Here is a 56339-nt window from a genome sequence, read left to right on the forward strand (position 1 = left end):
CGTCCTCGCCACCGGCGACGTGGGCGCCGACGACGACTTCTTCGCCCTCGGCGGCGACTCCATCCTCGCCGTCCGCGCCCCACGCGCGTGTCGGGTGCCACCGCACGGACACGACCGTACGGACCGGTGCCTACTGGTCCCGGTACATCTCCGCGACCAGGAACGCCAGGTCGAGCGACTGGCTGCGGTTGAGCCGCGGGTCGCAGGCCGTCTCGTAGCGCTGGTGCAGGTCGTCGACGAAGATCTCGTCACCGCCGCCCACGCACTCCGTGACGTCGTCGCCGGTGAGCTCCACGTGGATGCCGCCCGGGTGGGTGCCGAGGCCCTTGTGCACCTCGAAGAAGCCCTTGACCTCGTCGAGCACGTCGTCGAAGCGGCGGGTCTTGTGGCCGGAGGCCGCCTCGAAGGTGTTGCCGTGCATCGGGTCGGTCACCCAGGCGACCGTCGCACCGGACGCGGTGACCTTCTCGACGAGCTCCGGGAGCTTGTCGCGGATCTTGTCCGCGCCCATGCGGACGATGAAGGTCAGCCGGCCGGGCTCGCGGTCCGGGTCGAGGCGGTCGATGTACTGGAGCGCCTCCTCCGCGGTCGTCGTCGGGCCGAGCTTGATGCCGATCGGGTTGCGGATCCGGGAGGCGAACTCGATGTGCGCGCCGTCGAGCTGGCGGGTGCGCTCACCGATCCACACCATGTGGCCGGACACGTCGTAGAGCTGGCCGGTGCGGGAGTCGACGCGGGTCAGCGCCGACTCGTAGTCGAGCAGCAGCGCCTCGTGCGAGGAGAAGAACTCGACCGTCTTGAACTCCTCCGGGTCCGTGCCGCAGGCCCGCATGAAGTGCAGCGCGTTGTCGATCTCGCGCGCGAGCTGCTCGTAGCGCTGGCCGGAGGGGGACGACTTCACGAAGTCCTGGTTCCAGGCGTGCACCTGGCGCAGGTCGGCGTAGCCGCCGGTGGTGAAGGCGCGCACCAGGTTGAGCGTCGACGCGGAGGCGTTGTACATCCGCTTGAGACGCTCGGGGTCCGGGATCCGGGCCTCTTCGGTGAAGTCGAAGCCGTTGACGGAGTCGCCGCGGTAGGTCGGCAGCGTCACGCCGTCGCGGGTCTCGGTCGGCTTGGAGCGCGGCTTCGAGTACTGCCCCGCGATGCGGCCCACCTTGACCACGGGCACGGAGGCGGCGTACGTGAGCACGGCGCCCATCTGCAGCAGGGTCTTCAGCTTGGCCCGGATGTGCTCGGCGCTCACGGCGTCGAACGACTCCGCGCAGTCGCCGCCCTGGAGGAGGAACGCCTCGCCCCGGGCGACGGCTCCCATACGGGCGCGCAGCGCGTCACACTCGCCCGCGAAGACCAGCGGGGGATACGACTCGAGGTCCGCGATCACATCGCGCAGAGCCTCGGCATCGGGGTACTCGGGCTGCTGCGCCGCGGGCAGGTCTCGCCAGGTCGCCTTGGCGGCGACGGCGTGGGAATCAGCGTTCACGGTCACGCGTCAACCCTACGGGGTCACGAGGGGCGTCCAGCCACGCGCTCACAAAGTGAGACGGTTCCGCCAGGGCGCGCGCGGCGCCGCGAGCGCCAGGCGCCGGTGCGTGCGCCGCAGCATCAGGCGGGCCATCGGCGGGTGGAAGAACCGCACCAGACCCCAGTAGAGCCGCCCCCGGACGGTGTCGGCGCGCACGGCGGTGCACAGCCACACGTGCCGCTCGTCGACCAGCAGCGAGGCCCGGGCGGTCAGGCCCGCCACGTCCACGTCGAGGAGCAGCTCGCCGCCCTCGCGGGCGAGGACCGGGAAGGCGTCGCGCAGGACGCCGGTCCAGGCCTCGGGGTCGCGGGGCAGGCCGGGGAGCAGGGGCATGCGGTACGCGTCGCGGTACCCGGGGCCGTCGACGGCGTGGCGGATCAGCCGGGCCTCCGCGGGCCAGTCGGCGGTCTCGGGGCGGGGCCAGCCGAGCCGGTTGAGCAGCCGTACGCGGGGTGTCCAGGCGACGGGACAGGGGCACTCGCCGGTGGCGGCGCGCTCGAAGTTGTCCAGGACCTCCTCGACCATCGTCTCGTGCACGGGCCGGATCGCCGTCGGCCACAGCACCCGCTCCAGGCCCCTCGGCTCCATCTCCAGGACGTGCCGCACCCGGCAGCGCCGCTCCCCCAGCGGCTCGACCCGGATCTCGTGGAAGCCGTTCGCCGGGTCGGTGAAGTCGAAGCGGACGCGGCGCCCGGGCTCGTAGGCCGTCACGCGGTAGCGCACCGGGCCGTGCCCGCCGAAGGCGCCGACGGCGAGCGGGCCGTCGAAGGTCATCGCGGGCCAGGCGGGGGTGGGGAAGACCGGGTCGTCCGGCGCGGACAGGCGGTCGAGCAGCGCCCCGACCGCGTCGGCCGAGGCCTTGACGACCCGCTCGTGCTCATTGCGTACGACACCCACGGCGCACCTCCATACGCTGGCGTATGGTCACCGTACGGTACCGTATGGTCATGGCGCAACGGCAGCGGGGGCGGACCCCGGCGAAGGCCCGGCTCACCGCACAGGACTGGGCGGACGCCGCCCTCGTCGCGATCGGCGAGGGCGGGCTCGCGGCCGTCGCGGTGGAGCCCCTCGCGGTCCGCCTCGGCACCACCAAGGGCAGCTTCTACTGGCACTTCGCCAACCGCGACGCGCTCATCGAGGCGGCCCTTGAGCGCTGGGCGGAGGTCCACACCGAGGGGATCATCAGCGAGGTCGAGCAGGAGCCGGACATCCGCCGGCGGATTCGGCTGCTGTTCGCCGAGGCCGTCAGCGCGGCCTCCGCCGACCCCCTGGAGGTCACGCTGCTCGCGACCGCCTCGCACCCGCGGGTGGCCGCGGCGCTGCGGCGCGTGACCGAGCGCCGGGTGGAGTACGTCGCCGGGCTCTTCGCCACGCTCGGCTTCTCCGCCCCGGAGGCGCGCCGCCGGGGCCTGCTCGCGTACACGGTCTACCTGGGCCACGCCCAGCTCGGGCACGCGGCGCCGTCCGTGCTGCCCGGCGAGGACGAGTTCGGCCCCTATCTGGACGAGGCGCTCGACGTGCTGATGGCGCGCTGATGGCGGGCTGACGATGCGCTAGGGTGCGGGGCATGTTCACGCAGTCGACCCGCTCCTGGTGGTGGCCCGCTCCTTCGGCGGCCCACTGACTGCGCGTACCCCGCAGACATCACGAAGGCCGCCCGAGGGGCGGCCTTCAGTGTTTCCGGACAGGTTCCGGACCGGCCGTCCCTCTCCTCGCGGGCTTCCGAGCTCTCGCGCTCCCCCGCTCCCGACGAGAAGGACAGGACCAGGACCGTGCACCTGACCGACCTGCTGACCGACGACCGCCCCTTCGCCCTGCTGCGGCGCCGCACGCCCGGCCGCGACCACGACACGGTGGAGGTCCTGCGCGGCCCCGTCGCCGCGTACGACCGGCTCGCCGACCTTCCCGACGGGCTGGCGCTCGTGCCGTTCCGGCAGATCCGCGAGCGCGGCTTCGACGTCGTGGACGACGGCACCCCGCTCACGGTCCTCACGCCCGAGGAGACGTACGAACTCCCCCTGGAGCAGGCGCTGGCGGAGCTGCCCGCGCACGAGGTGCGGGTGGAGGGCCACGGCTTCGACGTCGGCGACGACGCGTACGCCGAGACCGTCGGCCGGGTGCTGCGCGAGGAGATCGGGCGCGGCGAGGGCGCGAACTTCGTGATCCGGCGGACGTACGAGGGACGGATCCCCGGGTTCGGGCGGGCCGACGCGCTGGCGCTGTTCCGCCGGCTGCTCGTGCAGGAGCGGGGCGCCTACTGGACGTACGTCGTGCACACCGGCGGGCGGGAGGCGGGCGGGCGGACGCTCGTCGGCGCGAGCCCCGAGGTCCATGTGCGCATGTCCGGCGGCACGGTGGTGATGAACCCGATCAGCGGCACCTACCGCTACCCCGCCGAGGGGCCCACCGCCGACGGTCTGCTGCGCTTCCTGGCCGACGCCAAGGAGACCGAGGAGCTGTCGATGGTCGTCGACGAGGAGCTCAAGATGATGTGCACCGTCGGCGACATGGGCGGGGTGGTGGTCGGGCCGCGGCTGAAGGAGATGGCCCACCTGGCGCACACCGAGTACGAGCTGCGCGGCCGCTCCTCGCTGGACGCGCGGGAGGTGCTGCGGGAGACGATGTTCGCGGCGACGGTCACCGGCTCGCCGGTGCAGAACGCCTGCCGGGTCATCGCCCGCCACGAGGCGGGGGGCCGCGGCTACTACGCCGGGGCCCTGGCGCTCGTCGGCCGGGACGCCGGCGGGCAGACCCTGGACTCGCCGATCCTGATCCGCACCGCCGACATCGACGCGGACGGCCGCCTGCGGGTGCCGGTCGGCGCGACGCTGGTACGCGGCTCGGACCCGGCCGGCGAGGTGGCGGAGACCCACGCGAAGGCGGCGGCCGTGCTCGCCGCGCTGGGGGTGCGGCCGGGGCGGCCGCACGGCGAGGACGCCCGGCCCGCGCTGGCCGGCGACCCGCGGGTGCGGGCGGCGCTCGACGCGCGGCGGGCGGGGCTCGCGCCGTTCTGGCTGCGGATGCAGGAGACGGCGCGCGAGCTGTCCGGGCACGCCCTGGTCATCGACGGCGAGGACACGTTCACCGCGATGCTGGCGCACGTGCTGCGCTCGGCGGGGCTCGGCGTCACCGTGCGCCGGTACGACGAGGCGGGGCTGGCGCAGGCCCTGGCCCGCCACGAGGGCCCGGTGGTGCTCGGCCCCGGCCCCGGCGACCCGTCGGACCCGGCGGACCCGAAGATGCGGCTGCTGCGCGGGCTCGCCGCCGGGCTCATCCGCGAGCGGCGGCTGCCGGTGCTCGGCGTGTGCCTGGGCCACGAGCTGATCGCGGCCGAGCTGGGCCTGGAGATCGTCCGCAAGGACGTGCCGTACCAGGGCGCGCAGACGGTGATCGACCTGTTCGGGCGGCGGGAGACCGTCGGCTTCTACAACAGCTTCGTGGCCCGCTGCGACGACGAGGCGGAGCGGGAGCTGGCCGCGCACGGCGTCGACGTCAGCCGCGACCGGGCCACGGGTGAGGTGCACGCCCTGCGCGGGCCGGGCTTCGCCGCGGTGCAGTTCCACCCGGAGTCGGTGCTGTCGCTGCGCGGGGCGGCGGTGGTGCGCGAGCTGCTCGGTCAGCTCACCGGGGCCGCGGGCACCAGGACGTTCTCGGAGCGGCGGCCCGCCAGGTAGTCCAGGACGTTGTGCAGGGTGGTGTCGACGATCTGGGTGACGGCGTCCTCGGTGTAGTACGCCTGGTGCGAGGTGACCACCACGTTCGGGAAGGTGACGAGCCGGGCCAGGGTGTCGTCCTCGACGGCGTGCAGGGACTTGTCGAGGAAGAACAGCCCGGCCTCGGCCTCGTACACGTCGAGGCCGACGCCGGTGAAGCGGCCCTTGCGCAGCTCGGCGACGAGGGCCTCGGTGTCGACGAGGCCGCCGCGGCTTGAGTTCACCAGGATCGCGTCGTCCTTCATGGCGCGCAGCGCGTCGGCGTCGATCAGGTGCCGGGTCGCGGGCAGCAGCGGCACGTGCAGGCTGACCAGGTCGGACTCGGCGAGGAGCCGCTCCTTGTCGACGTACTCCATGCCGAGCTGGACGCAGGCGGGGTTCTCGGCGACGTCCCAGCCGAGCAGGCGCATCCCGAAGCCGTGCCCGATCCGGGTGAAGGCCTCGCCGATCTTGCCGGTGCCGAGGACGCCGACGGTGCGGCCGCGCAGGTCCCGGCCCATCAGGCCGTCGAGGCGGAAGTCGAAGTCGCGGGTGCGGTTGCCGGCCCGGACGATGCGGCGGTTCACGGCCATGGCCAGGGTCCAGGCGAACTCCGCGACGGAGTACGGCGAGTAGGACGAGACGCGGGCGACGGTGAGGCCGAGGCGCTCGGCGACCTCGAGGTCGATGTTGTTGAAGCCGGTCGAGCGCTGGGCGATCATCCGCGTGCCGCCGGCGGCGAGGATCCGCAGGACACCGGCGTCCAGGCTGGCGTTGACGCTGGTGGAGATCGCCTCGTGGCCGGCGGCGATGGGGGCGGTGTCCTCGGTGAGGAAGACGTCCACGCAGCGGATGGCGTGGTGCGGGGCGAAGGCCCGCTCGATGAGCGGGCGCTCGTCGGCCTGGACGCCGAAGGCCAGGATCTCCACGGTGTCACTCCCGTTCGGGGTACGCAGGTTCCCGTACGGGGTGAAATATACGGTTCCGGCACTCCGGTCGCCTCACCACGGCGATGAGCGCTCCGCGCCGGGGCCGCGTGCGGCGCGGCCGCGGTGTCGCGGGTGCGCGGGCGGGAGGAATCCGTCGCGGAGCGGCAGCGTAAGGGCTCAGCCGAAGAAGACGCCCACCTCGCGGTAGAGGGCGGGGTCCACCGTCTTCAGCTTGGCGGTGGCGTCCGCGAGGGGCACGCGGACGATGTCCGTGCCGCGCAGCGCCACCATCGTGCCGAAGTCGCCGTCCCGGACGGCGTCGATGGCGTGCAGCCCGAACCGCGTGGCCAGCCACCGGTCGAACGCGCTGGGCGTGCCCCCGCGCTGCACGTGGCCGAGGACCGTCGTGCGGGCCTCCTTGCCCGTGCGCTTCTCGATCTCCTTGGCCAGCCACTCCCCCACGCCCGACAGGCGCACGTGCCCGAAGGAGTCCAGGGAGCCGTCCTTGAGGACCACGTCGCCGTCCTTGGGCATGGCGCCCTCCGCCACCACCACGATCGGCGCGTACGAGGCCTTGAACCGCGAGGTCACCCAGGCGCAGACCTGGTCGAGGTCGAAGCGCTGCTCCGGGATGAGGATGACGTTGGCGCCGCCGGCGAGGCCGGAGTGCAGCGCGATCCAGCCCGCGTGCCGGCCCATGACCTCCACGACGAGGACGCGCATGTGCGACTCGGCGGTGGTGTGCAGCCGGTCGATGGCCTCGGTGGCGATGGAGACCGCGGTGTCGAAGCCGAAGGTGTAGTCGGTCGCCGACAGGTCGTTGTCGATGGTCTTGGGCACTCCGACGACGGGCACGCCGTACTCGTCGGTCAGGCGCGCGGCGACACCGAGGGTGTCCTCACCGCCGATGGCGATGAGCGCCTCGACCTCGTGCTTGGCGAGGTTCTCCTTGATGCGGCGGATGCCGTTCTCGGCCTTGAGGGGGTTGGTGCGCGAGGAGCCGAGGACGGTGCCGCCCCGGGGCAGGATGCCGCGCACGGCGGCGATGTCGAGCCGGACGCTGTCGCCTTCGAGCGGTCCGCGCCAGCCGTCGCGGAAGCCGGTGAAGTCGTAGCCGTACTCCTGTACGCCCTTGCGGACGACGGCCCGGATGACGGCATTGAGCCCGGGGCAGTCGCCGCCTCCGGTCAGAACTCCGACCCGCATGGAAATGTCCCTTCGCCGCGGTTGCGCTGACGCGGGCCACGCTAATGGTGATGCGCGTCACTCCGGGATGGGGCGAACGGTGAATTCCCGTACGTGGTACGGGAGTTGCGGGTGAGGCGGTCGTCGCGGTTCACCCGAAGGGGGACATCGCCCGGGCGCCCCGGGGACGAGGGCGGGCGGGGAGCCTCAGGGACGGTGGCCCTCGTCGGTGTCGAGGCCGCGCTCGATCGCGTACCGGACGAGCTCCACCCGGTTGTGGAGCTGGAGCTTGCCGAGGGTGTTCTGGACGTGGTTCTGGACCGTGCGGTGGGAGATGACGAGGCGCTCGGCGATCTGCTTGTAGCTCAGGCCCTTGGCGACCAGGCGCAGCACCTCCGTCTCGCGGTCGGTCAGGCGCGGGGCGCCGGGCTCGTCGGCCGTCGCGGGCGCGGGCTCGGAGGCCAGGCGGCGGTACTCGCCGAGGACCAGGCCCGCGAGGCCCGGGGTGAACACGGCGTCGCCGACGGCCGTGCGGCGCACCGCGTCGATCAGCTCGGCGGTGGAGGCGGACTTCAGCAGGTAGCCGGTGGCGCCGGACTTGACGGCCTCCAGGACGTCGGCGTGCTCCCCGCTCGCGGACAGCACGAGGACGCGCAGGGCCGGGTCGGCGCCGACGAGTTCCTTGCACACCTGGACGCCGGGCTTCAGCGGCAGGTTCAGGTCCAGGACGAGGACGTCGGGGGTGGTGGCCCGCGCGCGGCGCACCGCCTGCTCGCCGTCGCCCGCGGTCGCCACGACGGTGAAGCCGGCCTCGGTGAGGTCCCGGGCGACGGCGTCGCGCCACATCGGGTGGTCGTCGACGACCATCACCGTGACCTGCTCCGCGGTGGTCTGCTCGTGCTGTTCGCTCATCGCTGTGCCGTCCTCCCCCGCGCGTCCCTCGGGACGCGTAGTTCCACTTCTGTTCCCTGGCCCGGTACCGAGATCAGCTCGGCCGTGCCGCCGATGTCCCGCAGCCGGCCGCGGATCGACAGGGCGACGCCGAGCCGCCCCTCCCCCTCGGCCTGCGCGAGCCGCCCCTCCGGGATGCCGGGGCCGTCGTCCCGGACCGTGACGACGACGGCGTCCGGCTCGTCCTCGACCAGGATCCAGGCACGGGCCCCGGGCCCCGCGTGGACGCGGACATTGTCCAGGGCGGCGCCGACGGCCGCCGCGAGTTCCCGGGCCGCGCGCGGGGCGAGCGGCACCGGGGCGCCGGGCTCGGACAGGGTGACCCGCGCCCCGGCGTACGGCGTGAGGAGCGCCCGCAGGTCGCGGGGCGCGGCGGCCTCGTCCGCGAGGCCGGCGGGCTCGTCGGGTTCGTCGGGTTCTTCCACGACGCGGACGAGGGCGCCCTGCGCGGTGTCCTCCGAGACCCGTGAGGCGGGCGCCAGGCCCCCGGCGACCAGCGAGCGCAGCGCGACCTCCTGCTCGCCCGCCAGCCTGCCCAGCTCCGCCGCCTCGCCGCCGAGGGCGGTGCCGCGGCGCTGCACCATCGCGAGGACCTGGAGGACGCTGTCGTGGATGTCGCGGGCGAGGCGCTCGCGCTCGCGGGTCGCCGCCTCGATCTCCAGGGCGCGGGCGAGGGTGCGCTCGGAGGCGCGGGCCACCTCGACGACGTAGCCAATGGCGACGGAGGCGATGCACACGAGCAGGACGTTGTGCACGGTGTCCCGGCTGAAGGCGCCGCGCTGCACGACGTTCGCGACGCCGACGAGCAGCGAGGCGAAGGCGGCCCAGCGCCAGCCGCCCTTGATGGCGAAGGCGAGGACGGCCCCGGCGGTCCATATGGAGGGCAGCGTCGGGCCGCCGTCGGAGATCCGCTCGGCGGCGTCGGCGGCCCGGGTGAGCAGGATGCCGGCCAGGGCGACCGCGAGGTCGACGGCGAGGAAGCGCTTGGTGCAGCTCGCGGCGTTGGCGACCTTCGGCAGTGTGGCGAGGGTCCAGACGGCGAGCACCGAGAAGTAGCCGACGGCGACCCACGGCCGGGCGAAGTCGTCGTGCGCGGCCGCGAACAGGGCGACGGCGTACAGCATCGTCAGGACGCGGTACGCGGTCAGCGCGCGCCACAGCGGCTGCTCGACCGACATCCTCATGACTCTCTCACGCTTGACCATGCCCCCACCCCACGGGACGCCCCACGCGTCCCTTACGCACGACGCGGCTAGGAGCCGGACCGTTCCCGCCGCGGCCCCTTCACGCGGGCGAGGTCCTTCGCCGCCCCCTTCGCGGCCTCCTTGGCCGCTTCCTTGGCCGCCTCCTTGGCGGCTTCCTTCTCCGCCTTGGCCGCCTCCTGAAGCCGGCGCTTGGCGGCGGTCGCGTAGATGTCCACGTACTCCTGGCCGGAGAGCTTCATGATCTCGTACATGACCTCGTCGGTCACCGCGCGCAGCACGAAGCGGTCGTGCTCCATGCCCTGGTAGCGGGTGAAGTCCAGGGGCTTGCCGATGCGGATGCCGGGCCGCATGAGCTTCGGCACGACCTTGCCGGGCGGCTGGATCTTCTCCGTGTCGATCATCGCCACGGGGATCACGGGCGCGCCGGTGGCGAGCGCCACGCGGGCCAGGCCGCCGGGCTTGCCGCGGTAGAGGCGCCCGTCGGGCGAGCGGGTGCCCTCGGGGTAGATGCCGAACAGCTCGCCGCGCTCCAGGACCTCGATGCCGCTCTTGATCGCGGCCTCGCCCGCGCCGCGCGCGCCGGAGCGGTCCACCGGGAGCTGGCCCACGCCCTTGAAGAAGGCGGCGGTCAGGCGGCCCTTGACGCCGGGCGTGGTGAAGTACTCGGCCTTCGCGATGAACGTGACCTTGCGGTCGAGGACCGCGGGCAGGAAGAAGGAGTCCGAGAACGACAGGTGGTTGCTGGCCAGGATGGCGGGGCCCTCGGCGGGGATGTTCTCGAGGCCTTCCACCCAGGGCCTGAAGGCGAGCTTCAGGGGCCCTCCGATGGAAAACTTCATTGCGCCGTAGATCAAACCGAGTGCCTCCTGTGTCTGTGGATCAGACCATAACCCGAGCACGGCCCCGGCTCCCTCCGGAGCGGGGCCGGTGCGCCCGGTCCACCGGCCCGGGCGCGGGCGCGCCACCGGCCCGGGCAGGGCCGCGCCACCCGCCCGGTCGCGGTCGCCGGAGCCGGGCCGTACGCCCGGGCAGCTCCGCCGGACCTGGTCGGTGTCAGCGCGGTCGCGTACGGTGAGGTACCCCCCGCACGCGCGGTACCAGCGCGCGGTTCCGTCCCGAGTCCCCCTTCCCGCAGTACCCCGAGTTCCCCGCAGGTCCCCGCAGTCCCCCGAGTACCCCGGAGGTCCCCGAGTTCCCCGCAATTTCCTGGGATCCCCCGCAGTCCCAGGAATCCCTTGAGTCCCACGCTTCTCACCTCACGAAGGAGACCGAAGGTGCCGGTCCTCCCCGGAGCCGAGCCGTACCGCCACGAGGGCGGCGAGGTCGGCGTCCTCCTGTGTCACGGCTTCACCGGATCCCCGCAGTCGCTGCGCCCCTGGGCGGAGTACCTGGCGGCGCGCGGGCTGACCGTCTCGCTGCCGCTGCTGCCCGGCCACGGCACGCGCTGGCAGGACATGCAGGTCACCGGCTGGCAGGACTGGTACGCGGAAGTCGACCGCGAGCTGCGCCTGCTCAGGGAGCGCTGCGCGGAGGTGTTCGTCCTCGGGCTCTCCATGGGCGGCGCGCTGGCGCTGCGGCTCGCGGCCAAGCACGGCGACGCGGTGCGCGGCCTGGTCCTCGTCAACCCGGCGAACAAGGTGCACGGCCTGGCGGCGCACGCCCTGCCCGTCGCCCGCTTCCTGCTGCCCACCACCAAGGGCATCACGAGCGACATCGCCAAGGACGGCCCCGTCGAGATCGGCTACGACCGGGTGCCGCTGCACGCCGCCCACTCCATGCGGCGCTTCTTCCGCCTCGTCGACGCCGAGCTGCCCCAGGTCACCCAGCCGCTGCTGCTCCTGCACAGCCCGCACGACCACGTGGTGCCGCCCGCCGACTCCGCGCGCGTGCTCAGCCGCGTCTCGTCCACGGACGTCACGGAGATCCTGCTGGAACAGAGCTACCACGTCGCGACGTTGGACCACGACGCGGACCGGATCTTCGAGGAGAGCTACGGATTCATCGGCCGGCTCGCCCCCAGCGCAGGCAAGGAAGGGACGACGACCGGTGGCTGAGCAGCAGGACCGCGACGAGAGCCGCGAGCCCGAGGAGCGGGCCGCGCCCCCGCCGGGCGAGGGGCGCGGGACGCCCCTCGACGAGGACGCCGCCTGGCGCGCCATCGTCGCCGGGTACGGCGAGGAGCCCGCGGACCCGCCCGGCGCGAAGCCCTTCAAGTCCGTGGAGGACCTGGCGCTCCTGGAGGCGGAGGCCAACGGGGCGCCCGAGGACGCCCCGCGCCCCGACCTGTCCAAGGACCCCGGCGACAAGGCGGGCGACGGCGACGCGGTCCGGCCGCTGGGCAGCTCGGTCTCCTTCGCCCCCGGCGTGGGCGGCGCGGGGCCGCGGGATCACACCGTGGCCGAGCCGTCGGAGGACGACTTCGACGAGGACGACGAGGGCCACTTCGTGCCGCCCGACCCGCCGCCCCTGCCGGAGGCGGACGTCACCGCCAAGTTCGCCTGGCTCGCGGTGATCGGCGGGCCCGTGCTGCTGCTGCTCGCCGTGCTCCTCGGCTGGCAGATGACGTGGTGGCTGACGGCGCTGGGCATCGGGGGCTTCCTGGGGGGCTTCACGACGCTGGTCGTACGCATGCAGGGGGGCGAGGAGGAGGACGACGACCCTGGGCGGGGGGCCGTCGTCTGAGGTGCCTGGCCTGGCCCCTGGGCCTTGGGCGAAGTTCTTCACGCTCCGCGCTTGGCCTGGCCCCTGGGCCTTGGGCGAAGTTCTTCACGCTCCGCGCTCGTCCTCAAGCGCCGGACGGGCTGATTCGTGCCGCTCGGCGCTCGTAGCCGGCTGCGGACCGGCTGTGCTTCATCGCGCTCCGCGCTCGTCCTCAAACGCCGGACGGGCTGGAGACGTCAGGAGTCTGCCGGGACGCGGAGGGCTGCCAGGAGCGGGAGGTGGTCCGTGGCTGTCTTGAGGTCCTGTTCGGTCACTCCGGGGTGGCCGAGGGGGACGCCGCAGCCGAGGACCTGGACGCCGGGGGTGGCGAAGAGGGCGTCGATGCGCTGGTGCGGGTCCGTGGGGGTCGAGGTGTGCTCGCCGCCCCAGGGGGCGGTGGCCCAGCAGTCCTGGAGGTTCTCCGCGAGCCTGCGGAACGTGCGCCCGTCGGGCCGGTCGTTGAGGTCGCCGCCCGCGACCGCGTGCCGTACGCCCATGCCGGCGAGCCGGTCGAGCAGCATGCCGCCCTGCGCGTAGCGCTCCTCGCTCTGCAGGCTCAGGTGGCAGCTCAGGACGCCGAGCCGGGCGCCGCCGAAGCGGACGACGGCCGTCGCGAAGCCGCGCCGGTGCAGGCCCGGGGTGAGCGGCAGCAGGACGTCCTCGGTGTGCTCCACGGTGGCCCGCAGCGAGCACAGCAGCGCGGGCCCGGCCGCGGTGCCGCCGCCGGAGAGGATCACCAGGTCACTGGCGCGCGCGAGCCGCGCGAGCTTCTTGCGCCAGCGGAAGAACCGGGGCGCCTCCTGCACGAGGACGAGGTCGGGCTCGCACGCGGCGATGACCCGGGCGAGCGCGTCCGTGTCGTCGCGCATCGAACGGATGTTGTAGCTGAGCACCCGGATGACGGCCGAACCGTCCGGCTCGGTCCGGGAGTTGGGCAGCGTACGCGTCGGGCTGGTGGACATGGCGATCAAGATACGGGACACGCCCGGCGGGAGCGCCCACCACCCGGCACGGGCACCGAGAACGCCGGGCGGGCTGGACGTACCCTGCCTGCCCGGCAGAGTTCCAGCCCGTCCGGCGATCGAGGACGAGCGCGCTACGCGATCGGCGGTGACTCCGGCTCCCCGCGGCAGGGGGGCCGGGGCGTCACATCACCGGGTCGGGCTCCCTGGCGAGGTCCGCCGCGCCGACGAGGCCCGCCTTGTTGCCGAGCTGCGCGGCGATCACCTTGGCCTCGGGGCGCCACTGCGCGCCGACGAGCCAGCGCTTGAAGGACTTGCGGATCGGGGCCAGCACCAGCTCGCCCTCGTCCGAGAGGCCGCCGCCGATGATGAACGCCGACGGGTCGAAGAGCGAGGCCAGGTCGGCGAGGCCCGCGCCGACCCAGCGGGCCAGCTCGCGGTAGGAGTCCACGGCGACCGGGTCGCCCTGGCGGGCGGCCATGGAGATGTGCTTGCCCTCGATGCCCTCGGGGGTGCCGTCGCCGAGGGAGAGCAGGAACTCCGCGTTCTCGGGGGTGGCGTTGGCGCGCTGCCTGGCGTACCGCACGAGGGCGCGGCCGGAGGCGTACTGCTCCCAGCAGCCCTGGCTGCCGCAGCCGCACAGCAGGCCGTCCGGGACCATCCGGATGTGGCCGAACTCGGCGGCGACGCCGAAGTGGCCGCGGCGCAGCTTGTTGCCGATGATGATGCCGCCGCCCAGGCCGGTGCCCAGGGTGATGCAGATGACGTTGCGGTGGCCCTTGCCGCCGCCGAACCTGTACTCGCCCCAGGCGGCCGCGTTGGCGTCGTTCTCGACGACGACGGGCAGGCCGACGCGCTCCTCGACCTCGTCCTTGAGCGGTTCCTGCCGCCAGTCGATGTTCGGCGCGAAGTAGACCGTGGAGCGCTCGCGGTTGACGTAGCCCGCGGCGCCGATGCCGACGCCGACGATGTCGTGCCCTGCCCGCGCGCCCTCCACGGCCGAGGCGATCGCGTCCACGATGGCCTCGGAGGTGCCGGGGGTGGGCACCTTGAACGTCGACAGGATGTGGCCGTCCTCGTCGACCACTCCGGCCGCGATCTTCGTGCCGCCGATGTCGACGCCGATGGTGAGTCCCATGTATCCCTCAGTTCGATCGAGCCCCGCTACGGCCCACCGTACCGGAGGGGGGTCAGTCGAGATCGATGTGTTCCCCCGGTCCGGGACCCTCGTCCCGGCGCTCGTGCTCGCCCGGGCCGCCGCCCGGCTCTCGGGTCCACCGGCCCTCCTGGCCGGTGACGGCGCTGCGGTAGGCGGCGAGGAGCTCGGCGCCCGCGGCGGCGAGGTGGTCGAAGACGTCGGGGTTGCGCTCGATGACGGGTTCGACCGCGGCCTTGGCCTGCCGGACCACCTGCTGCACCGTCTCCTGCACGGCGCCCTGGGCGGCCGCGCCGAACAGCGGCGACTGGAGGCCGGAGAGCTTCTCCGAGACGGCGTCGACGAGCTTGCGCAGCTCCTCGGCGGCGGAGCCGGGCGGCGGTCCGTACCGGGCGCGGCGGCGGGCCTTCTCCGCGGCGAGGTCCTCGGCGCAGGCCGTCGCCCAGGCGTCGGCGTCGGGTGCGGGGGGCGCGGCGGTGTCGGCGGTGCCGTGCTCCGGGCGGCCGGGGGCGGCTGCCCCCGCCTCGGGGCGCTCCGGCTCGGACGCGTCGCGCGCGTCGCGCTCGGTGGGATCGCTCATGGTGGGCTGGCTCCTGCACAGAGGCGGCGAATGCGTACTCTCGACGTTACCCGAACGGAGGCACGGCGTTCACCGGGTCCGGGGCCACAGGTCCGGGTCCGGCGTGAAGCGGAGGTGCAGGACGCCGTCGCGCAGGCTCGCGCCGCTGACGGTGCAGCGGCGCAGCGCGGACGGCAGCGGGACGATCCGGCGGAACGGGCCCGCCCTGACCACGAGTTCGTCGCCGCGCCGCACCAGGCCCAGCTCGTCGCGGACGGCGCCGGGCAGCGGGATGGCCCAGTACAGCAGGGACTCCTCGGCGCGGGCGTCGGTGACGGGCCAGTCGAGGGGCGCCGGGGCCGGGCCCGGCGCCGGCGGGGCGAGGGCGGCCAGGTCGTCCGGGCCGCGCGGCTCCGCCCCGAGGTGGACGACGGGGTGCGTGGGGTGGGCGGCCTCCCACTCCTGGAGCGTCTTGTGCTGCTGGGCGCGCAGCGCGGCGAGCCAGGGGCCTTCGCCGGGGCCGTCCGCGGCGGGCAGGACGCGGTTGGCGACGACGGCGTCCAGGCGCCGGCCGTGCAGGGCGAGGCCCAGGGCGGCGGTGGCGACGGCCTCCGCGGCGGCGGGACCCGGTTCGGCGACGAGCCGGGCGCTGGTGTCCGGGTCCTCGATCAGGGCCTGCGCGGCGGCGAGCCGGGCGTCCCAGCGGGCCGCGGTCTCGTACAGCGTGGCGGCGGGCAGGGGGACGCCGGCGAGGCGGCCGAGGACCGGGCGCAGCGCGCGGGCGGCCTGCCGCTCCGGGGGCAGCAGGCGGCGCAGGTAGCGGCGGAGCTGCGCGGGCAGGGCGAGCAGCGCGAGGGCGCGGGGCGTGGCGGGCAGGTCGACGACGAGGGTGTCGTACGTGCCGTGGGCGCCTTCGGCGGCCTCGCGCAGGGCGCCGAGCAGCGTCAGCTCCTCGGCTCCGGGGAGCGGGGTGAGCTCCTCGCCGTCGAGGCGGTCGGCGCCGAGGAGGTCGAGGGCCGGGCGGGCGTGGTCCTGGAGGGCGAGCAGGCCGTCGCGGAAGGCGTCGTCCGGGGCGGGGCGCAGCGCGGTCACGTGGTGCGTGACGGTGGTGGGGCGGGGGCCGGTGGGGGTGCCGAGGGCGGCGCCCAGCGTGTCGGCGGGGTCCGCCGAGACGACCAGGGTGCGGGCGCCCGCGCGGGCGGCGGCGATCGCGGTGGCGGCGGCCAGGGTGGTCCGCCCGGCTCCGCCGGGGCCGGTGACGAGGAGGGTGCGCATGCTCTGTACGGGGCCTAACTGTCCGGTTGCTCGGGCACCTGAAGCAGTGCCCGCCCTGCCCCGGGCTCTCGGCCCCGCCCGCGGAACGGCGGGGGCGGCGGAGTGCGGGCCGCGGCGCGCGGCGGCGGGCGGTGCGCCCCTGCGGGGCTACTTGCTCTCGACGCGCTGCTTCAGGCCTGCCAGGGCGCGGTCGATGATGACCTTCTCCGCCTTGCGCTTGATCATGCCCAGCATGGGGATCTTGACGTCGACGGTGAGGCGGTAGGTGACCTCGGTGCCGGTGCCGGCGGGCTTGAGGAGGTAGGAGCCGTCCAGGGAGCGGAGCATCTGGGACTTGACGAGGGTCCAGGACACCTCGTGCTCGCCGTTCCAGGTGTAGGCGAGCGTCTGGTCGTCCTTGATCGCACCCGCGTCCATGACGAGGCGGACCTGCTCGGCGCGCCCGGCGTCGTCCGTCGCGAGGACCTGGGCCTCCTTGACCTCGCCGGTCCACTCCGGATAGCGGGCGAAGTCGGCGATCACGCCCATGACGTCGGCCGGTGCCGCCTCGATCGTGATGCTCGAGCTGGTGTGTTCCGCCATCGCCGTGGCTCCTCCAGATGCGGTCCGGTACGGGGTGCTGTGTCTGCCGCGTGAAGGCTACCTCGGGCGGCGCGGGCGCAGGTCACCACTCCAGCGCCCAGGGGCGGCCGGTGCTCGCGAAGTGTCCGACGTTCACACACTCCGTCGGCCCGATCCGCATCCTGCGGGCCAGCGGCTGGTGGACGTGGCCGAAGAGCGAGTACCGGGGCCGGGTCCTGCGGATGGCGTCGAGCAGGGCGCGGCTGCCGCGCTCGAAGCGGCGGGCCACGGTGTCGTACACCAGCTCGGGCACCTCGGGCGGGATGTGCGTGCAGAGCACGTCCACCTCGCCGACGGCCTCGATCTTGGCGGCGTACTCCTCGTCGTCGATCTCGTACGGCGTGCGCATCGGGGTCCTCAGCCCGCCGCCGACGAAGCCGAAGACGCGGCCGCCGATCTCGACGCGCTCGCCGTCGAGGACGGTGGTGCCGGGACCGGCGTATTCCGGCCAGAGACGAGGGATGTCCACGTTGCCGTACGTGGCGTACGTAGGGGTGGGGAAGGCCGCGAACAGTTCGGCGTACTGCTTGCGGACCGCGCGCTCCACCGCCGGGCCGCGGTCGATGCCGGCCCACAGGGAGGCGCCGAACGCGCGGGCCTCCTCGAAGCGGCGCGCGGTGCGCAGCTCGACGATGCGGGTGGCGTTCGCCCTGCCGAAGAGGTCCGGGAAGATGCCGCGCCCGTGGTCGGCGTAGTCGAGGAAGAGCACCAGGTCGCCGAGGCAGACGACGGCGTCGGCACCGTCGCCCGCGCGGGCCAGGTCCTTGGCGTTGCCGTGCACGTCACTGACCACATGGACCCGGAAACCTCGCATGCCGGTCACCCTAAGCCGCCCGCTCGGGACCGGGACAGGGCGGGGGTGCGGGGGCCGTGTGCGGCGGCGGGACCTGCGGTTACTTCCGAGTCAGGAAGTGCGTGGCGTACTGTGCGGTTCAGACCACAACGTCGTGTGACGCACGGAACATCTGGCCCGGCCCCCCTACCGAATGAGCCATACCGGTGGGTAACGTCCGGGCAGTCCAGTAGTGCTCAGCCACGCCCCCTCGACGAGTTCCCCGGCAGTTCCCCCCGGCTGAGTGCCTGCCCGACCTTGGACCGCACCGTCGCATCGCACAACGTCGTGGCGCCGGCGCCCTATGTAGGAGCAGCAGTCTTGCGCGAGTTCAGCCTTCCGGCCCTGTACGAGGTCCCCGCGGACGGCAATCTGACCGACATCGTCCGCCGCAACGCCGCGCAGCACCCGGACGTCGCCGTCATCGGCCGCAAGGTGAACGGACGCTGGGAGGACGTCACCGCGACGGCCTTCCTCGCCGAGGTGCGCGCCGCCGCGAAGGGGCTGATCGCCGCGGGCGTCAGGCCCGGCGACCGGGTCGGCCTGCTGTCCCGCACGCGCTACGAGTGGACGCTGTTCGACTTCGCGATCTGGAGCGCGGGCGCGGTCACCGTCCCGGTGTACGAGACCAGCTCGGCGGAGCAGATCCAGTGGATCCTCGGTGACTCCGGTGCCGTGGCGTGCGTCGTGGAGACCGAGGCGCACGCGGCGGCCGTCGAGTCCGTGCGCGACCGGCTGCCCGCCCTCACCCATGTGTGGCAGCTCGACCAGGACGCCGTCGGGGAGCTGACCCGGGCGGGCGCGGAGGTCTCCGACGAGACCCTGGAGGAGCGCGGCGCGTCCGCGGGCGCCGACGACCCGGCGACCATCGTCTACACCTCGGGCACCACGGGCCGCCCCAAGGGCTGCGTCCTGACCCACCGCAGCTTCTTCGCGGAGTGCGGCAACGTGGTGGAGCGGCTCAACCCGCTGTTCCGCACCGGCGAGTGCTCGGTCCTCCTCTTCCTGCCCGTGGCGCACGTCTTCGGCCGCCTGGTGGAGGTGGCCGCGCTCATGGCGCCCATCAAGCTGGGCCACGCCCCTGACATCAAGCACCTCACCGACGAGCTCGCCGCGTTCCGGCCCACGCTGATCCTCGGGGTGCCGCGCGTCTTCGAGAAGGTCTACAACGGGGCGCGGGCCAAGGCCCAGGCCGACGGCAAGCTCAAGATCTTCGACAAGGCGGCGGACACCGCGATCGCCTACAGCCGGGCCCTCGACACCCCGGGCGGCCCCTCGCTCGGCCTCCGGCTCAAGCACAAGCTCTTCGACAAGCTCGTCTTCAGCAAGCTGCGGGCCGTCCTCGGCGGCCGCGGCGAGCACGCCATCTCCGGCGGCGCCCCGCTCGGCGAGCGCCTCGGCCACTTCTTCCGCGGCATCGGCTTCACCGTCCTGGAGGGCTACGGCCTCACCGAGTCCTGCGCGGCCACCGCGTTCAACCCCTGGGACCGGCAGAAGATCGGGACGGTCGGGCAGCCGCTGCCCGGCTCCGTCGTCCGCATCGCCGACGACGGCGAGGTGCTGCTCCACGGCGAGCACCTCTTCTCCCACTACTGGAACAACGAGGCCGCCACCAAGGAGGCCCTCGCGGACGGCTGGTTCCACACCGGGGACATCGGCACGCTCGACGAGGACGGGTACCTGCGGATCACCGGCCGCAAGAAGGAGATCATCGTGACGGCGGGCGGCAAGAACGTCGCGCCCGCCGTCATCGAGGACCGCATCCGCGCGCACGCGCTGGTCGCGGAGTGCATGGTCGTCGGCGACGGGCGGCCGTTCGTGGCGGCGCTCGTCACCATCGACGAGGAGTTCCTGGGGCGGTGGGCCCAGGAGAACGGCAAGCCCGCCGGGGCGACGGCCGCCTCCCTGCGGGAGGACCCCGAGCTGCTCGCGGCGGTGCAGCGGGCCGTGGACGACGGCAACGCGGCGGTCTCCAAGGCGGAGTCCGTGCGCAAGTTCCGCATCCTCTCGGCGCAGTTCACCGAGGACTCGGGGCACCTGACGCCGTCGCTGAAGCTGAAGCGGAACGTCGTCGCGAAGGACTACGCCGACGAGATCGAGGCGCTGTACCGGGGGTAGCCCGCGCAGGGTCTTCGGCCTTCGGCCTCGTCCTCAAACGCCGGACGGGCTGAGACTCTCCAGCGCGGCCCGGCGAGAATTCCAGCCCGTCCGGCGTGCGAGGACGAGCGCGCCGGCGCGATTGCGGGGGTGCCCGGGGCGGCGCCCCCGGGTTTGTGGAAAGGGGTGGGGCTGGGGCGCCCCCGTGAGGCCTACAGCAGCTCCCGCAGGCGCTCCGCCAGGAGGTCCCAGCGCCAGCGCTCCTCCACCCAGGCCCGGCCCCGCTCGCCCATGCGGGCCCGCAGCTCCGCGTCGCCGAGCAGGGCGACGATCCGGTCGGCGGCGTCCTCGGGGGACCCGCCCCGCACGACCCACCCGGTCTCCCCGTCGAGCACCGCGTCCGGCGCCCCGCCCGAGTCCCCGGCGACGACCGGCAGCCCGGTGGCGGAGGCCTCCAGGTAGACGATGCCGAGGCCCTCGACGTCGAGGCCGCCGCGCCGGGTGCGGCACGGCATGGCGAAGACGTCCCCGGCGCCGTAGTGCGCGGGCAGCTCGGCCCACGGCACCGCCCCGGTGAACACCACCGAGTCCGCGACCCGCGTCTCCGCGGCGAGCTTGCGCAGTTCCTTCTCGTACGGCCCGCCGCCCACGACGAGGAGCACCGCGTCCGGCTCGGTGGCCAGGATCCGCGGCATGGCGAGGATCAGCGTGTCCTGGCCCTTGCGGGGGACGAGCCGGGAGACGCAGACCACGACCGGGCGGTCGGTGAGGCCGAGGCGCGCCCGCACCGCGTCGCCGCCGGAGCCGGGGTGGAAGGTCTTCTCGTCCACGCCGGGCGGCAGTTGCGCCATACGCCCGGCCGCGGCGGGCGTCAGCGCGGCGGCGATCCGGGAGCGCGTGTACTCACCGAGGTAGGTGATGGTGTCCGTGGACTCGCCGATGCGGCGCAGGAGTTGCCGGGAGGCGGGCAGCTGCGCCCAGCCCGCCTCGTGCCCGTGCGTCGTCGCCACCAGGCGCCGCGCCCCGGCCGCGCGCAGCGCCGGCGCCATCAGGCCGAGCGGCGCCGCCGCGCCGAACCACACCGACGTACAGCCGTGTTCGCGCAGCAGCGACACGGCGCGGCGCGTCACGCGGGGCGTGGGCAGGAGCATGGTCGTCCGGTCGCGGACCACCGGGAAGGGCTGCTCGGCGTCGAAGGCGGCGGTGGCCTCGGTGCCCTCGCGGCCGCGCTTCCAGGTGGAGGCGTAGACGACGATCTCGGCCGGGTCCAGGCGCAGCGCCATGTTGTGCAGGAACGCCTGGATGCCACCGGGCCTGGGCGGGAAGTCGTTCGTGACGATGAGGGTCTTGTGCATCGCCGCCGACAGTACCGGGCCCGCGGCCGCGCTTCCTCCTCCGCCCGGCCGCTCGCCCCGGCCCCGCCTCACGATCCCCCGCCGCCCGCCGGGGCATCATGACTCACCACATACCCATGAAGTACCGGAAACCGGGCGAGGTGTGCATGGCGGGCGCGGGTGGGCTGCGGATCCTGGCCGTCTGGACGCTGACCAGGGCCCTGCTCCTGCTGTGCGTCTTCCGCGTGCTCGTCACCCCGGGCCCCGACGTGACGAGCGACGTCACGTACATCTACCAGGGCTGGTACGAGGTGCTGCGCACCGGCACCTTCCCGCTCGACGACGTCACCTGGCAGTATCCGCCCGCCGCCGCGCTCGCCGTCCTCGCCCCCGGCGCGGTGCCGTTCCTCGGCTATCCCGCCGCGTTCTACCTGCTGACGTGCGTGGCCGACGCGGCGGTGACGGGCCTGCTGCTGTACGCGGGCGGGCGGCCGGGGCGCACCCCGCGCGGGGCGTGGGTGTGGACGGCGGGCGTGGCGCTGCTCGGGCCGACGGCGTACGCCCGCTACGACCTGATGGTGACGGCCCTCGCCGTCGCGGCCCTGCTCGCGGGCGCCCGCCGGGCCCGCGCGGCGGGGGTGCTCGCCGGGTTCGGGGCCCTGGTGAAGGTGTGGCCGGCGCTGCTGCTCGTGGGCGCGGAGCGCGGCGGCCCGGCCCGGCGGGCGTGGGGCGCGGCGGCGGCGACGGCGGGCGCGGTCGCGGTGATGTTCGCGGCGGCGATGCCGGGGGCCTTCGCGTTCCTGGCCTTCCAGCGGGACCGGGGCACCGAGGTGGAGTCGCTGGGCGCGCTCGTCTTCCACGTGGCACGGCACCTGGGCTGGCCGGGCACCGTTCGGCTGAACTACGGCTCGGTGGAGTTCCTCGGCCCGTACGTCCCGGTGGTGAGCGCGGCGGCGCAGGCGCTGACGGTGGCGGCCTTCGGCTGGCTGCTGCTGTGGCGCCTGCGGGCCCGTACCTGGACGGTGACCACGCCCGCCGACGCGGCGTTCGCGGCGGTGCTGCTCTTCACGGCGACGAGCCGGGTGATCAGCCCGCAGTACATGCTGTGGCTGGTCGGCCTCGCGGCGGTGTGCCTGGCGTACCGGGAGTCCCGGATGGCCGTGCCCGCCCGTCTCGTGCTGGCCGCGACCTCGGTGACGTTCCTGGAGTTCCCCGTGTTGTTCTCGCACGTCGTGGCGAGCGACGCGCTCGGCGTGACGCTGCTCGCCGTCCGCAACGGCCTGCTGGTGGCGGCCGCCGTCCTCGCCTGCCGGACGCTGTGGCGGCGGACGGTGCCGCGGCCCGGCGCGGAGCTCAGCCCAGCTCCCGCCGCAGATAGTCTCGCCAGCGCGCGGTGAACTCCTCCGGGTCCGTGTCCAGGACGTCCCGCAGCGCGTCCGCCACCGCTCCCGGGCGCTCGTCGTGGGCGCCGACGGCCGCGTAGAAGTCGGTGAGCTTCCGCGCGCCCCACTCGTCGGCGATCATCCGGCAGGCCAGCCACGCCCCCTCGTACGCGCGGGCGAGACGGCGGGCGTCGCCGCCGAAGCCGAAGTCGTCGTCCTCGGGCAGCGCGGCGGGCAGCGAGCCGTTCCCGACGGCGCGCCGCAGCTCCGGCGCGGCCTGCGCGGGCGGGCGGCCCGTGCCGCGGTAGCCGACCCAGTCCGCGAAGCCCTCGGAGAGCCACAGCGGGGTGGCCCGCGAGGTGTGGGCGCGGGTCGCGACGTGCGTGGCCTCGTGGGTGAGGACGACCTGCTTGCCGAGGTCGCCGAGGACTCCGTAGGCGTCGGGGTTGACGATGATCCGGTCGGCGGGCGCCGTCCCCGAGCCCCCGGTCTCGCCCGTGGTCACCGCCGCGATGCCCTGGTAGCCGGCGGCGGGCGCCCCGAGCAGGTCGGCCATGCCGCCCAGGGACCTCGGGACGAGCACCAGGACCCGGCCCGCCCACGGCCGCGGCCAGGCGGCGCGCACGGCGGGCACCGCGCCGTCGGCCAGCTCCGCGTACCGCCGCAGGTCCCGCGGCGCGCGGCCGACGCCGAGCACGAGGCTGCGGGTGCCGCGCACGGCGTCCACCCGGCCCTGGTCCCAGAGCTGCCGGGCGGCCCTGCGCGCCGGCCGCTCGTCGGTGACGTACCACCGCCCGTCGCGCCGCTGGAGCGTCAGCGCGCGGTCGGCGGTGAGCGGCGCGCGGTCGTGGCCCGCGACGCGGTAGCGCAGTTCGGCGGTGACGGTGGCGCGGGACCCGTCCCGGTCGAAGTCCTCCACGCGGTACGCCCAGGACGCCAGCGGCACCTCGCGGAGGTTGTCGTAGGCGGTGACCGGCCCGCCCGTGGCCCGGTAGGCCCGCTCGTCGCGGTCGAGCACCGCGGCCGCCCGGCGGTCGAGCAGCCGGCGCACGTCGTCGGGCGCGGTGTCCCGCGCGGAGCCGCCGCAGCCCGCGAGCACGGCGGGAGCGAGCACGGCGAGACACAGTCCCGCCGCCCCCGCACCGCGCCCACGCCGTCGACCAGCCACGTCACCGATCGTACGGGGACGGGCCCGGCACCCCCGGGCGGCGGCCGGCCACCTGCGGCACGCGGGCTCAGACCCGCGTCACGGTCGCCCCGGGCATCATGTTGACCGGGTCGTAGCGCACGGTGGCGCCCGGGTAGGGGGCGTGCACGACCTGGCCGTTGCCCACGTACATGCCGACGTGGCTGGCGTCCCCGCGGTAGGTGACGAGGTCGCCGGGCTGCGCCTGGGAGAGCGGCACCTGCCGCCCGGCGTGGCGCTGCGCCTGCGAGGTGCGCGGCAGCCCGACGCCGGCCTGCGCGTACGACCACTGGGTGAGGCCCGAGCAGTCGAAGCCCGAGGGCCCGTTGGCGCCCCACACGTAGGGCTTGCCGACCGCCGAGCGGGCCGCGGCGATGGCCGCCGCCGCCCGCGAGGACGCCGGGGCTCCGGCCCCGGCCCCGGCCTCGGCGTCGGGGTGGTCGGGGCGCGGTGCCTCGCGTCCGCCGCCGCCGGAGCGCGAGGCCCTGTCGAACTCCTCGCGCTGGGCGGCGGTGAGGGTGTTGAGCAGCCGGCGGGCCTTGGCCAGCTTGTCCTCGACCACGCGCTTGTGGCGGGCGACGGTCTTGCGGCTCTTCTCCAGCTCGGCGAGGGTGCGCCCGGCCTCGGCGCGCTCCTGGGCGAGCGCGCGCTGGGCCCGCTGGAGCTCGCTGAGGTGGCCGCTCTGCCGGGCGCTGATGCGGTCCAGCGCGGAGGCCTTGTCCAGATAGGCGTCCGGGTCGGAGGAGAGCATCAGGGCGAGCGAGGGGTCGATGCCGCCGGAGCGGTACTGGGCCTCGGCGAGCGAGCCGATCGCGCCGCGCATCTCGTTGATGCGCTCCTGGCCGCGGGCCACCTTGTCCTGGGCCCGCTCGACCTGGCGGCGCAGCGTGCCCGCGCGCTCGTCGGCCTTGTTGTACGCCTCCGTCGCCTGTTCCGCCTCCTCGTAGAGGCGGTCCACCTTGGCCTTGGTGGCGGCCGGTGTGTCCTTGGGCGCGGCGCTCGCGGGAACCGCGAAGGCCGCCGCCGCGGTGGCGGCGGACAGCACGGTGACGGTGGCGGTGCGCGCGCTCCGGTCGAGGCCGGTGGCTGCGGGACGGCGATGGGACCCCACGGGTAGCCGTTCTCCCTTCCGCTGGACGGACCCCCGCGGACACGGGGGCGCACCCCGGGTGCCGGGGGACGGCGCGACAGTAGCCGCGCGGTCACGTCCCGGCCAAAGACCCTCGGCGCCTACGCACGGTGACGCCCCGCCGGAGACGCAGGTCACCGACGGGGCGCGGGGTCACTGGAAGGTGGCGGAATTCGCCCGATCGGGCGTGCCGCCGACGGCGTCCCGGACCGTCCCGGGCCGTCCCGGGGCCGTCAGATACGGACGCCGAACTGGTACGGCATGTTGTTGATCGACTCGTAGCGGACCACGGCGCCGGTGCGCGGGGCGTGCAGCACCTGGCCGTTGCCCGCGTAGAAGCCGACGTGGTGCAGGTCGCCGTAGAAGATGACCAGGTCGCCGACCTTGAGGTCGCTCTGCGAGTAGATGCGCGTACCGGCGTTGGCCTGCGCCTGCGAGGTGCGGGGTATGGAGACGCCGGCCTGGGCGTAGGCCCAGGAGGTGAGGCCGGAGCAGTCGAAGGAGCTGGGGCCGGAGGCGCCGTAGACGTACGGCGAGCCGATCTTGCTCTGCGCCGCGGCGTACGCCGACATGGTGCGGCCCGAGCCCTTGGCGCCGCCCTTGGGGGCCTCGCCCTGGGAGCCCCCGCCCTGGGAGGCCTCGGACGCGTCGGACGCGTCGGCGGCCTTGCGCTCGGCGTCGCGGCTTGCGCGCTCCTCCTTGGCCTTGAGCGCGGCGCGCTCCTTGGCGGAGAGGGTGTTGAGCAGGCGCTGCGCCTCGCCGAGCTTGCCCTGGACCTCGCGCTTCTTCTTGCCGAGCTCCTCGCGGGTGGTGGCGAGGTCGGCGAGCTTGTCGGAGGCCTCCTTGCGCTGCTGCGCGAGGGTGCGCTGCTTGGCCTGGATCTTCTTGAGGGCCTCGGCCTGCTTGGTGCTGAGCTGGTCGAGCGCGGAGGCCTTGTCCAGGTAGCTGTCGGGGTCCGAGGAGAGGAAGAGCTGCACCGAGGGGTCGATGCCGCCGGAGCGGTACTGCGCGCTGGCGAGTGAACCGAGGCCGCTGCGCAGGTCGTTGAGGTCGTCCTGGCCGCGGGCGACCTTGTCCTGGAGGCGGTCGACCTGCTTCTCCAGCTTCTGCTGCTTCTCCTTGGCGCCGTTGAACTTCTCGGTCGCCTTCTCGGCCTCTTCGTAGAGCTTGTCGACCTTCGACTTCACCTCGTCCTTGCTCGGCTTCTCGCTCGGGGCGGCGTTGGCGGCCTGCGAGGTGAGGGCCACGGCAGCGGCGGCGGTCGCGGTGAGCACGGTCACGCGGGCGCGGTTGGGCTGCTTGGGTCGACGGTGGGAAGCCACGAAGGCGGCTCCTTCGATGAGTGATCAGCAGAGGGAGGTCTGGGCGCGACCCTAGTGACCTCATTGTGATCAGATCAAATCCTCACCGCGAAAAAGTCGGTCGCCGAGCGTTTTCTTTACGGTTGATGGACGGACAGTAATGCTCAATTGACGTTCCGTCGCATAACAGTGGTGGCCCAATTCGGGCATTGAGCACGGTAGTTGCCGTTATCCGTCAACAGCGTTCAAGACGTGACGGCCGCACCCAAGGCGCGCTAGCCGCGCGTAAGCCGCTTCAGGAGCACCGCGGACGCCACCGGCCGGGCTCCGGCCTTGGCGATCCCGTCGGCCACCTCGCGGTCGGTGGAGGCGACGATCACCGGCCGCCCCGGCGGCTCGGCGCGCACGAGCTGGCGGATCAGCTCGTCCGCGGTGACGCCCGGCTTGGAGAAGAGCACGCGGACGCCGCGCGGCGGCGCGAGCAGCACCGGCGCGGCGAGCTCGGCGCCGTCGAAGACGCAGGTGACCTCGGCCCCGGTCTGCAGCGCGAGCTGCGAGAGCGAGCCGAGCAGGCGCAGCCGCTGCTTCTCCAGCGGCATCGTGGGATAGCCGGTCTTGGTCACGTTGTAGCCGTCGACGACCAGGTGCGCCTGCGGCAGGGCGAGGAGCTGGTCCAGGATGGCCGGGTCGTTCTCGGACAGCGCGCGGGCCGCGATGTCCTTGGGCGTCATCCGGCCGGGCTCGACGGCGTCCACGGTCTCGGCGGGGCGCACCGACACGGGCGGCAGCGCCAGCTCGCGGCGCAGCCCCTGGGCGGCGTCGAGCACCGTGTCGAGCAGCAGGCGCACCCGCATGTCCTCGACGCTGCGGCCCTCGCGCGCGGCCCGGCGCGCCGCCTCCAGGGCCGCCTCGGCCTCGCCGAGCCTGGCCTTCAGGCGCCGGGTCTCGCTCTCGGCGGCGGAGAGCTGGGCCTGCCCCTCGGCGCGGGCGGCCTCGGCGTCGGCGGCGGCCTTGCGCAGGGCCGCCTCGCCGCGCTTGACGTCGCTGAGCGCACCGCGCAGCTTGCGGTGCATCGATTCGGCTTCCTTCCTCGCCGCGTCCAGCTCCGCGCGCAGCCGCTCGGTCTCGGCCTTGGTGTGGGCGCGGGCGGCGGCCAGCTCCGCGCGCAGCCGCTCCAGCTCGGCCCGGGCCTCCTCGCCGGCGCGCTCGGCGTCCGCCCGCTGGGCCTCCTCGCCGGCCGCGGTCACGAGCTTGACCCAGCCGGTGGGGCGCAGCACGTAGGCGGCGGCCGCGACGTCCAGCGGGTCGGCGGCGGGCGGCGGGGTGCCCGCGTCGAGGGCGGCGGTCAGCTCGGGCTGGGCCTCGCGCAGGCGCTCGCCGATGCGCTGCCGGAAGACGGGGTCGCTCTCCAGGGCGGCGGCCATGGCGTTGCCCGCGAACTTCACGCGCCGGGTGGGCGTGAAGCGCGCGTACTGGCGCAGCTGCGGCGGCAGTTCGGTCACCGTCAGGCCGCCGAAGCCGTCCGACACGATCTGCACGACCGCCCGCCGCACGCCGTCGGGCAGCGGACGGTCGAGCACCTCGGCGGCGCCGTCCTCCGGCGTTCCGCCCGCGCTCTCCACCATCGGTCACCCCACTAGCTGTGCGGGGCCCGCTCCCGTCAGGAGCCGGCCCCGGGCCTGTCCACGAGTTCCACCTGGTCCACCGCGTTGCACCAGCGGCAGCGGACCGACTCGATGGTCTCACTGACCACCTCGCGTTCCTCGACCTTCGGCGCTCCGGCCAGGTCGAGGTGCACGTATTCGACGACCTTCGACGAGCGGGTCACGTCGAACCGCGTGAGGTTGCCGCAGAGCGTGCAGCGCCACCGTGTGGTGTCGGTCGGCAGGGGAACCGTCATCGTGACGTTCGCTTTCCGTCGGGGGACCGTGGTGCGTGGTTCCCGTAACCCTAAGGCCTGTGTAAGGACCGCCGTGCGCACGGATGCGAGGCGGCCGCATCGCGCGGGGGACCGCCCGGGCGAGGCGGTCCGTCCGGACCCGCCCCTTACGTCATGCTCTGTGCATGCTCATCACGTGGGGCGCGGCGGCGGGCCGCGCGCTCCGGCACCCGGCCGCCCCGGTGACGTACGCGCTGATCGCCGCCTGCTGCGCGGTCTTCCTGCTGTCCCCGCTGTCCGGCTTCAACCCGGCGTACGGCACCGGCGACCGGCTCATCGCCGCCCAGCAGGCCTACTTCGAACGCTGGGGGGTGGTACCCGTCGAACTCCTCAGCGGCAAGCCGCGTTCCGCCCTCACACCTCTGACGGCGCTCTTCGTGCACGGGAGCTGGCTCCACCTCCTGGGCAACATGCTCTTCCTGTACGTCTTCGGGGTGATGGTCGAGGAACGCATGGGCCACCTCCAGTACGGGCTCTTCGCGGTGGGCTGCGGCTGTCTCGCCCTCTTCGCCTACGCCGTCGCGCACGCCGGGTCCGCGCAGACGCTGGTCGGCGCCTCCGGGGCGATCTCGGCCGTGCTCGGCGCCTTTCTCTATCTCTTCCCGAGAGCGCGCGTCACCAGCCTCTTCCCGTTCCTGTTCTTCCTGCCGCTGCGGTTCCCGGCCTGGGTGGTGCTGCCGTTCTGGGTGGCGCTCCAGTGGATCGCGGCGGGCCAGCGGCAGCAGGGCCCCGGTGTCGCCTATCTGGCCCACCTGGTGGGGTTTTCGCTCGGGTTTGTCTACTCCTGGGGGCGGTACGGCCGGACGGCTAGAGTGAAGGGCCAGGACCCGGCCACCGAGGGAGACAGCCAGCCGTGATCACCGCGATCGTGCTCATCAAGACCAGCGTGGACCGGATTCCGGAGATCGCCGAGTCGATCGCCGCCCTCGACAGCGTCAGCGAGGTCTTCTCCGTGACCGGCACCTACGACCTGATCGCCATGGTCCGCGTGGCCCGCCACGACGACCTGGCCGACGTCATCCCGGGCCGGATCAGCAAGATCCCGGGCGTGGAGGGCACGGACACGCACGTCGCGTTCCGCACGTACTCCCAGCACGACCTGGAGGCGGCGTTCGCGATCGGCCTCGACTCCTAGGCCCTGCCCGGCAGACTCCGCGCGGGGCGTCCACATCCCGCCCCTTCCCGAAACCACGGGGCTCCGCCCCCCCGGACCTCTGTCATCGCGCCGGCGCGCTCGTCCTCAAGCGCCGGACGGGCTGGACATTTCTCCCGCGGCCACAGCTGCGGATCTCAGCCGCGCTCGGCGGAAGAATCCAGCCCGTCCGGCGTTTGAGGACGACGCGCGAAGCACCCCGGTGACGCTCACCGAGGCGCTCGGCCGGGGGGCCGAGTTCCCCATCGACGCCACCGAGCGGGCCCTGCGGGTGATCGTGCTCGGCGCACGCCTGCCGGGTCAGGCGGCGGTGGCCTCGGCGGTGGCGGCGCCGGTGTCGGGTACGCAGCGTCCGTCCACGGTGCGGTAGCTCCACCGCGCGCCGTCGCGGACCAGCTCCCTGACCGCGCGGACGAACCGCTCGACGTGCTCGTCGGGGGTGCCCGCGCCGAAGCTCACCCGGATCGCGTTCAGCGACCGCTCGCCGGGCGCGGCCTCCGGGGCACCGCACTCACCGGGCTCGTCGGGCGCGCCACCGAGGAGCGTGCGCACCAGCGGGTGGGCGCAGAACAGGCCGTCGCGGACGCCGATGCCGTACTCGGCGGAGAGCGCGGCGGCGAAGTGCGAGCTGTTCCAGCCGTCCACCACGAACGAGAGCACCCCCACGCGGGGCGCGTCGTCCCCGAACAGCGAGAGCACCCGCACCTCGGGCACCTCCGCGAGGCCCGCGCGCACCTTGCCGATCAGGTACCGCTCGCGCGCGACCAGCGTCTCGAAACCCGCATCGGTCAGGGCCTTGCAGGCGGAGGCGACGGCGTAGGCGCCGATGACGTTCGGCGAGCCGGCCTCGTGCCGCGCGGCGGTGTCGTGCCACTCCACGTCCACTCCCCCGTCGGCGCGGCGCGCCACCGCCCGCGAGGCGCCCCCGCCGGCCAGGTAGGGCTCGGCGGCGCGCAGCCAGTCGGCCCGCCCGGCGAGCACCCCGGAGCCGAAGGGCGCGTACAGCTTGTGCCCGGAGAAGGCGACCCAGTCGACGTCCGACTCCGCGATCTCCACGGGGTGGTGGGGCGCGAGCTGTGCGGCGTCGAGGACGACGCGGGCGCCGTGCGCGTGCGCGGCGGCGGTGAGTTCGCGCACCGGCCACAGCTCACCGGTGACGTTCGAGGCGCCGGTCACGCAGACCAGGGCGGGCCCGTGGGGGTCGCGGGCGGCGAGGGCCCGCTCCAGGTTCCGCACGGCCTCGTCGGGCGTGCGGGGCGCGTCCAGGTAGGTGACGCGCGCGTCGCGCCACGGCAGCAGCGAGGCGTGGTGCTCGGTCTCGAAGACGAAGACCTGGCAGTCGGCGGGGAGGGCCGCGGCCAGCAGGTTCAGCGAGTCCGTGGTGGACCGCGTGAAGATCACCTGGTCGTCCTCGCGGCAGCCGAGGAACGCGGCCACGGCGGCGCGGGAGTTCTCGAACAGGTCGGTCGAGAGCTGCGAGAGGTACCCGGCGCCGCGGTGCACGCTGCCGTAGTACGGCGCGTACGCGGCCACGTCGTCCCAGACCCGCTGGAGCGCGGGCGCGCTGGCCGCGTAGTCGAGCGCGGCGTACGTCACCTCGCCGCCGGTGACGAGGGGGACGGTGACGTCCCGGCCGAGCACCGGTAGCGGGGCGGCGCAGCAGGGGTCGGCGGTCTCGGCGGCGACGGCGGTCGTGGTGGCGGCGGTGGCGGCGGCAGGGCGTGCGGACATGGCGAACTCCCGTACGAGGCAGGCGAGTTCACTGCGCGGGCGGCGGCGACGACCGGCGGCGCGGCGCAGTGACGAAAGGGGAAAAGGGTGCGCGGAAGAGGGGCGACGAGGCCCTAGCGCATTCGCTTGCTCACGAGACTGCTCCCTTGAGGACCAGGACCCCAGGGTTGCGAGGGGTCCGCGCTTGCGGTGGACCTTGCTGTCCACCGCCTGGTCTTCACCCGGGGCACCCCGCCACGGACGGAGGGTTGCCGGACAGCGGGCCGGGGCCGTAGTCGCTGTCACTCATGACCTGCGCAGCATCTTGCCACACGATCTTCGCGGCGCAACACCGCGGTCCAGGATGCGGACTGCGGTGTGCGCCACACCCGGCCGGGCCCGCGGTCACGGGCCCGGCTCGCGGTCAGCGGTTGCTGGCCGCCACCCAGCGCGCCAGCGCGCTCCGCGCCGCGCCCGAGTCGATCGACTCCGCCGCCCGCGCCATCCCGGTGCGGATCCGCTCCGTCAGGGGGCCCTCGCCCGGCTCCAGGGCGACCAGGGCCGCCGCCGAGTTGAGCAGCACCGCGTCCCGCACGGGGCCGGTCTCGCCGTCCAGGAGCCGCCGCGCGACCTCCGCGTTGTAGGAGGCGTCGGCGCCCCGCAGCGCCTCGACGGGCACCAGGCCGATGCCGACGTCGCGCGGGTCGAAGGCCTCCTCGCGGACCTGCCCGTCCCGCACCACCCACACCCGGGAGGTGGCGGTCGTGGTGAGCTCGTCCAGGCCGTCGTCGCCGCGGAAGACGAGCGCCGAGGAGCCGCGCTCGGCGAGGACGCCGGCGAGGATCGGCGCCATCCGCGCGTCCGCGACGCCGGTGGCCTGGGCGCGCACCCTGGCCGGGTTGGTCAGCGGGCCGAGGAAGTTGAAGGTCGTCCGGATGCCCAGCTCGCGCCGCGCGGGCGCCACGTGGCGCAGCGCCGGGTGGAACTTGACGGCGAAGCAGAAGGTGATGCCGGCCTCGTCCGCGACCTCCCGCACCCGCTCCGGGGTCAGCTCCAGGTTGACGCCGAGCTTCTCCAGGACGTCGGAGGCGCCGGACGCGCTGGACGCCGCGCGGTTGCCGTGCTTGACGACCCTGGCGCCGGTCCCGGCGACGACGATCGCGGACATGGTCGAGATGTTGACGGTCTTGGCGCCGTCGCCGCCGGTGCCGACGATGTCGACGCTCGGCCCCGGTACGTCGATGACGTGGGCGTGCTCGTACATCGCCCGGACCAGGCCGGAGATCTCCGCGACCGTCTCGCCCTTGGCGCGCAGCGCGACGGCGAAGCCCGCGATCTGCGCGTCGGTCGCCTCGCCGCGCATGATGCGGTCCATCGCCCAGGCCGTGTCGTCGGCGCTCTGGTCTCGGCCGTCCAGCAGGCCGTTCAGCACGTCGGGCCAGGAACGGCCCGCCGCGGTGTCGCCTCCAGCGGGGGTCACAGCGCTCATAGCCGCTCCTGAGTTCGTCCGTACGGGAGAAGGGCCCCACCGGTGGGGGCGCGGTCCCACCCTATCCAGCCCGGGGACGGCGAAGAGCCCCGTCCGGTCCGTGGACGGGGCTCTCGCTGTGGCGACCTCTACGGGTCTCGGTGCCGGTGGATCCGGCGATCAGTGGTGGCCGTGGCCGCTCGTGATCTCCTTGTACTCCTCGGCGGTGGGCTTCGGGATCTGGCTGTCCTCGCCGTACATGTTCCTGGACAGCTTCGCCCGCAGCTTCTGCGAACCCTTCACCTTGCGCTGGACGCCGTTCTCGTCGACCGACGGGCCGATCTCGAGCGGCTTGTACTGCTCGTGCGCCGTGAGGGTGTGGAGCTGCTCCTGGTCGAGCGGCTCGTGCACCTCGACGAACTCACCGTGCGGCAGGCGCTTGATGATGCCCGACTCGCGGCCGTGCAGCACCTTGTCGCGGTCGCGGCGCTGGAGGCCCAGGCAGATCCGCTTGGTGACGATGAACGCGATGACCGGTCCGACGAAGAAGAAGATCCGGACGAACCAGGTGATGGCGTTGATCGACAGGTGGAAGTGCGTGGCCCACAGGTCGTTTCCACCACCCACCAGCATGATCATGTACGCGGTCACCCAGGCGACACCGAAGGCGGTGCGGGTCGGGGCGTTGCGCGGGCGGTCCAGGATGTGGTGCTCGCGCTTGTCGCCGGTGACCCAGGACTCGATGAACGGGTAGACGGCGATGGCCGCGAGGACCAGCGGGAAGATCACCAGCGGGATGAACACGCCCAGGACGAGCGTGTGGCCCCAGAGGTTGATCTCCCAGCCCGGCATGACACGGATCAGACCCTCGGCGAAGCCCATGTACCAGTCGGGCTGGGCGCCGGTGGACACCTGGTCCGGGCGGTACGGGCCGAGCGCCCAGATCGGGTTGATCGAGGCGATCGCCGCGATGGCCGCGATGACACCGAAGACCAGGAAGAAGAAGCCTCCGGCCTTGGCCATGTAGACCGGGAGCAGCGGCATGCCGACGACGTTCTTGTTGGTCTTGCCGGGGCCCGCGAACTGCGTGTGCTTGTGGTAGAAGACCAGGATCAGGTGCGCCACCACGAGGCCGAGCATGATGCCCGGCAGCAGCAGGATGTGGACCGAGTAGAACCGGGCCACGAAGTCGCCGCCGGGGAACTCGCCGCCGAACAGGAACATCGACAGGTACGTACCGACGATCGGCACGGACAGGATCGCGCCCTGCATGAAGCGGACACCGGTGCCGGAGAGCAGGTCGTCGGGGAGCGAGTAACCGGTGAAGCCGGTGAACATGCCGAGGACAAACAGCAGGAAGCCGAACAGCCAGTTGACCTCACGCGGCTTGCGGAACGCGCCGGTGAAGAACACGCGCATCATGTGCACGAACATGCCGGCGAGGAAGATCAGCGCCGCCCAGTGGTGGATCTGCCGGATCAGCAAGCCACCGCGCACATCGAAGGAGATGTGCATGGTCGAGTTGAATGCCTCGGACATGAGCTGTCCCTGCAGCGGGACGTAGCTGCCGTGGTACTCCACCTCGTTCATCGACGGGTGGAAGAACAGCGTCAGGTACACACCCGTGAGGATGATGATGATGAAGCTGTAGAGGCAGATCTCACCCAGCATGAAGGACCAGTGGTCCGGGAAGATCTTGCGCATGTTGGCCTTGGCCAGGGAGTAGATCCCGAGGCGGCCGTCGGCCCAGTCGGCGACCCGCTCACCGGCGGGCGCTTTCTTGCGGTGGTCGGCAGCCGTGGTGGCTGACGTCGTTTCGGTGCTCATCCGCGCTCCCAGAAGGCAGGACCGACGGGCTCTTCGAAGTCGCCGAGCGCCTCGAGGTAGCCCTCGTCGTTCACGCCGATGCGCAGCTGCGGCAGGGCGTGACCGGCCGGGCCGAAGATCACTCGGGCACCGTCGGAGAGGTCGAAGGTGGACTGGTGGCACGGGCAGAGGACGTGGTGCGTCTGCTGCTCGTACAGGGAGATCGGGCAGCCCACGTGGGTGCAGATCTTGGAGTACGCGACGATGCCTTCGTGCGACCACGCCAGCTCGCGCTTGTCCTTGATGTCGTCGGGCTGGAGCCGGACGATCATCAGGGCGGCCTTGGCGATCTGGGTCTGGAAGTCGTGGTCGTGCTCCTCCAGGCCCTCGGGCTTGGCGAAGGTGAGCGAACCGACGGCGACGTCCGAGGGACGCAGCGGCTCGTTCGTGTTCATGTTCACGAGCAGCTTGCCCTTGGCCCACAGGGTGTGCCGCAGCTTGTCCTCCGGCAGCGGACCGAGGTCACGCAGCAGGACGACGCCGGAGAGCGGGACCAGGGACAGCGCGCCGAACATGGTGTTGCGGATCAGCTTGCGCCGGCCGAGCTGGGACTCCTTCGCGCCCTGCGCGAAGTCCGCGAGGACCTTGGCCTTGACCTCGGGCTCGGCCTCGATCGGGTGCCGGTCGTCGGCGACCTCGACGTCGGACATCAGGGTGCGGGCCCAGTGGACCGCGCCCGCGCCGATGCAGAACAGCGCGAGACCGAGGGTCATGCCGAGCGCGAAGTTCAGCGCGCTGACGTGACCGATGGGCCACAGGTAGACGCTCTTGTCGACCGGGAACGCCACGAAGGACGCGATGAAGCCGATCGTCGACAGCATCGACACCGTGAACAGCAGGGCGACCGTGCGCTCGGAGCGCCGGGCGGCCTTCTCGTCGATGTCCTGGACGCGGTGCTCGTGCGGCGGCAGGCCCGGGTCCGCGAACGGGTCGGCGTGCTCGCCGGTCCTGTCCACGGCCACCGCGCCGTGCGCGGACTCCTGCTCGCTGGGCAGGTTCTCTTCTGGGGTTTCTTGGCTACTCATGACTTCTTGGCCTTTGCGGTCCGGGCGGCGACCCACACGGCGACCGCGATCAGCGCGCCGAGGCCGAAGATCCAGGCGAACAGGCCCTCGCTGACCGGTCCGAGACCGCCCAGCTTGAGACCACCGGGGCTCTCGGTCTTCTCGCTGTTGACCGCGTCGAGGTACGCGATGATGTCCTTCTTGTTCTTCTCCGGCATCGTCGTGTCGGGGAAGGACGGCATGTTCTGCGGGCCGGTCTGCATGGCCTCGTAGATGTGCTTCTTGCTGACGCCTTCCAGGCTCGGCGCGTACTTGCCGTGGGTCAGCGCGCCACCCTCACCGGTGAAGTTGTGGCACTGGGCACAGTTGGTGCGGAACAGCTCGCCGCCCTTGGCGATGTCGGCGCCCTTCGGGTCGACCTGCTTGTCGGTCGGCACGGAGGGACCCGCGCCGAGCGAGGCCACGTAGGCCGCGAGCTGGTCGATCTCGGCCTGGGTGTAGATGACCTTCTTCTTCGGCGCCTGGGCACCCTGCTGCTGCAGCGGCATCCGGCCGGTGCCGACCTGGAAGTCGACAGCGGCGGCGCCCACACCCACCAGGCTCGGGCCGTCGGACGTGCCCTGACCGCCGGTTCCGTGGCAGCTTGAGCAGCCCACGGCATAGAGCTTCTTGCCCTCGTCGATGGCGAGGGACTGAGCGGTTTCGTCGGCCTGCGCCTTGTCCGCCGGCGCGAACGCGGCGTACAGCCCCCCGGTGGCCGCCAGCGCGAGGAGTAGGACGACGACCGCCGCCAGCGGATGGCGTCGTCGTGCGGAGAGCTTTTTCACGGATTACCCCGGTGTCAGGATCTTCTGCGTCGATGCTTCTGGACTGTGTCGATACGTCGGGTGCGCCCGGCGGCCCGGAGCCGCCGCGCCCCGGCGCCGACTTACTTGATCATGTAGATCGTGGCGAAGAGGCCGATCCAGACGACATCGACGAAGTGCCAGTAGTAGGACACGACGATGGCGGCGGTCGCCTGCTCGTGGGTGAACCTTCTGGCCGCGTAGGTACGGCCGAGGACCAGCAGGAAGGCGATGAGGCCACCCGTCACATGCAGTCCGTGGAAGCCGGTGGTCAGGTAGAAGACCGAGCCGTACGGGTCGGACGAGAGCGAAAGGCCCTCGTGCTTGACCAGCTCGGTGTACTCGAAGACCTGGCCGCCGATGAAGATCGCACCCATGATGAAGGTGACGATGAACCACATCCGGAGCTTCTTCACGTCACCGCGCTCGGCCGCGAACACGCCGAGCTGGCAGGTGAGGGAGGAAAGCACCAGGATCGTGGTGTTGGTCGCCGAGAACGGGAAGTTCAGGCTGTCCGCCATTTCCTTCCAGTGGTCGGGACCCGTCACCGATCGCAGGGTGAAGTACATCGCGAAGAGGGCCGCGAAGAACATCAGCTCGGAACTCAACCAGATGATGGTTCCGACGCTGGTGAGGTTCGGTCGATTGACCGGCGGGTGCGCGTGCCCGGTGTCTACTGTCGTTGCTGTCGCCACGACCGACATTATGTCGGTCGCTTATCCCGCCCTCACCCCGGGGGGTGCCGTTCGGAGTGTCTGGTGCGTGTGTCCTGCCCGTATGGCCCATCGCGGCACTGCCCGAACCAGTGTTGACGAGGTGTCGGGAGGAGTAGCATCCGCGCGAGATCCCTCGACGATGCGGAGGAACCATGCAGCCGACCGCCACGGTGTTGATCTACAGCGATGACGCCAACACCCGCGAACAGGTCCGGTTGGCGGCCGGGCGCAGGCCCGCCGCCGATGTTCCCGCAGTCGAGTTCGTCGAGTGCGCCACGCTCCCCGCGGTCCTGGAGGAGCTGCGGCGGGGCGGCATCGACGTCTGCGTGCTCGACGGGGAGGCCGCGCCCGCGGGCGGCATGGGCGTCTGCCGGCAGATCAAGGACGAGGTCTTCCAGGCCCCGCCCGTGCTGCTGCTCATCGGACGGCCGCAGGACGCCTGGCTGGCCACCTGGAGCCGGGCCGAGACGGCCGTGACGCTGCCGCTGGAGCCGGTGGAGTTCGCCTCCGCCCTGGCCTCCCTGCTGCGCGGGAAGGCCGCCCTGAGCGCCTGAGGGCCCTGCCGGTCCCCCGGCGGCGCGGGCCCCCCGGTTACGCGGCGGCCCCGGTTACGCGGGCCGGGGGCGCAGGCGGGCCGGGTCGGAGGCGTCGCGGCCCGCGCTCGGGTCCGCGAGGAGGGCGCTGCCCTTGCGCCAGGCCGCCCAGGGCACGTTCCAGTCGCCGTAGCCGTTGCCGAAGTGGTCCATGCCGGCGCCGGCGCTGTTGACGACCTGGACGAGGTCGCCCGGGCGGACGGTCTGGAAGAACCAGGCGGCGTTGCCGGTGCTCATGCCGGTGCAGCCGTGGCTGGTGTTGGCGACGCCGTGGGAGCCGGCCGACCAGGGGGCGGCGTGCACGTACTCCCCGCTGTCGGTGACGCGCGTGGCGTAGTACACCATCTTGTCGTAGAAGTCCGCGGCGCCGATGCTGCGGCTGGTCATGCGGACGACGTGCTCCTTGCCCAGGACCACCTTGATGCCGTTCCTGGTGGCGTAGCCGGGCCTGCCGGTGGTGACCGGCATGGAGTGGATCTCCTTGTCGTTGCGGTAGACCTTCATCCAGTGCGCGGCGGCGTCCGTGACGGCCACGATCTTGTCGCCCGTGGTGAACCGGAGCGGGGCGACCGCGGCGCCCCGCAGCCCGTCGGAGACCTTGACGCCCTCCAGCGTGCTGTGCACGTGGACGGTGGCGTTGGCGGGCCAGTACTCCTTCGGGCGGTAGTGCAGCGTCGTGTCGTCCACCCAGTGCCAGGCGCCCTGCGTCGCGGGCTCCGAGCGGACCTTGAGCGCCCGCTCGACGACGGCCCTGGCCTTCTTGTCCTTGACCGGCGCGCCGAGCTTGGCGGTGACGGGCTGGCCGACGCCGTACTTGCCCGCGGCCGGGCCCAGGGTGACCTTCAGCAGCTCCTTCGGGCTGGGCGCCGCGGTGTCGAACGTCAGGACCTTGCGGCCGGGCGAGCCCTTACCGTCCTCCGTGCTCACCCGGACCGTGTAGCGGGCCCCGGCCGCCAGCGGCGCCGTGCTGCGCCAGCGGGTGCCGTCGGCGGAGAGCTCGCCCGCCACGTAGCGGCCCGTGGCGTCGGTGGCCGTGACGTCCGTGATACGCCCGTCGCGGCCCCGCGCGGTGACCTCCAGGGGCTTGTCCGGGTCGGCCTTCCGGTCGCTGTTCCCGGGACCGTTGAAGGCCACCTGGGACGCCGCGTCGTACGGCGCCGCCGAGAGCGGGTCGTCGCCGCCGTCCCCGCAGGCCGTCGTGCCCGCGCCGAGGGCGACCACCAGGAGGGTGCAGCTCAGCACCGTGCGGATTCGCGGAGAGTGGCTCATGAACACACGGTATGAAGGTTCGACACGCCGTGCGCGGCGGGTGACCCGTCCGAGGGTTCACCCGTAAGGCCGAACCGGAGCGGCCCCCCGGGGCCCTCCGAGCGGCGGCCGAAGGCCCGCGGACCCCGGCAACGGCCAGGGGCCCGGACGCTCCTGACGGAGTGTCCGGGCCCCTGGGGGTGCGACTCGATGCCCTACTGGTTCTGGTTCTCGCCGCGGTAGTACTCGAAGACCCAGCCCCACAGGCCGATCAGGATGATCGGGGCCGAGAAGTACAGCAGCCACCAGCCGAAGACGACGCCCATGAAGGCGAGCGCGCCACCGACGGCCAGGGACAGCGGCTGCCAGCTGTGCGGGCTGAAGAAGCCCACCTCGCCGGCCTCGTCCGCGACGTCGGCCTCCTTGTTGTCCTGTGCGGAGGCGTCGACCCGCCGGGCCGTGAAGGCCAGGTAGTAGCCGATCATGATGCACAGGCCGAAGGCCAGGAAGAGCGCGGTGGTTCCGGCGGGCTCCTTCGACCACCAGCCATACACGATGGCCATGATCAGTACGAAGACGCTCAGCCAGATGAACATCTTGCCCTGGATCTTCACTTGCCGGCCTCCTTGCCGCCGGCGACGGCGGCCATCTCGCCCTCACCGGCGTTCTCGAGCTGGTCGAGCGCGGCGATCTCAGGGTGGTGCAGGTCGAACGCCGGGGATTCGGAGCGGATCCGCGGCAGGGTGATGAAGTTGTGCCGCGGCGGCGGGCAGGAGGTGGCCCACTCCAGGGAGCGGCCGTAGCCCCACGGGTCGTCGACCTCGATCTTCTTGCCGTACTTGGCGGTCTTCCACACGTTGTAGAAGAACGGCAGGATCGACAGACCGAGCAGGAACGAGGCGATCGTCGAGATCGTGTTCAGGGCGGTGAAGCCGTCGGCGTCCAGGTAGTCCGCGTACCGGCGCGGCATGCCCTCGGCGCCCAGCCAGTGCTGGACCAGGAACGTGCCGTGGAAGCCCACGAACAGCGTCCAGAAGGTGATCTTGCCGAGCCGCTCGTCCAGCATCTTGCCGGTGAACTTCGGCCACCAGAAGTGGAAGCCGGAGAACATCGCGAACACCACGGTGCCGAAGATGACGTAGTGGAAGTGCGCGACCACGAAGTACGAGTCGGAGACGTGGAAGTCCATCGGCGGCGAGGCCAGGATGACACCGGTCAGACCACCGAAGGTGAAGGTGATCAGGAAGCCGACCGCCCAGAGCATCGGGGTTTCGAAACTCAGCGAGCCCTTCCACATCGTGCCGATCCAGTTGAAGAACTTCACACCGGTCGGTACCGCGATGAGGAACGTCATGAAGGAGAAGAACGGCAACAGCACGCCGCCGGTGACGTACATGTGGTGCGCCCACACCGTCACGGAAAGACCGGCGATGGCGATGGTCGCGCCCACCAGGCCCATGTAGCCGAACATCGGCTTACGGGAGAAGACCGGGATGACTTCGGAAATGATTCCGAAGAACGGCAGGGCGATGATGTACACCTCTGGATGGCCGAAGAACCAGAAGAGGTGTTGCCAGAGCAAGGCGCCGCCGTTGGCCGCGTCGAAGATGTGGGCACCAAACTTGCGGTCCGCCTCCAGGGCGAACAGCGCGGCGGCCAGGACCGGGAAGGCGAGCAGGACCAGCACACCGGTCAGCAGCACGTTCCAGGTGAAGATCGGCATGCGGAACATCGTCATGCCGGGGGCGCGCATGCAGATGATCGTGGTGATGAAGTTGACCGAGCCGAGAATGGTGCCGAAGCCGGAGAAGGCCAGACCCATGATCCACATGTCGGCGCCGATGCCCGGCGACCGGACGGCGTCGGAGAGCGGCGAGTACGCGAACCAGCCGAAGTCCGCGGCGCCGTTCGGGGTGAGGAAGCCGCCGACCGCGATGAGCGAGCCGAACAGGTACAGCCAGTAGGCGAACATGTTCAGCCGCGGGAAGGCGACGTCCGGGGCGCCGATCTGGAGCGGCATGATCCAGTTCGCGAAGCCCGCGAACAGCGGCGTCGCGAACATCAGCAGCATGATCGTGCCGTGCATCGTGAACGCCTGGTTGAACTGCTCGTTCGACATGATCTGCGTGCCGGGACGGGCGAGCTCGGCGCGCATGAAGAGCGCCATGACGCCGCCGATGCAGAAGAACGCGAACGACGTGACCAGATACAGCGTGCCGATCGTCTTGTGGTCCGTGGTGGTCAGCCACTTGACGACGACGTTTCCGGGCTGCTTGCGCCTGACCGGCAGTTCGCTCTCGTACGAGTCTTCCGCTGCCGCGGCACCCTGAGGTTCGTTGAGGATGCTCACAGTTGGTTCGTCTCCCGGTTCTTCTCGCGGTCCGTCTGCTCGATGCCGGCCGGGATGTAACCGGTCTGGTTCTTCTTCGCGAGGTCTTCGAGGTGCTTCTGGTAGCGCTCGGGAGAGACGACCTTGACGTTGAAGAGCATCCGGGAGTGGTCGACGCCGCACAGCTCGGCGCACTTGCCCATGAAGGTGCCCTCCTTGTTGGGAGTCACCTCGAACGCGTTGGTGTGGCCCGGAATGACGTCCTGCTTCATCAGGAACGGCACCACCCAGAAGGAGTGGATGACGTCGCGCGAAGTCAGGACGAAGCGGACCTTCTCGCCCTTGGGGAGCCAGAGGGTGGGGCCGGGGTTGCCGTTCTGCGGGTTCCGCTCGCCCGGCGTGCCGACCTCGTAGACGCCGCCCGCGTTGTCCGGGAAGTCCTTCCGGAAGCGGTCCGGAATGGCGTCGAGGTCCTTGGACGTCTTGGCGTCGCCCTTGTCGGAGCCCGGCACGTCCTCGATGTAGTTGAAGCCCCAGCTCCACTGGTAGCCGACCACGTTGATGGTGTGCTTCGGCTTGTCGTCGAGCGCGAGGAGCTTCGACTCGTCACGGGCGGTGAAGTAGAACAGCACCGAGACGATGATCAGGGGGACGACCGTGTACAGCGCCTCGATGGGCATGTTGTAACGGGTCTGTGCCGGTACCTCCACCTTGGTGCGGCTGCGCCGGTGGAAGATGACGCTCCACAGGATCAGGCCCCAGACCAGCACGCCCGTGGCGAGCGCAGCCGCCCACGAGCCCTGCCAGAGGGAGAGGATCCGCGGAGCCTCCTCCGTGACCGGGGTCGGCATACCCAGGCGGGGAAAGTCCTTGTATGTGCAACCGGTGGCGGTTACCAGGACCAGGCCCGCAGTCAGTGCCTGCAGCAGCTTCCGCCGCATCGGGCGCCGCGGCGAGCGGTCGGAGCCGTTGGGACTCACGTAGCGCCTTCCCGAGAGTCTCGCCCGCGCGGTTGGCTGCGGCCTTCTCGCTGGTCGGTCGCCGCCCTGCGTCGGGCAGGGGTTTGGATGTTTATGCGGACCAAACCCTACTGGACGCTATTTGGGGTCGCGCGGGGAGGGTGCCTAACGCGCCGCGGGTCACTCCGAAGGGGGGCGATCGCCGCCGGGGGCGGCGATCTGACGGGTGCTTGGGCGCCTGTCAGTTCGGGGCTGCGGCTTTCCCTGGCGGGTGCGGGCGCGTCCCTATTGCTCGCGCAGTTCCCCGCGCCCCTTTGGGGCGCTGCCCCTGAGGGAGGTCTTAGCGTTACGGGGTGTCCTACTTCGATGCTGCTTCCTCCGCTCCGCTTCATCCCGTTGCCCGGCAGGCGCTGCAGGCCTCCCTGGAAGAGGGGTGGGCCGATCCCTCGCGGCTGTACCGGGAGGGGCGGCGGGCGCGGATGCTGCTCGACGCGGCACGGGAGGCCGCCGCCGAGGCGGTGGGGTGCCGGCCGGACGAGCTGGTGTTCACCACCTCCGGCACCCGGGCCCTGTACGACGGGATCGGCGGGGCGCTCGCCGGGCGGCGGCGGGTGGGGCGGCACCTGGTGGTGTCCGCGGTGGAGCACTCCGCGGTACTCCATTCGGCCGCGGCGCACGAGCGGGCCGGCGGGGCGGTGACCGAGGTGGGCGTGGACCGGGCCGGGGCGGTGGACGCCGCGGCGTACGCGGCCGCGCTGCGCGACGACACCGCGCTGGCCTGCCTGCAGTCCGCCAACCACGAGGTCGGCACCCGGCAGCCGGTGGCCGAGGTGGCGGCGGCGTGCCGGGAGGCCGGGGTGCCGCTGCTCGTGGACGCGGCGCAGTCGCTGGCGTGGGGGCCGGTGGACGGCGACTGGGCCCTGCTCACGGCGAGCGCCCACAAATGGGGCGGACCGGCCGGTGTCGGGCTTCTGGTGGTGCGCAAGGGGGTGCGGTTCGCGCCCCAAGGCCCGGTGGACGAGCGGGAGTCGGGCCGGTCGGCCGGGTTCGAGAACATCCCGGCGGTCGTGGCGGCCGCGGCGGCGCTGCGGGCCGTGCGCGCGGAGGCGGCGCAGGAGGAGGCCCGGCTGCGGGAGCTGACGGAGCGCATCCGGGCGCGGGTGCCCGCGCTGGTGCCGGACGTGGAGGTGGTGGGCGACCCGGCGCGGCGGCTGCCGCACATGGTGACCTTCTCCTGTCTCTATGTCGACGGGGAGACGTTGCTGCACGAGCTGGACCGGGCCGGGTTCTCCGTGTCCTCCGGCTCCTCGTGCACCAGCAGCACGCTCACGCCGAGCCATGTGCTCAAGGCGATGGGCGTGGTCAGCGAGGGCAACGTCCGGGTGTCACTGCCGCTCGGCACCGACGCGGCGGAGGTGGAGCGGTTCCTCCAGGTGCTGCCCGGCGCGGTGTCCTCCGTACGGGAGAAGCTGGGCGCGCCGGCGCCGGGCGCCGCGGGCGGTGCGGGCGGGACGGCCGGCGCGGTGACCATCGACGCCCTGGGCGAGCGCTGCCCGCAGCCGGTCATCGAGCTCGCCAAGGCCATCGACCGGGTGCGGGTCGGCGGGACCGTGACGGTCCTGTCGGACGACGAGGTGGCGGCCGTGGACATCCCCGCCTGGTGCTGGACGCGGGGGCAGGAGTACGTCGGCGCGGAGGAGCGCGAGCGGGGCGCGGCCTACGTCGTGCGCCGCCGCGCCTGAGCCCGCGCCCGTACGCGGAGGTACGCGGAGGCACGCGGGGCCCCGCGCCCCGCGCCCCGCCCGCGGACGGGGGCGGCGCGCTCCCCCGCCCCGGCGGGTTCCGTCCGCCCCGGCCGGGGCGGACGGTCGCGTCAGGCCAGGTGCGCCCGGACCTCGGTGGCGGCCTCGTCGCCGTACGCCTTGGCGAACCGCTCCATGAAGGAGCTGCGCCGCAGCTCGTACTCCTGGGTGCCGGTCGTCTCGATGACCAGCGTGGCGAGCATGCAGCCGACCTGTGCCGCGCGCTCGTGCGAGACGCCCCAGGCCAGCCCGGAGAGGAAGCCCGCGCGGAAGGCGTCGCCCACGCCGGTCGGCTCGACCTTGGCCTCCTCCTGCGGGACGCCGACCTCGATCGGGTCCTGCCCGGCCGCCTCGATGCGGACGCCCTTCGCGCCGAGCGTCGTCACCCGGTGGCCGACCTTGCCCAGGATCTCGGCGTCGCTCCAGCCGGTCTTGGACTCGATCAGGCCCTTCTCGTACTCGTTGGAGAACAGGTACGTCGCGCCGTCGAGCAGGGTGCGGATCTCGTCGCCGTTCATGCGGGCGATCTGCTGCGAGAAGTCCGCGGCGAAGGGGATGCTCCGGCTGCGGCACTCCTCGGTGTGGCGCAGCATCGCCTCGGGGTCGTCGGCGCCGATCAGGACGAGGTCGAGGCCGCCCACGCGGTCGGCGACGGTCTTGAGCTCGATGAGGCGGGCCTCGCTCATGGCGCCGGTGTAGAAGGAGCCGATCTGGTTGTGGTCGGCGTCCGTGGTGCAGACGAAGCGCGCGGTGTGCAGCGTCTCGGAGATGCGGACCGACGCGGTGTCCACGCCGTGCCGGTCGAGCCAGGCGCGGTACTCGTCGAAATCGGGGCCCGCGGCACCGACCAGGATCGGGCGGGTGCCGAGCTGCCCCATGCCGAAGCAGATGTTGGCGCCGACCCCGCCGCGGCGGACGTCGAGGGCGTCGACGAGGAAGGAAAGGGAGACCGTGTGCAGTTGGTCGGCGACGAGCTGGTCGGCGAAGCGGCCGGGGAACGTCATGAGGTGGTCGGTGGCGATGGAGCCGGTGACTGCGATACGCACGGCTGGGAGCTCCTGCGGCGTGTAGCGGCGGCGCCCCGCGCTCCTTGCGGGGCGGTGGCGGACGTCGCGTGGTCGGTTGACGGTTAACGCTATCCGGTGAGGCGGCGTTCGAAGAACTGGCCAAAAATACCCGATAGTAGCCCTTTCTCCTTGGGCGTGGCGGTGCTTACGGTTCCGCTATGACCCTCTTTCCGCAGGACAGCGCCGCGGCGCCCGCCGTCGAGCAGGCAGCCGACACCTGGGAGACCTTGCGTGGTGCTTGCACGCGCATGGTTCCGCACTGGGCGGTGCCCGCCGGGCCCGCGGCGGCCCCGATGCCGCCCTCGCGCATCCACGGGGTCACGGTCCCGGCGGCGTCCGCCCGGCTCCTCGACGGCATGTCCGAGTACGGGGACTGAGCCCCGGAGCCCGAGGGAACCGGGTGCTCCGCCGCCGCGTCCCATCGCCGTCCCCCACCGGGGGGACGTCATGTACGACGGGACGACGCGGTGCGCACGCTCCGTGACGGACCGCCGTACGGGCTCTCCAGACGGCACGGCACGCGAAGGAGCGATGCGGTGGACACCGAGCAGACGCGGGACGGACGGCGGCGGCGGTCATCGCTGGTGGTGACGTCGGTCGCGGCCGCGGTGCTGCTGGCGGGCGGCGGGACGTACCTGCTCACGGCCTCGTCCGACGACGGTGGCGGCGCCCCGGCGGGCGGCGGAGGCACACCGCCCCCGCTCGCCCTCGACGGATACGCGGACGGAAAGGGCGGACACTCCGATTCCGGACCGGGCCGTACGAACGGGACGGGCGGCGGCGCCTCGGAGGGCATCGCCCCGGGCGAGCCCGACCCCACCGGCGCGACCTACCGGGCGGTGGGCGAGCTGCCGAAGGGGCCGGATTCGGCCGCGGTGTACGCGCCGCGCGGCGAGGTCACCCGGGAGAGCGTGACGCGCCTCGCCGAGGCCCTCGGCCTGTCCGGCACGCCCGTGGCGCAGGGCGACGCCTGGCGGCTCGGGCCGGCCGACGACGGCTCGGGCCCCTCCCTCCAGGTGGCCCGCAAGGCCCCCGGCACCTGGACGTTCAGCCGCCACGAGCCCGGGGGCGGCGACAACTGCCGCAAGGGCCGGCCCTGTCCGGACGGCACCTCCCCGGAGACCGGCACGCCCGTCGGGGAGGCGGCCGCGAAGAAGGCCGCCGCGCCCGTCCTCAAGGCCCTCGGCCAGGACGGCGCGAAGCTGGACGCGGGCCAGCTCATGGGGTCGGTGCGGGTGGTCAACGCGTCCCCCGAGGTGGACGGCCTGCCGACGTACGGCTGGTCGACCGGCGTGCAGGTGGACGGGGACGGCCAGGTGGTCGGCGGCAGCGGCCACCTCGCCGCGCTGCGCAAGGGCGCGACGTACCCCGTGGTGAGCGCGGAGAAGGCCCTCGACCTGCTGAACGCGTCCGGCAACGGCCGGGTGGGCATCGGCGGCTGCGCGACGCCGGCGCCGCGCACGCCGCAGAAGCCCGGGAAGCCCGCGGTGCCCGAGGAGCCGGACAAGCCCGTGAACCCGGCCGAGCCGGAGAAGAAGGCGCCCGGGCCGCGCACGCTGCCCGGGGCCGAGGACGGCACGCCGGGCTCGCGCGAGCAGGCGCCGTGCGAGCCGACCGTGCCGCCGAAGCCGCGGCCGGTGCCCGTGGTCGGCGCCACGTTCGGCCTGGCCGCGCACTTCGTCGCCGGGCGGCAGACGCTCGTACCGTCGTGGCTGTTCGAGGTGCGGCCGCACGGCGCGCCGGTCTCCTCCACGGTGTCGCACCCGGCGGTGGAACCGGCGTACCTGAAGGCGCCCGGCCTGCCCGGTGACGCCGAGCCGGAGCCCGGGCCCGCGGAGCCGGGCATCGTCACCAAGGACGTCCGGATCGACGGGTACAGCTCGTCCGGCAGGACACTGGCGCTGCACTTCACGGGCGGGGTGTGCGATACGTACGAGGCGACGGCGGCGGAGAGCGGACGGCAGGTCACCGTGAAGGTCACCGCGACCGGCGAGAAGGGCAAGATGTGCATCGACCTGGGCAAGTTCTACACGCTGCCGGTGACGCTGGAGAAGCCGCTGGACGGCCGGAAGGTCGTGACCCCCGAGGGCGCGGCGGTGCCGCGGGACAAGGGCGAGGTGAGGGGCGAGCCCGCGCCGCGGACGTAGCCCGCGCACACGCATGAAGGCGGTGGCCCCCGAGCCGGGGGCCACCGCCTTCATGCGGTACGTCCAGCCGTACGTCCTGGCCGGCCGTACGTCCTAGCTGAAGGAGTCGCCGCAGGCGCAGGAGCCCGTGGCGTTCGGGTTGTCGATCGTGAAGCCCTGCTTCTCGATCGTGTCGACGAAGTCGATGGAGGCACCACCCAGGTACGGAGCGCTCATGCGGTCGGTGACGACCTTCACGCTGCCGAACTCCTTGACGACGTCACCGTCGAGCGAGCGCTCGTCGAAGAAGAGCTGGTAGCGCAGACCCGAGCAGCCACCGGGCTGAACGGCGACGCGCAGCGCCAAGTCGTCGCGGCCTTCCTGGTCGAGCAGGGCCTGGACCTTGGCCGCGGCGGCGTCGGTCAGGATGATGCCGTCGGTGACGGTGGTGGTCTCGTCCGATACGGACATCTACATCTCTCCCGGGTTGTACGGAGACTGCTTGCCGACCGGTAGCAACCGGCGGGACCGCGTATTCATTCCCATGCTCGCACACGGGCCACGACGGGGGATGCGTCACATCGACACTATGGCCATCGTCAAACTGACGTGAAGCGGTTATGATAGATAACGTCAATTAGACGAAAAGCCCCCGGTGCAAGCACCGGCTCCACTGGAGGCGGCTACGCCGCCGCGACATTTCAGAAGAAAGGGTGCGTGTCGTGACCACCGCCCAATCCCCCGTGGCCGCCGTGGACCTCGGTGACCTCGGCGTTCAGCCGACTCCGCTCGCCCTGCTGCTGCTCGGCCGCGAGGCCGACCCCCGGAGCGAGCGAGGCGTGGAGTGCCCCGGCGACCTGCCCGCGCCGTCGGACCCCGGCCTGGTGGAGCGCGCCCGCGCCGCCAAGGAGAAGCTCGGCGACAAGGTCTTCGTGCTCGGCCACCACTACCAGCGCGACGAGGTCATCCAGTTCGCGGACGTGACCGGCGACTCCTTCAAGCTGGCCCGGGACGCGGCGGCGCGGCCGGGGGCGGAGTACATCGTCTTCTGCGGCGTGCACTTCATGGCGGAGTCCGCGGACATCCTGACCACCGACGACCAGAAGGTGGTCCTCCCGGACCTGGCGGCCGGCTGCTCGATGGCCGACATGGCCACGGCGGAGCAGGTCGCCGAGTGCTGGGACGTGCTCACCGAGGCCGGCGTCGCCGAGCAGGTCGTACCGGTCTCGTACATGAACTCGTCCGCGGACATCAAGGCCTTCACGGGCAGGCACGGCGGCACGATCTGCACCTCGTCCAACGCCAAGCGGGCGCTGGAGTGGGCCTTCGAGCAGGGCGAGAAGATCCTGTTCCTGCCGGACCAGCACCTCGGGCGCAACACCGCGGTCCGCGACCTGGGCATGTCCCTGGAGGACTGCGTCGTCTACAACCCGCACAAGCCGAACGGCGGCCTGACCGCCGAGCAGCTCCGCGACGCGAAGATGATCCTGTGGCGCGGCCACTGCTCCGTGCACGGCCGCTTCTCGCTGGAGTCGGTCGAGGACGTCCGCGCCCGGATACCCGGCGTCAACGTCCTCGTGCACCCCGAGTGCAAGCACGAGGTCGTCGCCGCGGCGGACTACGTCGGCTCGACCGAGCACATCATCAAGACCCTGGAGGCGGCGCCCGCGGGCTCCAAGTGGGCCATCGGCACCGAGCTGAACCTGGTGCGGCGCCTGGCCAACCGCTTCGCCCCGGAGGGCAAGGAGATCGTCTTCCTCGACAAGACGGTGTGCTTCTGCTCCACCATGAACCGCATCGACCTGCCGCACCTGGTGTGGGCGCTGGAGTCGCTGGCCGACGGCAAGCTCGTCAACCGCATCGAAGTCGACCGCGAGATCGAGCAGTTCGCGAAGCTGGCGCTGGAGCGGATGCTGGCGCTGCCGTAGCCGGACGGTGCCGTGCTGCTGCACTGCCGTGCTGCTGTACTGCCGCGGGTACGCGGCTCGGTGAGGGGCGTTCGCCAGGGCGGGCGCCCCTCACCCGTGCGGTGACCGGCCCGTACGCCGTCCGCGCGGGTCAGTCGCCGCGGGGCCGCACCAGGCCCGTCTCGTAGGCGATGACGACCAGTTGGGCGCGGTCGCGGGCGCCGAGCTTGGCCATGGCGCGGTTCACGTGCGTCTTCACGGTGAGCGGGCTGACTTCGAGGCGCTCGGCGATCTCGTCGTTCGACAGGCCCCCGGCGACCTGGACGAGCACCTCGCGCTCGCGCCCGGTGAGCGCGTCGAGCCGCTCGCTGCGGGCGGGCGACTCCGCGTCCTCACCGTCGCCCTGGGCCAGGAACCGGGCGATGAGCCCCTTCGTCGCGGTGGGCGACAGGAGCGCCTCGCCCGCCGCCGCGACGCGGATGGCGCCGAGCAGTTCGTCGGGCTCGGCGCCCTTGCCGAGGAAGCCGGACGCCCCGGCGCGCAGGGACTGCACCACGTACTCGTCGACCTCGAAGGTCGTCAGCATGACCACACGGACGTGGGACAGGGCCGGGTCGTCGCTGATCATGCGGGTGGCGGCGAGGCCGTCCGTGCCGGGCATCCGGATGTCCATCAGGACGACGTCGGCGGCCTCGGCCTTCGCCAGCCGGACGGCCTCGGCGCCGTCGGACGCCTCCCCCACGACCGCCATGTCGGGCTCGGAGTCGACGAGGACCTTGAACGCGCTGCGCAGCAGCGCCTGGTCGTCGGCGAGCAGCACCCGGATCGTCACGCGGTCCCTCCCCTGGCCGGGGTGTGCTCCCGGCCGCCCTGTTCCGTGGTCGTGACCGGCAGGATCGCATGGACGCGGAAGCCGCCCCCGTAGCGGGGCCCGGCACTGCACCGGCCGCCCAGCGCGCTGACGCGCTCGCGCATGCCGAGCAGGCCGTGGCCGCCGCCGCGCTCGGGGTCGTCGGCGGGCCGCTCGGCGGCGTCGGCGCCGGCCCCGTCGTCGAGGACGGTGACCTCCAGGTTCGACCCCACGCGGACCACGCTGACCTCCGCCTTGGCGTGCTCGCCCGCGTGCTTCTGCACGTTGGTCAGCGCCTCCTGGATGATCCGGTAGGCCGCCAGGTCCACGGCCGCCGGGAGCGTCAGGCCGCTGTCGCCGCGGGCCACCTCCACGGGCAGCCCCGCGTGCAGGAAGGTGTCGACGAGGTCGTCGAGGCGGCCGAGGCCGGGCGCGGGCTCGGTGGGCGCCTCCGGGTCGCCGTTCTGGCGCAGCAGGCCGACGGTGGCGCGCAGCTCGCCGAGCGCGGACCGGCTGGCCTCGCGGACGTGCGAGAGGGCCTCCTTGGCCTGGTCGGGCCGCTTGTCCATGACGTGCGCGGCGACGCCGGCCTGGACGTTGACCAGGGCGATGTGGTGGGCGACGACGTCGTGCAGGTCGCGGGCGATGCGCAGCCGCTCCTCGGCGACGCGGCGCCGCGCCTCCACCTCACGGGTGCGCTCGGCGCGCTCGGCCCGCTCCCTTATGGCGTCGACGAAGGCGCGGCGGCTGCGCACCGCGTCGCCCGCGGCCGCGGCCATGCCCGTCCAGGCGAAGATGCCGATGTTCTCCTGCGCGTACCAGGGCAGCGGTCCGGCGAACATGGCGACGCCGGTGAGGCCGGCCATGGTGACCAGGCCGATGCGCCAGGAGGTGGGGCGGTTGGTGCGGGCGGCCACGGTGTACAGGGCGATGACGGCGCACATGACGACCGGGGCCCGGGGGCCGGTCGACACCAGTTCCACGAGGGAGAACGCGCTGGTGACGGCGAGCACCGTCCAGGGGGTGCGGCGGCGCAGGACGAGCGTGGCCGCGCCCAGTGTCATGAGGGTCAGGCTGAGGGCGCCCGGGGCGTGCACGTTCCAGGTGGAGCCGTCCTCCTGGTAGGGCTCGGCGAAGGAGCCGATGACCATGCAGATGAGGGCGGCGGCCGCGAGGACCGCGTCCACGGCCAACGGGTGCGTCCTGGCCCAGCCCCGGCACCGTTCGAAGTTGGTCACGGCTAAACGGTACGGGGCGCCTTCCGGCGGGGGAACGGAAAGCGGGTTCGGGCCCGAAGGGGTTGACGTACCTCCGGACGACGGGGAGGTCCCGGCGATCGCCCGCCCCCGGAGAGGTGCGCGGTGGCGGGTCGCGGTGCCGGCCGGGGACGGGGCCGTCGCCGGCGCACGGGGGCGAGACCGCCGCCAGCGGGGGACAGGCCACCGTCAGCCGGGGACGAGGCCGCCATCAGGCCGGGACGACGAGGCCCGTCGTCAGCCCGGGATGAGCCCGTCGTCGGAGAGCATGGCGCGGACGTCGGCGAGCGACGCGTCCGGCGCGGGAAGGATCAGCTCCGAGGGCTCGAGGGCGTCGTCGGGAAGGGGTTCCCCGAGCTCGCGGACCTTGTCCAGGAGGGCGTGCAGCGTGCGCCGGAAACCGGCCTCGTCGCCGCCCTCCATCTCCTCGAGGAGTTCGTCGTCCAGCGTGTTCAGTGCGGCGAAGTGGCTGTCGGCCAGCTTCACCTGCCCCTCCCCCATGATCCTGACGATCATGACGCCCTCCTCGGACGTGAGCGGTGGCTACTGCTTGTCGAAGCGCGGGGTGTCGTGCGTCCGGGACGCCTGGCCCTGCCCCTGGCCGCCCTCGATGGCGGGCTTGGGCGTGGCACCGGAGCCGCCGGCCAGCTCGGCCTTCATGCGCTGGAGCTCCAGCTCTACATCTGTACCACCGGAGAGCCGGTCGAGCTCGGTCTGGATGTCGTCCTTGGCGAGGCCGGAGGGGTCGTCGAGGGCGCCGGAGGCGAGCAGTTCGTCGATCGCGCCGGCGCGGGCCTGGAGCTGGGCCGTCTTGTCCTCGGCGCGCTGGATCGCCATGCCGACGTCGCCCATCTCCTCGGAGATGCCGGAGAAGGCCTCGCCGATACGGGTCTGGGCCTCGGCGGCGGTGTAGGTCGCCTTGATGGTCTCCTTGCGCGTCCGGAACGCGTCGACCTTGGCCTGCAGGCGCTGGGCCGCGAGGGTGAGCTTCTCCTCCTCGCCCTGCAGGGTCTGGTGCTGCGTCTCCAGGTCGGTGACCTGCTGCTGGAGCGCCGCGCGGCGGGAGAGCGCCTCGCGGGCCAGGTCCTCGCGGCCGAGCGCGAGCGCCTTGCGGCCCTGGTCCTCCAGGGTGGAGGACTGCTTCTGGAGCTGGTTGAGCTGCAGCTCAAGGCGCTTGCGGGAGGTCGCCACGTCGGCGACGCCGCGGCGCACCTTCTGCAGCAGCTCCAACTGCTTCTGGTACGAGTAATCGAGGGTTTCGCGCGGGTCCTCGGCCCGGTCAAGGGCCTTGTTCGCCTTCGCGCGGAAGATCATCCCCATACGCTTCATGACACCGCTCATGGGCTTCGCGCGCCCCCTTCTGACGGACTTCCAGCTCCAGCACTGCGACAGAACCCACGGTACGGGCTCCGTATCCATTACCGCACTGTTCGCGGGTGGATGCGCTCATCCCCAAGGACGACTGCTCCGCCCGCCCATCCGGCGCAAGGAGTAGGTGCGACCCCGGGAACCGCCCGTACCTGCTCCTGCCCCCACCTCGACCACACCATGAGGACGCGCGGTGTCGCCGGATCGTTCCCCGGCGGGCCGAGGTCCACACCCGCCCGTCTCCGGCCACCCGCCCGCCCTTGCAATGAAGGGCCTGCGGCCCCGCGCCGCCCTGGTACCCCGTACCCTTGGCTTTTGTGTTCCGTAGCCGATCCAAGGACGAGAAGGCCCCGGCCGCCAAGGCGCCGGTGACCGACGTTCCGTCCGCGCAGCCCCGAGACCCCCAGGCCCCCAAGGGCCGACCCACCCCCAAGCGGGCCGCCGCCCAGTCGCAGCGCCGCAGCGTGATGAACACGCCGACGACCCGCAAGGAGGCCGCCAAGCGGGCGCGCGAGGAGCGCCGCGCGAACCTGGAGAAGCAGCGCCAGGCGCTGGCCAGCGGCGACGAGCGCTACCTGCCCGCCCGGGACAAGGGGCCGGTGCGCAAGTACGCCCGTGACTTCGTGGACTCCCGGTTCTGCGTCGCCGAGTTCTTCCTGCCGACGGCCGTGCTCATCCTGGTCCTGAGCCTGGTCCGCGTCGCGCAGCTCCAGAACATCGCGCTGCTGCTGTGGCTCGTCGTGATCGTCCTGATCGTGCTCGACTCGATCACCACCGGCTTCCGGCTCAAGAAGCGCCTGAACCAGCGCTTCCCCGACGAGCACAAGAAGGGCGCCGTCGCGTACGCCCTGATGCGTTCGCTCCAGATGCGCCGGCTGCGGCTGCCGAAGCCGCAGGTCAAGCGCGGGGAGCGGCCCTGAGCCAGGGCCGGGGCGCGAGCCCTGGTACGTGGCCGGCGGTGTGCCGGGAGCTGGTGGCCCGGCAGCTCGACGAACAGATCGTGGCGCGGTTCCCGGTGGGGCGCAGGCTGCGGGCGCTCGACGTCGGCATGGGGGACGGCGCCCAGGCGCTCCGGCTCGCCCGGGCCGGACACGAGGTGACGGGCGTCGAGCGGGACGCCGCCGCGCTCGCCGCCGCGCGGGCCGCGACGGCCGCCGAGCCGGAGGGCATCAGGTCGCGGATGCGGATCGTCGAGGGCGACGGTCGGGACACGGGGGTGCACTTCCCGCCGGGCAGCTTCGACGTCGTGCTCTGCCACGGGGTGCTCCCGTACGTGGACGAGCCGGACGCGCTGCTCGCCGGGCTCGGCCGCGTCCTCGCGCCGGGCGGGCTCCTGTCCCTCGTCGTACGGAACGCCGACGCGCTGGCCATGGGTCCTGCGCTGCGGGGGGACTGGAGCGGGGCGCTCGCGGCCTTCGGCGCCGACACGTACCGGGACTCCTCCGGGGCGGTGGCGCGGGCGCACCGGCTCGACGCGACGACGGCGGCGCTCGCGGGGATCGCGGCACCGCTGCGGGCCTGGTACGGGGTGCGCGTCTTCGGCGGGGCCGCGGATCCGCCCGTCGGTGGGGACGACTTCGAGGCCCTGCTGACCGCGGAGGAGCGGGCGGGACGCACCGACCCCTACCGCGCGGTGGCCTCGCTCCTGCACGTGTGCGGGGCGCGCGACTGACGCGTGCGCGCGGGCGCGACCGGGCCCGCGCGGGCGTGAGGGCTCCGCGGGCGTGAGGGCTCCGCGGGCGTGAGGGCTCCGCGGGCGGGAGCGCGACCGGTCCCGGCACGCGTGGGCGCGGCTGACCCGGGCGCGTAGGCGCGCTGCTGGCCCGGGCGCGCGGGCGCGGCTGATCCAGGGCCCGGGCCCGGCTGCCCAGGCACGACTGCCCGGGGGCGCCCGCGCCCTGCTCGCGGCTCCCTGCTCGCGGCCCCCTGTTCGGAGGCGTGCCGCAGGACGGGGGCCGTGGCTCCCCCGAGACTCGGGGGGTATGAGAGCTTCGCGTGTCCTCGCCCTGGCGGCCGCCCTCGCCGCGACCGGCCTCGCGGCCGCCGGATGCACCGGGCAGAGCGGCCCGTCCCGGCAGGGATCGACCACCCAGGCGGCGGCCTCCCGGGCCGCGGCGGCGCCCGCCGCGGCCGACGCGCTGCAGGACGACTACCTGCGGGTCGTCAAGGAGGCGCTCCCCTCCGTCGTGCAGATCGACGCCTCAAACAGCCTCGGCTCCGGCGTGGTCTACGACGACAAGGGGCACATCGTCACCAACGCGCACGTGGTGGGCCGGGAGAAGAGGTTCCGCGTCACCACGGCCACCGGCGAGGAGCCCCTCGCGGCCACGCTGGTCTCGGCGTACCCGGAGCAGGACCTCGCGGTCATCAAGCTCGACAAGGCGCCGCGCGGTCTGCGGGCCGCGGACTTCGCCGACTCGGGGAAGGTGGAGGTGGGCCAGATCGTGCTGGCGATGGGTTCGCCGCTCGGCCTGTCCTCCAGCGTCACGCAGGGCATCGTGTCCGGGACCGGCCGCACGGTCAGCGAGGGCCGCGCCGGCGGCGGCACCGGCGCCACCATCGGCAACATGGTGCAGACGTCCGCCGCGATCAACCCCGGCAACAGCGGCGGCGCCCTGGTGAACCTCGACGGCGACGTCGTCGGCATCCCCACGCTGGCCGCGACCGACCCGGCCATGGGCGGCGGCGCGGCGCCGGGCATCGGGTTCGCGATCCCCGCGTCGATGGTGCGTACGGTGGCGGACCAGATCGTCGAGAAGGGGCGGGTCACCGACTCGGGCCGGGCGGCGCTCGGCATCAGCGGGCGCACGGTCCTCGGTGACGACTACCGGCCTGCGGGCGTGGCCGTGGCCGAGGTGCGCGACGGCGGCGCCGCCGACCGGGCGGGCCTCAGGGCCGGGGACGTCATCACCAAGGTCGGGGACGCCGAGGTCACCACCGTCACGTCCCTGGCGGAGGCACTGGCCTCGGACCGGCCCGGGGACGAGGTGCGGGTGACGTACGTACGGGACGGCGCGGAGCGGACCGCGGAGGTCACGCTCGGCGAGGTGTGACACCGGCGCTCCTCCGCCGCCGCCCCGGTGCGATCCCCCGGGGGCGGCGCGGACGGCGCGAGGCGGGGCCGACGGCCCCGCCTCGGTGATCGGTTCCGGCCCGGTGATCGGTTCCGGCCCGGTGACCGGTTGCGGCCCGGTGACCGGTTGCGGCCCGGTGACCGGTTCCGGCTCGTGGCGCGGCCGGAGGTCCGGTGCTCAGCCCTGGGCCGCGTCCTGGGCGTGCAGGCTCATCGGGCCGTAGATCTTCGCCGTGTCCTCCAGGAGCGTCACCTGGTCCACCCCGCCCTCGGAGAGCTCCTTCCAGTGCTCGCCGATCCAGGTCTCGGCGTCGCCCTGGGTGGTGAACTCCTCCGGCTGCACGGGAGGCCGGACCTCCGTCCCGTCCGCCTTCTCGAACCGCCACGTCCATGCCGCCATGTCAGCCTCCCGAGGTCCAGTGGTGTCCCGAAGCCGCTTGAAGCCTAGCCGGGCGCGCGGCGCCGGGGGCGACGCGGGAGGATCTTCCTGTGGAACTGACTCTGCTCGGCACCGGAGCCCCCGAGGGACTGCCCTGCCCCGGCTGCCCCTGCGCCGCCTGCGCGACCGCACTCGGCGACCAGGTGCGCGCCGCGACGGCGCTGCTCGTCGACGGTGTGCTGCTGCTCGACCTGACGCCCGGGGCCGCGTTCGCCGCCGCCCGCGCCGGGCACTCGCTCGGCGGGGTGCGCCAGGTGCTGCTCTCGCACCCGCACGACGGGCCCGCCGTGGAGGTGCCGGCCGGGCTGCCGCAGCCGGGCCGGGTCCCGGACGGCCGCGAGCTCGCGCTGCTCACCGGGCACCGGGTGCGCGCGGTCGCCATGGACGCGCCCGGCACCGGCTACGAGGTGACGGGCCCCGACGGCGAGCGGCTGCTGTACCTGCCGCCGGGCTGCGCCCCCGCCGGGGTGGGCGCCGAGAACGGCGACGGGCAGGTCGTGTACGAGATGGTCGTGGCGGACGTCGTGGGCCGCCCGGACGGGCTGGCGCGGCTGCGGGCGGCCGGTGCGGTAGGCCCGACCACGGACGTCGTCGCCGTGCACC

General features: G+C 73.0%; 53 protein-coding genes, 1 pseudogene and 1 riboswitch (1 of these 55 running past the window's edge). Of the genes and pseudogenes, 18 read left to right on the top strand and 36 right to left on the bottom strand.

The annotated features are described in order from the left end of the window. Nucleotides 1-130: 130 nt before the first annotated feature. Entirely contained in the window at nucleotides 131-1480 is a 1350-nt protein-coding gene (locus QK440_RS20830) for a 3-deoxy-7-phosphoheptulonate synthase class II (protein WP_282794728.1), read from the bottom strand. Between the two features lie 48 nt (nucleotides 1481-1528). Then, nucleotides 1529-2419 carry a DUF2867 domain-containing protein gene (locus QK440_RS20835; RefSeq protein WP_282794678.1) on the bottom strand — a complete coding sequence of 297 codons (891 nt, stop codon included), beginning with the start codon at nucleotides 2417-2419 and terminating at the stop codon, nucleotides 1529-1531. Nucleotides 2420-2463: 44 nt separating this feature from the next. On the opposite strand from QK440_RS20835, the gene QK440_RS20840 reads away from it, so the two are divergent. Together QK440_RS20840 and QK440_RS20845 are read left to right on the top strand one after the other, a co-directional pair. Beyond that, nucleotides 2464-3057, top strand: coding sequence for a TetR/AcrR family transcriptional regulator (locus QK440_RS20840; protein ID WP_282794729.1), 594 nt, complete (start codon nucleotides 2464-2466; stop codon nucleotides 3055-3057). A 237-nt stretch (nucleotides 3058-3294) separates the two neighbouring features. Continuing rightward, complete coding sequence (locus QK440_RS20845; protein ID WP_282794679.1) at nucleotides 3295-5196, top strand: anthranilate synthase family protein; 1902 nt, start codon at nucleotides 3295-3297, stop codon at nucleotides 5194-5196. Here QK440_RS20845 and QK440_RS20850 read toward each other — a convergent pair. From QK440_RS20850 to QK440_RS20870, 5 genes are all read right to left on the bottom strand, one after another. Next, nucleotides 5139-6143, bottom strand: a complete 1005-nt coding sequence (locus tag QK440_RS20850; RefSeq protein ID WP_282794680.1) for a 2-hydroxyacid dehydrogenase — start codon at nucleotides 6141-6143, stop codon at nucleotides 5139-5141. The two genes, QK440_RS20845 and QK440_RS20850, sit on opposite strands and share 58 nt — an antisense overlap. 177 nt (nucleotides 6144-6320) lie before the next feature. Then, complete coding sequence (locus QK440_RS20855) at nucleotides 6321-7349, bottom strand: 6-phosphofructokinase (RefSeq protein WP_282794681.1); 1029 nt, start codon at nucleotides 7347-7349, stop codon at nucleotides 6321-6323. 186 nt (nucleotides 7350-7535) lie between these two features. Further along, nucleotides 7536-8240 (bottom strand): response regulator transcription factor, encoded by a 705-nt coding sequence (locus QK440_RS20860; protein WP_282794682.1) that lies wholly within the window; start codon nucleotides 8238-8240, stop codon nucleotides 7536-7538. After that, a complete protein-coding gene (locus QK440_RS20865) occupies nucleotides 8237-9484 on the bottom strand; it encodes a DUF5931 domain-containing protein (protein WP_282794683.1) in 1248 nt (415 codons plus the stop codon). The genes QK440_RS20860 and QK440_RS20865 overlap by 4 nt, the downstream gene beginning before the upstream one ends. A gap of 47 nt (nucleotides 9485-9531) precedes the next feature. Continuing rightward, on the bottom strand, nucleotides 9532-10323 hold the full coding sequence (locus tag QK440_RS20870; RefSeq protein ID WP_282794684.1) for a lysophospholipid acyltransferase family protein: 792 nt from the start codon (nucleotides 10321-10323) through the stop codon (nucleotides 9532-9534). A gap of 435 nt (nucleotides 10324-10758) precedes the next feature. Here QK440_RS20870 and QK440_RS20875 point away from each other — a divergent pair, with 435 nt between their 5' ends. Together QK440_RS20875 and QK440_RS20880 are read left to right on the top strand one after the other, a co-directional pair. Next, nucleotides 10759-11538: an alpha/beta fold hydrolase gene (locus QK440_RS20875; RefSeq protein ID WP_282794685.1), complete on the top strand. Its 780-nt coding sequence runs from the start codon at nucleotides 10759-10761 to the stop codon at nucleotides 11536-11538. Further along, the gene (locus QK440_RS20880; protein WP_282794686.1) at nucleotides 11531-12166 is read left to right on the top strand and encodes a hypothetical protein; all 636 of its coding nucleotides are present in this window, start codon (nucleotides 11531-11533) and stop codon (nucleotides 12164-12166) included. The genes QK440_RS20875 and QK440_RS20880 overlap by 8 nt, the downstream gene beginning before the upstream one ends. A gap of 215 nt (nucleotides 12167-12381) precedes the next feature. Here the strand turns inward: QK440_RS20880 and QK440_RS20885 are convergent, their stop codons facing one another. The 6 genes from QK440_RS20885 to QK440_RS20910 form a co-directional block, all read right to left on the bottom strand. Continuing rightward, a complete protein-coding gene (locus QK440_RS20885; protein WP_282794687.1) occupies nucleotides 12382-13146 on the bottom strand; it encodes an endonuclease/exonuclease/phosphatase family protein in 765 nt (254 codons plus the stop codon). Between the two features lie 184 nt (nucleotides 13147-13330). Continuing rightward, nucleotides 13331-14284: an ROK family glucokinase gene (locus QK440_RS20890; RefSeq protein ID WP_190135576.1), complete on the bottom strand. Its 954-nt coding sequence runs from the start codon at nucleotides 14282-14284 to the stop codon at nucleotides 13331-13333. Nucleotides 14285-14336: 52 nt separating this feature from the next. Then, a complete protein-coding gene (locus QK440_RS20895) occupies nucleotides 14337-14882 on the bottom strand; it encodes a DUF5304 domain-containing protein (RefSeq protein ID WP_282794688.1) in 546 nt (181 codons plus the stop codon). A gap of 69 nt (nucleotides 14883-14951) precedes the next feature. Further along, nucleotides 14952-16136, bottom strand: coding sequence for an ArsA-related P-loop ATPase (locus QK440_RS20900; protein WP_282794689.1), 1185 nt, complete (start codon nucleotides 16134-16136; stop codon nucleotides 14952-14954). 147 nt (nucleotides 16137-16283) lie between these two features. Continuing rightward, nucleotides 16284-16718 carry an SRPBCC family protein gene (locus tag QK440_RS20905; protein ID WP_282794690.1) on the bottom strand — a complete coding sequence of 145 codons (435 nt, stop codon included), beginning with the start codon at nucleotides 16716-16718 and terminating at the stop codon, nucleotides 16284-16286. 82 nt (nucleotides 16719-16800) lie between these two features. After that, nucleotides 16801-17571 (bottom strand): metallophosphoesterase, encoded by a 771-nt coding sequence (locus QK440_RS20910; RefSeq protein ID WP_282794691.1) that lies wholly within the window; start codon nucleotides 17569-17571, stop codon nucleotides 16801-16803. Nucleotides 17572-17910: 339 nt separating this feature from the next. Here QK440_RS20910 and QK440_RS20915 point away from each other — a divergent pair, with 339 nt between their 5' ends. Next, nucleotides 17911-19707, top strand: coding sequence for an AMP-dependent synthetase/ligase (locus QK440_RS20915; protein WP_282794692.1), 1797 nt, complete (start codon nucleotides 17911-17913; stop codon nucleotides 19705-19707). A 191-nt stretch (nucleotides 19708-19898) separates the two neighbouring features. Here the strand turns inward: QK440_RS20915 and QK440_RS20920 are convergent, their stop codons facing one another. Further along, nucleotides 19899-21041 carry a glycosyltransferase family 4 protein gene (locus tag QK440_RS20920; RefSeq protein ID WP_282794693.1) on the bottom strand — a complete coding sequence of 381 codons (1143 nt, stop codon included), beginning with the start codon at nucleotides 21039-21041 and terminating at the stop codon, nucleotides 19899-19901. Between the two features lie 116 nt (nucleotides 21042-21157). On the opposite strand from QK440_RS20920, the gene QK440_RS20925 reads away from it, so the two are divergent. Beyond that, complete coding sequence (locus QK440_RS20925) at nucleotides 21158-22417, top strand: glycosyltransferase 87 family protein (protein ID WP_282794694.1); 1260 nt, start codon at nucleotides 21158-21160, stop codon at nucleotides 22415-22417. Here QK440_RS20925 and QK440_RS20930 read toward each other — a convergent pair. The 5 genes from QK440_RS20930 to QK440_RS20950 all read right to left on the bottom strand — a co-directional run bounded on the left by QK440_RS20930 (nucleotide 22374) and on the right by QK440_RS20950 (nucleotide 27918). After that, a complete protein-coding gene (locus tag QK440_RS20930; protein ID WP_282794695.1) occupies nucleotides 22374-23570 on the bottom strand; it encodes a hypothetical protein in 1197 nt (398 codons plus the stop codon). The two genes, QK440_RS20925 and QK440_RS20930, sit on opposite strands and share 44 nt — an antisense overlap. A 67-nt stretch (nucleotides 23571-23637) precedes the next feature. Then, nucleotides 23638-24699: a C40 family peptidase gene (locus QK440_RS20935; protein ID WP_282794696.1), complete on the bottom strand. Its 1062-nt coding sequence runs from the start codon at nucleotides 24697-24699 to the stop codon at nucleotides 23638-23640. Between the two features lie 251 nt (nucleotides 24700-24950). Beyond that, complete coding sequence (locus QK440_RS20940) at nucleotides 24951-26039, bottom strand: NlpC/P60 family protein (protein WP_282794697.1); 1089 nt, start codon at nucleotides 26037-26039, stop codon at nucleotides 24951-24953. Nucleotides 26040-26293: 254 nt separating this feature from the next. Further along, a complete protein-coding gene (locus QK440_RS20945) occupies nucleotides 26294-27643 on the bottom strand; it encodes an NYN domain-containing protein (RefSeq protein ID WP_282794698.1) in 1350 nt (449 codons plus the stop codon). A gap of 35 nt (nucleotides 27644-27678) precedes the next feature. Continuing rightward, nucleotides 27679-27918 (bottom strand): hypothetical protein, encoded by a 240-nt coding sequence (locus tag QK440_RS20950; protein ID WP_016639563.1) that lies wholly within the window; start codon nucleotides 27916-27918, stop codon nucleotides 27679-27681. A 164-nt stretch (nucleotides 27919-28082) separates the two neighbouring features. Between QK440_RS20950 and QK440_RS20955 the strand changes: the two genes are divergently transcribed. The 3 genes and pseudogenes from QK440_RS20955 to QK440_RS20965 all read left to right on the top strand — a co-directional run. After that, nucleotides 28083-28814 (top strand): rhomboid family intramembrane serine protease, encoded by a 732-nt coding sequence (locus tag QK440_RS20955; protein WP_282794699.1) that lies wholly within the window; start codon nucleotides 28083-28085, stop codon nucleotides 28812-28814. Then, nucleotides 28811-29092: an Lrp/AsnC ligand binding domain-containing protein gene (locus tag QK440_RS20960; protein ID WP_161699606.1), complete on the top strand. Its 282-nt coding sequence runs from the start codon at nucleotides 28811-28813 to the stop codon at nucleotides 29090-29092. The genes QK440_RS20955 and QK440_RS20960 overlap by 4 nt, the downstream gene beginning before the upstream one ends. A gap of 217 nt (nucleotides 29093-29309) precedes the next feature. After that, nucleotides 29310-29480, top strand: a pseudogene (locus QK440_RS20965) (glycerate kinase); the annotation flags it as partial. Here the strand turns inward: QK440_RS20965 and QK440_RS20970 are convergent. The 6 genes from QK440_RS20970 to QK440_RS20995 form a co-directional block, all read right to left on the bottom strand. After that, on the bottom strand, nucleotides 29411-30841 hold the full coding sequence (locus QK440_RS20970) for an aminotransferase class V-fold PLP-dependent enzyme (protein WP_282794700.1): 1431 nt from the start codon (nucleotides 30839-30841) through the stop codon (nucleotides 29411-29413). The pseudogene QK440_RS20965 and the gene QK440_RS20970 overlap by 70 nt on opposite strands. Before the next feature lie 175 nt (nucleotides 30842-31016). Further along, nucleotides 31017-31134, bottom strand: a riboswitch (SAM riboswitch). A 110-nt stretch (nucleotides 31135-31244) separates the two neighbouring features. After that, nucleotides 31245-32309 carry an anthranilate phosphoribosyltransferase gene (gene trpD / locus QK440_RS20975; protein WP_282794701.1) on the bottom strand — a complete coding sequence of 355 codons (1065 nt, stop codon included), beginning with the start codon at nucleotides 32307-32309 and terminating at the stop codon, nucleotides 31245-31247. A gap of 159 nt (nucleotides 32310-32468) precedes the next feature. Then, on the bottom strand, nucleotides 32469-34115 hold the full coding sequence (locus tag QK440_RS20980; protein ID WP_282794702.1) for a cytochrome bc complex cytochrome b subunit: 1647 nt from the start codon (nucleotides 34113-34115) through the stop codon (nucleotides 32469-32471). Continuing rightward, nucleotides 34112-35179 carry a Rieske 2Fe-2S domain-containing protein gene (locus QK440_RS20985; protein WP_282794703.1) on the bottom strand — a complete coding sequence of 356 codons (1068 nt, stop codon included), beginning with the start codon at nucleotides 35177-35179 and terminating at the stop codon, nucleotides 34112-34114. The genes QK440_RS20980 and QK440_RS20985 overlap by 4 nt, the downstream gene beginning before the upstream one ends. Continuing rightward, the gene (locus tag QK440_RS20990) at nucleotides 35176-35985 is read right to left on the bottom strand and encodes a cytochrome c (protein ID WP_282794704.1); all 810 of its coding nucleotides are present in this window, start codon (nucleotides 35983-35985) and stop codon (nucleotides 35176-35178) included. Before QK440_RS20990 ends, QK440_RS20985 begins: the two co-directional genes overlap by 4 nt. A gap of 101 nt (nucleotides 35986-36086) precedes the next feature. Continuing rightward, nucleotides 36087-36707: a heme-copper oxidase subunit III gene (locus QK440_RS20995; protein ID WP_190135594.1), complete on the bottom strand. Its 621-nt coding sequence runs from the start codon at nucleotides 36705-36707 to the stop codon at nucleotides 36087-36089. Between the two features lie 164 nt (nucleotides 36708-36871). Between QK440_RS20995 and QK440_RS21000 the strand changes: the two genes are divergently transcribed. Next, nucleotides 36872-37273 (top strand): hypothetical protein, encoded by a 402-nt coding sequence (locus QK440_RS21000; protein ID WP_282794705.1) that lies wholly within the window; start codon nucleotides 36872-36874, stop codon nucleotides 37271-37273. 54 nt (nucleotides 37274-37327) lie between these two features. Here QK440_RS21000 and QK440_RS21005 read toward each other — a convergent pair whose 3' ends face one another. From QK440_RS21005 to coxB, 4 genes are all read right to left on the bottom strand, one after another. After that, a complete protein-coding gene (locus QK440_RS21005) occupies nucleotides 37328-38581 on the bottom strand; it encodes an Ig-like domain-containing protein (protein ID WP_282794706.1) in 1254 nt (417 codons plus the stop codon). A gap of 194 nt (nucleotides 38582-38775) precedes the next feature. Then, a complete protein-coding gene (locus QK440_RS21010; RefSeq protein WP_190135597.1) occupies nucleotides 38776-39174 on the bottom strand; it encodes a cytochrome c oxidase subunit 4 in 399 nt (132 codons plus the stop codon). After that, complete coding sequence (gene ctaD / locus QK440_RS21015; protein WP_282794707.1) at nucleotides 39171-40910, bottom strand: cytochrome c oxidase subunit I; 1740 nt, start codon at nucleotides 40908-40910, stop codon at nucleotides 39171-39173. The genes QK440_RS21010 and ctaD overlap by 4 nt, the downstream gene beginning before the upstream one ends. Beyond that, nucleotides 40907-41869, bottom strand: a complete 963-nt coding sequence (coxB, locus tag QK440_RS21020; RefSeq protein WP_190135599.1) for a cytochrome c oxidase subunit II — start codon at nucleotides 41867-41869, stop codon at nucleotides 40907-40909. Before coxB ends, ctaD begins: the two co-directional genes overlap by 4 nt. 332 nt (nucleotides 41870-42201) lie before the next feature. On the opposite strand from coxB, the gene QK440_RS21025 reads away from it, so the two are divergent. Continuing rightward, nucleotides 42202-43590: a cysteine desulfurase/sulfurtransferase TusA family protein gene (locus QK440_RS21025; RefSeq protein ID WP_282794708.1), complete on the top strand. Its 1389-nt coding sequence runs from the start codon at nucleotides 42202-42204 to the stop codon at nucleotides 43588-43590. Between the two features lie 131 nt (nucleotides 43591-43721). Here the strand turns inward: QK440_RS21025 and QK440_RS21030 are convergent, their stop codons facing one another. Next, a complete protein-coding gene (locus QK440_RS21030) occupies nucleotides 43722-44696 on the bottom strand; it encodes a carbohydrate kinase family protein (RefSeq protein WP_282794709.1) in 975 nt (324 codons plus the stop codon). 179 nt (nucleotides 44697-44875) lie between these two features. On the opposite strand from QK440_RS21030, the gene QK440_RS21035 reads away from it, so the two are divergent. Together QK440_RS21035 and QK440_RS21040 are read left to right on the top strand one after the other, a co-directional pair. Beyond that, on the top strand, nucleotides 44876-45094 hold the full coding sequence (locus QK440_RS21035) for a hypothetical protein (protein WP_282794710.1): 219 nt from the start codon (nucleotides 44876-44878) through the stop codon (nucleotides 45092-45094). Nucleotides 45095-45253: 159 nt separating this feature from the next. Then, nucleotides 45254-46864 (top strand): hypothetical protein, encoded by a 1611-nt coding sequence (locus tag QK440_RS21040; protein ID WP_282794711.1) that lies wholly within the window; start codon nucleotides 45254-45256, stop codon nucleotides 46862-46864. A gap of 93 nt (nucleotides 46865-46957) precedes the next feature. On the opposite strand, the gene QK440_RS21045 is transcribed toward QK440_RS21040, so the two are convergent. Further along, a complete protein-coding gene (locus QK440_RS21045) occupies nucleotides 46958-47314 on the bottom strand; it encodes an iron-sulfur cluster assembly accessory protein (RefSeq protein WP_282794712.1) in 357 nt (118 codons plus the stop codon). A 242-nt stretch (nucleotides 47315-47556) separates the two neighbouring features. On the opposite strand from QK440_RS21045, the gene nadA reads away from it, so the two are divergent. Next, a complete protein-coding gene (nadA, locus tag QK440_RS21050) occupies nucleotides 47557-48771 on the top strand; it encodes a quinolinate synthase NadA (RefSeq protein WP_282794713.1) in 1215 nt (404 codons plus the stop codon). A gap of 130 nt (nucleotides 48772-48901) precedes the next feature. Here nadA and QK440_RS21055 read toward each other — a convergent pair whose 3' ends face one another. The 4 genes from QK440_RS21055 to QK440_RS21070 all read right to left on the bottom strand — a co-directional run bounded on the left by QK440_RS21055 (nucleotide 48902) and on the right by QK440_RS21070 (nucleotide 52197). After that, entirely contained in the window at nucleotides 48902-49582 is a 681-nt protein-coding gene (locus tag QK440_RS21055; RefSeq protein ID WP_282794714.1) for a response regulator transcription factor, read from the bottom strand. Further along, complete coding sequence (locus QK440_RS21060; protein ID WP_282794715.1) at nucleotides 49579-50838, bottom strand: sensor histidine kinase; 1260 nt, start codon at nucleotides 50836-50838, stop codon at nucleotides 49579-49581. The genes QK440_RS21055 and QK440_RS21060 overlap by 4 nt, the downstream gene beginning before the upstream one ends. A 255-nt stretch (nucleotides 50839-51093) precedes the next feature. Beyond that, nucleotides 51094-51372, bottom strand: coding sequence for a hypothetical protein (locus tag QK440_RS21065; RefSeq protein ID WP_282794716.1), 279 nt, complete (start codon nucleotides 51370-51372; stop codon nucleotides 51094-51096). 27 nt (nucleotides 51373-51399) lie between these two features. Continuing rightward, entirely contained in the window at nucleotides 51400-52197 is a 798-nt protein-coding gene (locus QK440_RS21070) for a PspA/IM30 family protein (protein ID WP_190139806.1), read from the bottom strand. Nucleotides 52198-52541: 344 nt separating this feature from the next. Between QK440_RS21070 and QK440_RS21075 the strand changes: the two genes are divergently transcribed. From QK440_RS21075 to QK440_RS21085, 3 genes are all read left to right on the top strand, one after another. Beyond that, a complete protein-coding gene (locus QK440_RS21075) occupies nucleotides 52542-53144 on the top strand; it encodes a DUF3043 domain-containing protein (protein ID WP_282794717.1) in 603 nt (200 codons plus the stop codon). A gap of 53 nt (nucleotides 53145-53197) precedes the next feature. Beyond that, complete coding sequence (locus tag QK440_RS21080; protein WP_282794730.1) at nucleotides 53198-53896, top strand: methyltransferase domain-containing protein; 699 nt, start codon at nucleotides 53198-53200, stop codon at nucleotides 53894-53896. A gap of 310 nt (nucleotides 53897-54206) precedes the next feature. Beyond that, on the top strand, nucleotides 54207-55277 hold the full coding sequence (locus QK440_RS21085; protein ID WP_282794718.1) for a trypsin-like peptidase domain-containing protein: 1071 nt from the start codon (nucleotides 54207-54209) through the stop codon (nucleotides 55275-55277). A gap of 198 nt (nucleotides 55278-55475) precedes the next feature. On the opposite strand, the gene QK440_RS21090 is transcribed toward QK440_RS21085, so the two are convergent. Beyond that, the gene (locus QK440_RS21090; RefSeq protein WP_282794719.1) at nucleotides 55476-55697 is read right to left on the bottom strand and encodes a hypothetical protein; all 222 of its coding nucleotides are present in this window, start codon (nucleotides 55695-55697) and stop codon (nucleotides 55476-55478) included. Nucleotides 55698-55786: 89 nt separating this feature from the next. Between QK440_RS21090 and QK440_RS21095 the strand changes: the two genes are divergently transcribed. Continuing rightward, nucleotides 55787-56339 carry the 5' portion of a bifunctional adenosylcobinamide kinase/adenosylcobinamide-phosphate guanylyltransferase gene (locus tag QK440_RS21095; RefSeq protein WP_282794720.1) on the top strand. The gene runs 659 nt beyond the window's last position, so 553 of the gene's 1212 nt are visible here — the first part of the coding sequence; its start codon is at nucleotides 55787-55789; the stop codon falls past the right edge of the window.

The sequence above is a fragment of the Streptomyces sp. CC224B genome (assembly GCF_030010595.1).
Lineage (GTDB): Bacteria > Actinomycetota > Actinomycetes > Streptomycetales > Streptomycetaceae > Streptomyces > Streptomyces longispororuber.

Coding starts and splice junctions, on each gene's coding strand:
- QK440_RS20920 (WP_282794693.1), bottom strand. CDS start 21,041: ATGCACAAGACCCTCATCGTCACGAACGACTTCCCGCCCAGGCCCGGT.
- QK440_RS20840 (WP_282794729.1), top strand. CDS start 2,464: ATGGTCATGGCGCAACGGCAGCGGGGGCGGACCCCGGCGAAGGCCCGG.
- QK440_RS20910 (WP_282794691.1), bottom strand. CDS start 17,571: ATGCGAGGTTTCCGGGTCCATGTGGTCAGTGACGTGCACGGCAACGCC.
- QK440_RS20945 (WP_282794698.1), bottom strand. CDS start 27,643: ATGGTGGAGAGCGCGGGCGGAACGCCGGAGGACGGCGCCGCCGAGGTG.
- QK440_RS20950 (WP_016639563.1), bottom strand. CDS start 27,918: ATGACGGTTCCCCTGCCGACCGACACCACACGGTGGCGCTGCACGCTC.
- QK440_RS21065 (WP_282794716.1), bottom strand. CDS start 51,372: ATGATCGTCAGGATCATGGGGGAGGGGCAGGTGAAGCTGGCCGACAGC.
- QK440_RS21035 (WP_282794710.1), top strand. CDS start 44,876: ATGACCCTCTTTCCGCAGGACAGCGCCGCGGCGCCCGCCGTCGAGCAG.
- QK440_RS21085 (WP_282794718.1), top strand. CDS start 54,207: ATGAGAGCTTCGCGTGTCCTCGCCCTGGCGGCCGCCCTCGCCGCGACC.
- QK440_RS20870 (WP_282794684.1), bottom strand. CDS start 10,323: ATGAAGTTTTCCATCGGAGGGCCCCTGAAGCTCGCCTTCAGGCCCTGG.
- QK440_RS20995 (WP_190135594.1), bottom strand. CDS start 36,707: ATGTCGGTCGTGGCGACAGCAACGACAGTAGACACCGGGCACGCGCAC.
- QK440_RS20885 (WP_282794687.1), bottom strand. CDS start 13,146: ATGTCCACCAGCCCGACGCGTACGCTGCCCAACTCCCGGACCGAGCCG.
- QK440_RS20855 (WP_282794681.1), bottom strand. CDS start 7,349: ATGCGGGTCGGAGTTCTGACCGGAGGCGGCGACTGCCCCGGGCTCAAT.
- QK440_RS21090 (WP_282794719.1), bottom strand. CDS start 55,697: ATGGCGGCATGGACGTGGCGGTTCGAGAAGGCGGACGGGACGGAGGTC.
- QK440_RS21000 (WP_282794705.1), top strand. CDS start 36,872: ATGCAGCCGACCGCCACGGTGTTGATCTACAGCGATGACGCCAACACC.
- QK440_RS20865 (WP_282794683.1), bottom strand. CDS start 9,484: ATGGTCAAGCGTGAGAGAGTCATGAGGATGTCGGTCGAGCAGCCGCTG.
- QK440_RS21045 (WP_282794712.1), bottom strand. CDS start 47,314: ATGTCCGTATCGGACGAGACCACCACCGTCACCGACGGCATCATCCTG.
- QK440_RS20890 (WP_190135576.1), bottom strand. CDS start 14,284: ATGGGACTCACCATCGGCGTCGACATCGGCGGCACGAAGATCGCGGCC.
- QK440_RS20980 (WP_282794702.1), bottom strand. CDS start 34,115: ATGAGCACCGAAACGACGTCAGCCACCACGGCTGCCGACCACCGCAAG.
- QK440_RS21005 (WP_282794706.1), bottom strand. CDS start 38,581: ATGAGCCACTCTCCGCGAATCCGCACGGTGCTGAGCTGCACCCTCCTG.
- QK440_RS21070 (WP_190139806.1), bottom strand. CDS start 52,197: ATGAGCGGTGTCATGAAGCGTATGGGGATGATCTTCCGCGCGAAGGCG.
- QK440_RS20955 (WP_282794699.1), top strand. CDS start 28,083: ATGCTCATCACGTGGGGCGCGGCGGCGGGCCGCGCGCTCCGGCACCCG.
- QK440_RS20925 (WP_282794694.1), top strand. CDS start 21,158: ATGAAGTACCGGAAACCGGGCGAGGTGTGCATGGCGGGCGCGGGTGGG.
- QK440_RS20860 (WP_282794682.1), bottom strand. CDS start 8,240: ATGAGCGAACAGCACGAGCAGACCACCGCGGAGCAGGTCACGGTGATG.
- trpD (WP_282794701.1), bottom strand. CDS start 32,309: ATGAGCGCTGTGACCCCCGCTGGAGGCGACACCGCGGCGGGCCGTTCC.
- QK440_RS20985 (WP_282794703.1), bottom strand. CDS start 35,179: ATGAGTAGCCAAGAAACCCCAGAAGAGAACCTGCCCAGCGAGCAGGAG.
- QK440_RS20895 (WP_282794688.1), bottom strand. CDS start 14,882: ATGAGCGATCCCACCGAGCGCGACGCGCGCGACGCGTCCGAGCCGGAG.
- QK440_RS20900 (WP_282794689.1), bottom strand. CDS start 16,136: ATGCGCACCCTCCTCGTCACCGGCCCCGGCGGAGCCGGGCGGACCACC.
- QK440_RS20970 (WP_282794700.1), bottom strand. CDS start 30,841: ATGTCCGCACGCCCTGCCGCCGCCACCGCCGCCACCACGACCGCCGTC.
- QK440_RS20905 (WP_282794690.1), bottom strand. CDS start 16,718: ATGGCGGAACACACCAGCTCGAGCATCACGATCGAGGCGGCACCGGCC.